Source organism: Psychrobacter immobilis (genome assembly GCF_904846175.1).
Classification (GTDB): Bacteria; Pseudomonadota; Gammaproteobacteria; order Pseudomonadales; family Moraxellaceae; genus Psychrobacter; species Psychrobacter immobilis_E.
The window spans coordinates 1-57,671 of sequence record NZ_CAJGZM010000009.1; the positions used below are offsets into that span (position 1 = coordinate 1).

Genomic DNA, 57,671 nt, shown 5'->3' on the forward strand with positions numbered 1-57,671 from the left:
TGCTACGGTTGCGATAGCGGCGGTTAGGGTTGTTTTACCGTGGTCAACGTGTCCGATAGTACCGACGTTGACGTGTGGCTTGCTGCGTTCAAACTTGGCCTTTGCCATGGGTATTTCCTCTTTTTTTTGGGGTCAGTGCTTAACTGATATAAGTACGATAGTTTATGTACTAGGGTTAAAGCATTACTGGCCACATTAAAATAGTTGTTAAAAGGGTGCACATACTAATGTGCAGATATTATAAGAAAATCGCAGCCAATAACAAGTCTTTTAACCAATTATTGGCGCATTCTCTGCTGACAATATAAAGATATGCCCTATATTGTCATTTTAATAAGATTTATTTACTCGTCTTCATCTTTATTGTTGAATTTAGAGATGATAGATTCTGAAACTGATTTTGGAATTTCAGCGTACTTTTGGAATTCCATTGAATACGTTGCACGGCCCTGTGACATTGAGCGCATTTGTGTGGCATAGCCAAACATTTCCGCTAATGGTACTTCAGCACGAATCTGCTTAGTGCCGCCAGGTAAGTCTTCCATACCTTGAACCATACCACGACGACGGTTAAGATCGCCCATGATATCGCCCATGTAATCTTCAGGCGTTTCAACTTCTACTTTCATTACTGGCTCAAGTAGGGTTGGGTTAGCCGCCATGAAGCCTTTACGGAAAGCGATAGAACCAGCCATTTTAAATGATAACTCATCCGAGTCAACATCATGGTAAGAACCATCATACAAGGTTGCTTTTACGCCAACGATTGGGTAACCAGCAAGTACGCCGTTTTTCATGCGTTCTTGAATACCTTTATCAACCGCACCGTGGAATTCTTTTGGTACCGTACCACCAACAACTTCTTCAGCGAATTCATATAGAACGTCGCCCGCTGGGTCCATAGGCTCAAGACGTAACCAAACGTGACCGAATTTACCACGACCACCGGTTTGACGTACGAATTTACCTTCTTGTTCAACGGTGTTACGAATCGTTTCACGATAAGCAACCTGCGGCGCACCGATGTTTGCTTCAACGCCAAACTCACGCTTCATACGGTCAACAAGAATTTCCAAATGTAGCTCACCCATACCACTGATGATCGTCTGACCAGACTCTTCGTCAGTGTGGACACGGAATGATGGATCTTCTTTTGCCAAACGACCCAAAGCGATAGACATTCTTTCTTGGTCAGCTTTGGTCTTAGGTTCAACTGCTAGGCTAATAACAGGATCTGGGAATTCCATACGCTCAAGCGTGATAACATTTTGCTCATCACATAGCGTATCGCCAGTAGTCACATCTTTCATGCCAACTAGCGCTGCGATATCACCCGTGCGGATTTCTTGTAGTTCTACCTGAGCATCTGCCATCATCTGTACGATACGGCCAACGCGCTCACGCTTCATTTTAACAGGGTTATAAACACTGCTGCCTTGCGTTAAAACACCAGAATAGACACGAACAAAGGTTAAGTTACCGACGAACTTGTCGTTCATGATTTTAAACGCTAGTGCTGCAAAAGGTGCTTCATCAGATGCTTCACGAGTGCCTTCGCTCTCGTCTTTGTCATCAAGAATACCTTTGATAGCCGGTACATCCATTGGTGCTGGCAGATACTGGATAACCGCATCCAACATTTTTTGAACGCCCTTGTTTTTAAAGGCAGTACCACAAAGCAATGGAATGATTTTGTTATCAATTGTCAACTGACGAATCGCAGTGTTGATTTGCTCTACTGACAATTCACCATTCTCTAGATACAACTCCATCAGCTCTTCGGTCGCTTCAGCAGCGTTTTCTACTAGATACTCGCGAAATTCTTCCGCTTTTTCTTGTAATTCAGCTGGGATTTCGCGCTCTTCATATTCCATACCTTGAGACGCTTCGTCCCAATAGATGGCTTTCATAGTCACTAGATCCACAACGCCTTCGAAGTTGTCTTCTTTACCAATTGGGATAACCAATGGTACTGCATTGCCGCCTAGACGAGTTTTGATCTGTTCTACCACACGGTAGAAATCAGCACCAACACGATCCATTTTATTAATGAATGCTAAGCGTGGCACTTTGTATTTGTTTGCCTGACGCCATACGGTCTCAGACTGTGGCTGAACGCCGCCTACTGCACAGTAAACCATGCACGCGCCATCAAGTACACGCATAGAACGTTCTACTTCAATCGTGAAGTCAACGTGACCTGGGGTGTCAATGATGTTGATACGGTGTTCATCAAACTGCTTGGCCATACCTGACCAAAAACAAGTTGTCGCCGCAGAAGCAATAGTAATACCGCGCTCTTGTTCTTGCTCCATAAAGTCCATGGTAGCTGCGCCATCATGAACTTCACCAAGCTTGTGGCTAACACCGGTATAGAACAAAACACGCTCAGTAGTGGTCGTCTTACCAGCATCAATGTGCGCTGAGATACCAATATTGCGATAGCGCTTTAGGGGAGTTTTACGAGCCATAGTGTTTTCCTAAGGAAATTCGTGTATATATTAATGTGTTGTGTCTCTACCTCATACTCTCTATGACAAAGCCATCGGCTCCGTTATATTACTTACTGATTATTGGGCCAAATACGGACAAAAAAAGAGTAAATACAAGAATAGTGCGGCATCAAACTCAGGAAACTTTCTTTGTGAGCGTTGCAAGCATTGTAACTTTGCAGGCTTCTTAAAGTAGTATCCCTTTCAGAACAGCATCTTGACAGATGTCCGCCATCTAGGCGGTTTAACGCTTTACTCACCTTACGATGGTAACCATTAAACAACCCAATGATGATGGCGGCAATCAATAGAATAAATCAACAATACAAGGATTAACTGGCCGAAACCGTTAATCCTAAGCGCCTAGGCTAGAATTAAAAAATTAATGCTAGCTTAGAAACGGTAGTGAGAGAATGCTTTGTTAGCATCTGCCATGCGGTGAACTTCGTCACGCTTTTTCATAGCATTACCTTTGCCGTCAGCAGCATCATTCAATTCGCCTGCAAGACGCAAAGCCATTGATTTTTCAGAACGCTTAGCAGCAGCTTCAGCTAACCAACGCATAGCCAAGGCAGTACGACGGGAGGGGCGTACTTCCATTGGTACTTGGTAGGTTGCACCACCAACACGGCGAGCTTTTACTTCGACCATTGGACGGACGTTTTCTAGAACTTCTTCAAAGAAAGCGACTGGGTCTTCGATCTTACGTTTTTCGCTAACTGTCTCAAGAGCACCGTATACGATACGCTCAGCAGTAGACTTTTTACCATGACTCATGACATGGTTGATAAATTTTGCAACAGTTTGGCTACCAAACTTAGGATCCGGTAGGATCTCACGGGTAGCAACGACGCGACGTCTTGGCATAATAATAATCCTTTTCTTCAGGAGTGTCTGACATTCACAATCTCGCACCAATTGATATTGGATGGCGTTATATCGAGTTGTCAGTCAGCCTTACTGCACGGCGGTATGTTATAACAGCAAATCATTAATTTAACAAAGCTACCGTTAACACCTGACCCATGCACAGTTAATGGGTGATACAAAGAATCTCAGTTAATAACGTTTGGTTATTAAACTTTAGGCTTCTTAGCACCATATTTAGAACGACCTTGCTTACGGTCTTTAACGCCTGCGCAATCTAGTGCACCACGAACGGTGTGATAACGTACACCTGGTAGATCTTTTACACGACCACCACGGATAAGAACAACACTGTGCTCTTGTAGGTTATGACCTTCGCCGCCGATGTAGCTTGATACTTCATAGCCTGAAGTCAAACGTACACGACATACTTTACGCATGGCTGAGTTAGGTTTTTTAGGGGTAGTAGTATATACGCGAGTACATACACCACGGCGTTGTGGGCACGCTTCCAACGCAGGAACTTTTGACTTTTCCTTGATGGTTTTGCGACCTTTACGAATCAATTGGTTAGTTGTTGCCATGAGGCATCCTTCTCCCGTTTGGTAAAAAACAAAAAAATAGGGAAACGCACCATCCATCTGACTTTAACGACAGATTTTGGCACACCCATTTTTAGGACAGTGTATTATAAAGAGTTGTTGCTGCTATTTCAACCACTTATGAGTGATTGTACTTTACAACAATTGGTAGATATGCATTACGCCCACCACTATACCACTTTATCTGTTTTTAGTTAAAAACTCGCTAAAATCAGCTTGCTAAATATGGTATCGAAAGTAGCGTCATACATCGTTCAGATAAGATATTTAGAAATAAACAAATAGCAACTTATAAAAGCTAAATGGCGACACTATGTTATTTTTCAAGCTTATTTTTCAAATAACACCTAATTTTCAACGAGAGATAAGCATAATGAAAAATAACGTAATGAAAAAAAAGACAGTATCGCCATCTCTACTCTTATATAAACAAGTTATCTAAAATAAAATGAATAAAGAACAGATTAAAGAGCAATTAATACTTAACGCTAATAGCGTTAAGTATTAGAAGGTTTCTATTTACTCTGCTTGTTAGCGGCGTTATCGGTTTTGCTTGATGTTTTATCAGCTGTCTTATCAGCATCATCCTTTTTCGGCTCTTTTTTGTCGCTCTTTTTTTCAGTTTCTTGAGCGCCCTCTTTAACACTTTTTTTAGCGGACTCTTTTTTGCTGTCAGCATCTTTGCTTAATTCTTTGTCAGTATTTTTCTCAGTATCTTGCTGCTTATTAGTGCTATCAGGCTTATTATCAGCGCTAGCAGGTTTGCTCACTTCGGCTTCACTACTGCTATCGTCGGTAATCGCACGGTTAGCAAGTTTGGCTTCTGGCGCAAAAGTCGCTTGCGCCACGCCAATCACTTCATCAATCAGCTGACTGTTATAACGCATACCGATAATTACGGCAGTCGCCGGTAAGAATCGACGTATCCATGACAAATTAATTTGGTCTAAATCAATACCAACTTGACTGGCAATACTATCTACTTGCTCAGCATAAAAATTGACGCTTTTATTCTGCAAGCCTAAGTTTTTCAGCTCATTATGCAGACCGCTACTTTGCGCGTTATCGAGTAAGCCTTTACCGATACCAAGACCCGCTAGCAAGGCTTGTTTTTCTTGCATCTTACTTAAATCGGCATTGGCAAGCAGCTCATAAGCCATCTTGACGCCTTGTTTGCCCGTTAACGGCTTATTATAAACAGCACCTAATTGATAAACGGTACGCAATGATACCAATAACAACCACAAGGTATCCGCGAGTAAACCTGGCAAGCCAGCTAGACCTGTCAAACCACCTAACGTCGCCAAAGCACGGTTTTGGTTGGCAATATCAGTGGCCAGTGCATAGCGCTCTTCGTTATCTAAGCTTGCAATATTAGCAAAACGATGCTGATTTGGCAGATCAATCTGACTCCAATTGGCAGCAAGCTTAGCGACTTGGGCAAAAGCACCATCGACCGTTGATTCAAACAAGCTGTTTGGCACTACTTTTTTGGCATATTTACTATAAGTGGCGAAGCGCGTGCCCAATAGTTGCTGCGTTGCTTTTAACGTTTGCTCACGGAATAAATCTTGTTGATAGTCTTCATCGCCTAGGTTTACCGCTTTAAATTGACGCGGTTTGCCGCTCTTGGCGTTGACGCTATCAATCATTGCGCCCATACGTTCTAAGTTATTGCGAGTAAAAGAACCAACGCTGCTGATGCCTTTATATAGAGTGCTACGCTTTGCCATCTTAATATCCTTAATATGATGATTGTTTGTTATTAATATTATTTATAGATAGTTCTTAAATAGATACATCTTAAATTGACTGTCATTCTAGCGAACGCGAATGATTACTGTCAGTGCCAACAATGTTATCATCACTGCCAGTTTTGTATCTAAAAGTATCACTTACTTATAGCTATTTTCGGCTTTAGTATATAACTAAATGCGCTGTGGCGTGAATGAGTTTATGCTATTCTCAGCCAGATTTCATAATTTCATGGCCTCTTTATCACCATGTAGATATAGTGCTAGATCTATAATAATACCGAGCAGTTATTTTTAATAATAAGCATGATTTTGTCGTTATTTTACACTTACGCCAAGATTTTAAACCCTTGATACGTTATCATAGGCCATAATTCAAAGTACAGTTGTACTTTGAATTAGCACGCAGGATTTATAAAGAATAACGTTTTATGCTAACCACTAGCATGACTGTAAAAACACTGTAATCACTGTCAAATAAGCATTTAGCGTCTTAAACCCTCCTAAAAGCTTTTTATTAAAGGTGAAAGGTTGGGGTGTTGAATAATAGCAGTAAATACTTAAAAGCGATTGTTAAAGGTAATTATCAAAAAATCGTTACTCATAAGGAATAGTATATGCGCCGCGTTGTTATCACTGGAGCAGGGATTGTCTCTTGTATCGGACATGATTTGGCGACTGTCACCGATGCTCTTAAACAAGGGCGCTCAGGTATTACGTTCAATGAATCGTATGCTGAGCACGACTTTAAATCACACGTTAGCGGTAGTATTAATCAATCAGAACTTGATACGTCGGGCATCGATCGTAAATTGAAGCGTTTTTTTAGTGATGCCAGCCTTTATGCTTATGTCAGCGCTTTGGACGCCATTGAGCAGTCGGGCCTCTCGCTTGAGACCATTAACCATAACCCACGCGTGGGTGTGGTCGCAAGCTCAGGCGGGGCGTCAACTGAAAATATCGTCAATGCTGTCGATGCGATGCGTGAAAAAGGTCTACGCGGTGTCGGTGCAATGGCGGTGCCAAAAACCATGGGCAGCTCGGTATCCGCGGCGCTTGCAACGGGTTTGAAAATCCAAGGTGTTTCTTATTCATTGAGCTCTGCTTGCGCAACGTCAACGCATTGTATTGGTCATGCCGCCGAGCTTATCCAGCTTGGTAAAGCCGATGTGATACTTGCTGGTGGTAGTGAAGCGGAGCATTGGACGCAGTCTTGTATGTTTGATGCCATGGGCGCGGTCAGTACGCAGTATAACGACACGCCAACGCTTGCTTCTAGAGCCTATGATAAAAATCGTGATGGCTTTGTGATTGCAGCAGGCGGCGCGATGGTGGTGGTTGAAAGTCTTGAGCATGCCCAAGCACGCGGTGCCAATATCTTGGCTGAAATCGTTGGTTATGGTGCCAGCTCTGATGGCGCTGAAATGGTTGCTCCAAGTGGCGAAGGTGCTGTCCGCTGTATGCAACTTGCCCTTGCTGAAGCAGGTTTAGAAAGCGTTGATTATATCAATAGCCATGGTACCAGTACACCGCTAGGCGATATAACTGAGCTTAAAGCCATTGCCAAAGTATTTGGTGATGATGCTAGTAAAGTACCTGCTATCAGCTCAACCAAGTCCATGACCGGTCATAGCTTGGGTGCAGTCGGCGCGCAAGAATTGATTTATTGCTTACTTATGCTGCAAGAAGGCTTTATCGCGCCTAGTATCAATATTACAGAATTAGACCCTGCTGCTGAAGGCTTTGATATTGTTACTAAAAAGCGTGACGTTAAGCTTGAAACGCTTATGAGCAATAGCTTTGGATTTGGTGGCACTAACGCTACTCTAATTATTAAAAAGTTTGACGCCTAACTATGCCTGTAGCACCGCATTTTAGAAATAAGCAGACAGCATCTGCCTCATCGCCAGCTACTTACCCTAGCTGGCGTTTTGGTGGGCTAACGGCTGCCGAATTAATGCCACAGCTACAGCATTATCTATGCGCACAGAATCCTAAAGCAAACTGGCAACTGGTTTGGCTAAATAACGATGGCCACCCCGTGATTGGTTTATTACCAAAAATGAGCTGGTCCGTTTATTATTTTACTGATGACGCAGCATACTCTGATAAACAAGTACCTATTTATAAAGTCATGAAAAACTATCGTGATGGCTCACCTAGTCATGATAAAACCAATCAAGCGATTACTAGCGCCTATATGAGTTATAGCGACTGGCAAGAGGATTTGATTGCTTATAGTCAGGCTTATGATATAGATTATACTCATAATAACTCCTCCTCCTCAACTACAGAAATCGAGCAACAGCCAAGTTATCAGCATGGCTTGATAGGCTTTATTAGTTATGATATTGCCGCTCATGACCTTAGTCCAGCTGCCAAAATCGAGCTAGCAGCGCAGCCTTGTGCCGTCTTAGGACATTATGATATTTATCTAACACTAAACGCTGAGCAAACCAGTTGGCAGCTCACTATAAAAGACAGTTTCACTGAAGCTGAGAACGAGAACGAACAAAAAAGCGCACTAATTAAAGCGCTTATCTCATATTTAGACAAATTGGACAGTAAGTTATCTAATCAAACTTTTAAAAAACCAGCGCTCGAAGAATCATATCAAACGACGCCTTTATTATTAGAAGCGCAATGGAGCAAGAGAGATTACCAACAAGCCTTTGACCAGACGCAAAAGTATCTGCAACAGGGTGACTGCTATCAAATCAATCTCACCCAACAATGGCAAGGCGCTTTTAATCAAAGCCTTACTGATAATGTTACACCGATGCTTATCGACTATTTACCTGCCCTGCATCGTAATACCCAAGCGCCGTTTGCAGGGTATTTAGCGGTTAATGATTTTGATAGTGAAATGAGCGTTGATACGCAAGACAATCAATTTGAATTGTTAAGCTGCTCGCCTGAACTGTTTTTTACCTTTAATAAAGACGGTAACACTGGCAAGCACCATATACGTACTAAGCCTATTAAAGGTACGATGCCGCGTGGACTAAATACTGAACAAGATAATGCTTATAAACAGCAACTTATTGATAGCGAAAAAGACCGTGCCGAAAACGTCATGATTGTTGATTTATTGCGCAATGATTTAGGTAAATATGCCAAGATTGGTAGCGTCAAAGTACCACAATTATTTGCGATTGAAAGCTTTAGCAATGTGCATCATATGGTCAGCACCATCACCGCTGAGCTAAAGACAGATACCCATCCTCTCAAAGTATTGTTTGGCAGTTTGCCCGCTGGTTCCATCACAGGGACGCCGAAAAAGCGCGCTGTCGAAATCATTTGGGAGTTAGAAGGTGAAGCGCGCGGTGCTTATTGTGGCACATTAGGGTATATGAACTTCGATGGCAGCGGTCAATGGAATGTATTGATTCGTACTTTACAAGCCAATACCTTATCAAATGATGAGTTAGAAAAAGAAAGACATGTCAGCTTATGGGCAGGCGGCGGTATCACGGTTGCTTCTGACTGTGATGCTGAATATCAAGAATGCCTCGATAAAGTCGGCAACCTGTTAAGCGTTTTAACTCAAGACAATATTAAGAAAAGAACTTAAGCTTTATTTAAAAGACAAATAAAAAACCAATAAAAAATCCTGCTCAACATTACGTTAGCAGGCTCTTTTATTTATATAACTTTGCGATTCAGCTTTAGATTATTAAAGTATAAATCACAAATATCCTATCAATCCGCAACGCTTTCAGCTTCTGTTTGCAAGGCTTTTAAGGCATCAATTAAACGCGCATTCTGTGCTGCCGTACCAACGGTAATACGTAAATACTCATTGATACGCGGTTTATCAAAATGACGCACAATGATACCCTGCTCGCGTAACGTACTTGCTACTGCACTTGCGTCACCATCTTTTGGGCGGGCAAATACAAAATTAGCGTGCGATGGCAATACATCATAATCGAGCGCCGTCAGCTCAGCGGTGAGTACTTGCCGTAAGTCAATGACTTGCTGGCAGGTCTGGGTAAAATACTCAACATCTAACACACTGGCGGTTGCTCCTACTTGCGCCAACTTATCGAGTGGATAACTATTAAAGCTATTTTTCATACGCGTCAGTGCTTCGATTAATGAAGCATTACCAAACGCCATACCGACACGTAAACCAGCCAATGAGCGTGATTTTGAAAAGGTTTGGGTCACGAGCACATTATCAAACTCATTAATCAAGCTAACCGCTGACACTTCTGTATCTAAGCTACCCTCTTCTTTTTGGGCAAAATCGATATAAGCTTCATCAATCACAATCACTGAATTTGAATGCTCACCGGCAAGTTTACGAATATCAGCGAGCGATAATAACAAACCAGTTGGCGCGTTAGGATTGGCAATGATGATACCGCTACAAGGCTGGCGATAAGCATCAGGGCTGATACTAAAATCCGCGCCTAGGGCGATTTGTACCAGTTCAATGCCAAAAGTTTGCGCATAAACAGGATAGAAGCTATAGCTAATATCAGGCGCTAAAACAGGGCGCTCTTTTAGGAAGAAGCTGGCAAATACCAACGCCAATACTTCATCTGAGCCGTTACCGACAAAGACTTGATTGATATCAAGGTTATATAACTGTGCCAATGCGGCGCGCAAGTCGTCAGATTCAGGCGCAGGATATAAACGCAGCTCATCCGCTTGCTGCTCTAAGACTTTTGCGATTGCCTCGCCGACTTTTGGTGACGGCGGAAATGGGTTTTCATTGGTATTTAATTTGCACAAATTTTCATGCTGAGGCTGCTCACCAGGGACGTAAGGTGACAGATTACGCGCTTTAGATGACCAAAGCCTGGTGTCTATCTTTAACTCACTCATAAGTTATCCTACTAATTAGCCACATAAATTATTAAACGTAAATTATTAAACGTAAATTATTAAAATCGAATTATTAAAGTTGAGTTATCCAACTGTGTTGTTAACTATCTTCCTGATAACGATAGCGGGCTGAACGCGCATGGGCTTCTAAGTCCTCACGCTGCGCTAAAATATCTGCCGTCTTAGCCAGCGGCTTACTACCCGCTTCAGTACAATAAATAATGGATGATTTCTTTTGGAAGTCATAAACACCGAGCGGTGAAGAAAAGCGCGCGGTGCCCGAAGTTGGCAACACGTGATTGGGACCGGCACAGTAGTCGCCAATCGCTTCAGGCGTATGACGACCCATAAAGATAGCGCCAGCGTGACGAATATCATTAAGCAGCGCATCAGGGTTATCAACAGACAATTCTAAATGCTCAGGGGCAACGCGATTAATCACCGCCATACCCTCCTTACGGTCTTTGACCAAAATAAGTGCGCCACGGTTTTTTAGCGAATCGCGTGCGATATCAGCTTTTGGCAATTCTGCCAAGGCTTTTTCAATTTCCTCTGCTACTTCTGCAAGCTGCTGTTCACTTGTAGTGACAAAGATAGCTTGGGCGATACGGTCATGTTCCGCTTGTGACAATAAATCCATCGCCAACCAATCGGCGCGATCTTGCGCCTCGCCTTCTGCATATACCAGTACTTCAGACGGACCGGCAATCATATCAATACCAACTTGACCAAATACCGCGCGCTTCGCTGCGGCGACATATTTGTTACCAGGACCCGTGATTTTATCCACGGCTGGTATGGTTTCGGTACCGTATGCCAAGGCAGCAATGGCTTGTGCACCGCCAATGGTAAAGACGCGGTCAACTTGTGCCAAATGCGCCGCTGCCAACACCAATGGATTAAGCACGCCCTTTGGCGCTGGAACCACCATGATTACTTCTTTAACGCCAGCTACTTTGGCAGGAATCGCATTCATCAATACAGAAGATGGATAAGATGCCAAACCGCCGGGCACATAAATGCCAACGCGATCAAGCGGCGTGACCTTTTGACCCAAGCGATTGCCAAGCTCATCTTCATATTGCCAAGTCTCTTGCACTTGGCGCTCATGGAATGTCTGTACGCGTGTGGCCGCCGTCATCAAAGCCGTTCTAACGGTATCATCAAGAGTAGCAAACGCTTCAGCAAGCGCTTCCTTAGACAGCTCTAAGGATTGCATTGTTGTCGCAGGATGCTGATCAAATTCTTGGCTCAACGCCAGTACCACGCTATCGCCGCCATGACGTACTTTTGCAATGATATCGTCAACGGTTTTTAATAATTCAACATCGTTCACGGTTTCAAAAGCAAGCAGTTGGGTCAGTTGACTGTCAAAATCAGCATCTTGAGTACTTAGTTGGCGCATAACTTAATCCTATAGTTGAGCATAAAATACGGCTATAAAGAATCTAGTAGATAAAAGAGCAAATAAGAAAAGGGCTGTGTGTTTGCTTATTTCTGGTTATTTCACTCAGATTATACTGAGCTTTTATTTTCTGGCAAGCAAATACAATAAAACCAGTTTAGCACGCTATATCTATCCTAGAGCGCCAAACTGGTTTAAAATTTTGTATAGCCATGCTTGATATTATCAATGATTGCTAATGCTTAATAAGAGCGCTTTTTAAATACTGAATAAATGCTCATTTAAGAAGCGCTGGCAATACTGTCTTTAAAGCTATCTAAAATCGGCTCAAGCAGCGCAAATTTACGCTTGTAGCTAACTTGATTGACAATAAGGCGTGACGACACATCACAAATATGGTCGCGCGCTTCAAGTCCATTGGCACGCAGCGTATTGCCAGTATCAACGACGTCAACAATCAAGTCACCTAAGCCGACCAACGGCGCAAGCTCCATCGAACCATAAAGCTTAATCACATCGACCTGCTGACCTTGACTGGCAAAGTAAGCGCGGGCAACATTGACATATTTAGTGGCAATACGCAGACGACGATTTGGCAGCGGCGCGCCTTTAACGCCAGCGGTCATCAGCTTACACTGAGCGATCTGCAAATCTAGCAATTCATAAACGTGATTGGCACCATGCTCAAGTAATACATCCTTACCCGCCACACCAAAATCAGCAGCGCCGTGTTCAACATAGGTTGGCACATCACTGGCGCGTAAAATTAAGACGCGGACATTTGGGTTTGAGGTTGGGAAAATAAGCTTGCGTGACGCTTCAGGGTCTTCTAATAATTCAACTCCAGCAGCGCGTAACAAAGGCATCGTCTCTTCTAAAATACGACCCTTTGATAGCGCCAGTGTCAAACCTAAAAACTCATCATTTACTTCGTTTAATAAGCCGTCAGTTGGAAGGCTATTGCTTGCTTCAGTCATAATGACTCGTGTCCGTGTACAGTTAGTTGCCTTACTTAAAAGGCATTATTAATTTCGTTAAATAAAAGGTGATACCAATAACAACGGCTAATTAACCAATCTAGTCGTTGGTATTAATGCGCTCGATATTAACCCCAAGCGCGCGTAGCTTTTCTTCGACATGCTCATAACCACGATCAATATGGTAAATGCGGTCAATCAAACTCTCACCTTCAGCAGCGGCAGCAGCCATCACCAATGACATCGACGCCCGTAAATCGGTTGCCATGACAGGCGCCGCGGTATAGCTTTCAACCCCTGTGACGACAGCAGTATGACCATCTACTTGGATAGATGCGCCCAATCGGTTCAGCTCAGGCACATGCATATAGCGATTTTCAAAGATATTTTCGATAAAAGTACTGGTGCCATCGGCGAGGCAAGCAATCGCCATCACCTGTGCTTGCATATCGGTTGGAAAACCAGGATGCGGCTGGGTACGAATATTAACCGGTAATGGGCGACCTTTCATTTGTGCGCGAATCCAATCATCACCGGTGGTAATAATCGCCCCCATGTCTTCAAATTTTTCTAACACGGGCGTTAATAATAGTGCCGAAGTGTTTTTAGCCAATACATCACCGCGCGTCATCAAGGCGCCAGCAAGGTAGGAGCCAGTCTCGATACGATCTGCTACCACTGAATACTCACAACCATGCAAACGCTCAACGCCTTCAATAGTCATTATCGAGGTACCAATACCACTGATTTTAGCACCCATCGCCACCAACATATTGGCCAAATCGACCACTTCTGGCTCAAGCGCGCAGTTGCCTAGTACAGTCGTCCCTTTGGCCAATGCCGCCGCCATGATGACGTTTTCAGTACCGCCGACGGTTATCATGTCAAAAGAGAAATTACAGCCGATAAGCTTGCCGCCTTTTGGTGCTTGTGCTTTCACATAACCATTCTCAACGCTAATCTCAGCACCCATGGCTTCAAAGGCTTTTAGATGCTGGTCAACAGGACGTGAGCCGATAGCACAGCCGCCCGGTAATGATACTTCGGCTTCACCAAAACGTGCTAGCAATGGACCTAGTACTAAAATCGAGGCGCGCATGGTTTTGACCAAATCATACGGCGCGTAGAAATTATCGATATTTTTGGTATCGCAGGTGACGGTATCGCCCTGCTTTTGAATATCAATGCCCATGCCACCGATCAGTTCAATCAAGGTGCGCACATCTTTTAACGATGGCACATTATGCAACGTCGTTGGGGTCTCGGCCAAAATCATAGCGGCAAGTAAAGGCAAAGCGGCATTTTTGGCGCCTGAGATCGTGACTTCCCCTGCGATACGACTGCTACCGGTGATTAAAAATTGATCCATAAGGTGACAACCTAGCGATAAGTATAAAAATGGTGAAAAACCAGAAATGATAAAACCCGCAATATAAAGTGCCGGCATGAAAAATTCAGGTCATAGATAAAAGTCATAGGTAAAAAGTTTTAGCCTTGAGATTGAACGTCCCATTCGGCTGGGGTTAAGGCTTGAATATTAAGCGCATGAATATCACCGCTCGCAATCTTATCATTTACTAATGCGTAAACTGACTGCTGGCGTTGCACCGCGCGCTTGCCTTCAAAACTGGCATCAACCACCCGTACATCAAACTTGGTTCCTTGATTGGCAGCTTGAATAAAAGCATCTGGGAAGTGAGTTTGTAAAAATGCAATCAAATCGTCAGCGTTCATGCTCATAGAATATTCTGCCTTAAAGTTTAAATAGGGTATAGGGTTAAAGTGACGTCATTATAACAAGAGTTTGACCATCTTACAGTACTGTCTTGCGCAACTGCGCTTAACTATTCATCATAGCTTTAGGCTTACTATAATCAGTGAACAATTATTATGTTTGATGCTCATTATGTTCGGTGCTTGGTATTTTTGACATTCACTACTTAAGCGTTTTATCCAAATAGCTGAGCACTTGCGTACGCACATCATTAACCCAGCGTAAAGGCGGTGCCATCGCACCGATACTGGTGGCATGACTGGCGCCTGCAATTTCGCCAGTTTCCACTTTAACGCCTGCCGCTTTTAAGGCCTGTGTCATTTTGATGGTATTGGTCACATGGACGACCTTGTCTTTTTCGGCAGTCAATAATAAATAGGGTGGCTGCGCGCCTTTGATTTGGCGGTCTGGCATCACCGTCTCTGGCGTCGCACTTGCCCCAAAGGCAGTTCTACTACTGAATTTACGAAAGTCATAGCTATAAGGACCTGCGATACCAATCACGGTAGCAATATCTTTTGGTTTCACCCCATACGGCGCCAAAAAATCTTCATTGGCAACGGCAGCTACCGCATTAAACGCGCCCGCAGAATGACCTATGACGGCCAGACGTTTGGGATCAGCATGCAGGCTTTCAGCATTTTTATAGCTCCAAGCGATGGCCTGCGCAGCATCTTCTACATAATCAGGATAAACGTGCTCAGGCGCTTTACGATAATTAATGACTGCCGTGACATAACCTGCTTGCGCCAAACTTTGACCAACAAAGGCGTATTCATCTTTACTGCCACTTTCCCATGAACCGCCATGGACAAACACCACCATCGGATAGCTGTCATGAATGACACTATCATTAATAGCATTATCAGTTACGTTTTTTGACTGCATGGCTTTTGCTAAAGGCTTGGGATAATAAATATCTAAATCCTGCAAAGGCTCATCGCCATACAAGATATTTTTACTGACGCCAACGCCGCCATTTGAAGTAATACCGTTCACGATAGCGAGCGCCGATAATGCTTGTGCCTGTTGGGTCGCGAGCGCAATACCGCCAACGGCCAATGCTGTCGTCACACCGACGCTGATACGTTTAGGCGTGCGACTCTTTATTGGCACAGGTTTTACAGTTTCTTTATTTAAATCCTTCATCGCCAGTATTCCTATTATTAGCTCGTCGTCGAGTAATATTTGATAGTTGGTTAAAACTGAATAGTAGAGTGAGGGCTTTATTTTTTATTATTATTTTAATTAGGCCATCAACTCTACTTTTTACGTTTTATATCTTACTGGCTGGCTCGGAATTTATCGTGCTTTTCCTGTTATGACTGTTTAGGTTTCTTGTGTTTTTCAGCAAAGAAGGCATTCAGAAAAACAGCCAGTTAAGGATTTTGATAAAGGTCGATATAAGGACTCGATGACGGCTGATTGATGGGCGTACCATCTTCGTCGACGATAATCGGGGTGGCATTGATAACAGGATCTACCGCGACCGGAGTTGTGACTTCAGGCATTGCCCTACTATTGACCGCTGGGCCTCTGGTAGGATTGGCTAAATTATCTTCATACATAATATCGTCATCGCCCAGCTTTACCCCTCTATCATCAACGACGGTGGTCAGCAGCACCAACTCTGTGATGCCGACAGTATTATTGGCAATATCAATCAGGTGACTTTGCTGCGTCGGTGTCATACGCCCCATAATATAAACCACGCCATCATTGGTGACCGCTTTAATCTGTGAGGCTTTGACGCCATTACTAGAGGCTACTTTTGCCAGTAATTTAGAGCTAATATAACCATCGTGGACGGTTGAGCTATAGCCCCTTGAGGCGCTAACGTTAAGCTCATTGTAGACATGACGGACGTCTGGCATAGAGCCAACTACTTTTTCTATTTCTGCCTTAATAGCTTCCGTTGGCACCTCGCCTGTGAGCAGCACTTCACTATTAAAACTATCAATGCTCATGCGACTGATTTGCTGTAAATTTTCTTGCAGACCATAGACGTTAATCTTGACCGTATGCTCAATACTACGATCGAGCAGGCGCTGCGGAATGGTGCGCTCTGTCATCGGTACGCCATACGTTCCTTCTGTGCTATTGGTCAAATAATTGGTGGTACAACCTGTGGCGACGATGCTGGTCAATAGCATAACACCAATAGCCTTACGGCATGATGAACCAAAAATAGCAGTGCGCAAATGCATTCGTGTCATGATTTACCTCTTAGAACATAATGTAGTGATTAACTAATGATTAAAAGTGTCACGCTTGATAATAACAATGATTAATTATGCCGGTAGTTAATAATGGTAATAATAAGAATATGATTAAATTAACTATTTATAATGCCGCTACTTTACTGAATATTTATCCGAGGCAGTTAGGCTTTTGGCAACGATAGCTTGATACGCTTATTTATTTTTTAACTGAGTTATAGGGCTTAACGTTCAAACCCACTTAACTCTCAAACCACTTAAGCTCGTAGAAAGCTTATTACTCTGATTACCAAGCTGAGGCAATAAAAGCGCCCTGTAACCATTCTGGCTGAATATTTTTTGGCGGTGTTTCTTTAATGTCATTGGTCTTATTTTTATTATTGGCATTAGTATTCATATTGGTATCATAGGCAATCACATCAAACCGACACTCATACTCATTATATTCAGGATGCTGCTGCAAAAAATGACGCGCCGCTTTGATAATTTTATTTTGCTTATTTTTTGTCACGCTAAGCGCTGCATCACCAAACCCTGAACGTTGCCGCTGACGCACTTCAATAAATACCAGTGTCGACCACGCCTGCCCTTTTTCGATCATGATTAAGTCAAGCTCACCAACTTTTGGCTGCTCCCAATTTTGAGTAATCAATAGTAAACCTTGCGCTTGTAAAAAATCACACGCTTGCTGTTCAAAACGGCTACCTTGACGCTGTGTCGGTGAAGTCAGGGTTAAAGGTTTGTCATTTGCCATCACGTCCCTTTACTATCATTTCTCTTTATTATCATATCTATGGTTCAGCTGAACATTTGAGAATTATCATAGCACATCATGCTAAACTAACCACTTTCGCGTTTTAATAATCGCTTTTAATATTCGTTTTTAATGCTCTTTCTTAACGCTCAATACTTAATACTCAGAGGTTTTCATGTCTAGCCCTACCGCGATGCCAGCTTGTCTTTATATCGTTGCCACGCCGATTGGTAATTTAAGCGACATGACACCGCACGCAATCGATATTTTAAAGCAAGTTGCTATCATTGCCTGTGAAGACACGCGCACCTCAGGCAAACTTTTATCACATTTTGGTATTAACACCAAAGGTAATAAGGATGAAGATACCGAAGAAGTAACGGCATACGATAATAAAAATGCTGCCGAAAACGAGTCTGATAGCGCTGCTAAACAAAAAGGTCATAATAAACTTTGGGCCTATCATGAACATAATAGCGCCATTCAAACCCCCAAAATCATTGAAATGATTGAGCAAGGTCATTCCGTTGCTCTGATTAGTGATGCTGGCACGCCGCTGATTAGTGACCCCGGTTATCAATTGGTGCAAGCTGCTCATGCCGCTGGCGTTCGAGTGTCACCAATTATTGGTGCGTCTGCTGCCATCGCCGCACTGTCTGTCGCAGGATTGCCCTCAGATCGCTTTAGCTTTATTGGTTTTTTACCGGCCAAAACCCACGGTCGCCAAAAACAATTAACGGCTCTCAACTCACGCACCGAAACCTTGATATTTTACGAAGCACCACATCGTATTATCGCCAGCTTAGAAGATATGGCGGCTATATTTGGTGCAGATCGCGAAGTGACGTTTTGCCGTGAATTGACCAAAACCTTTGAAACCGTGCATAAAAGCACGCTTGGTAATTTGGTTGAGTTTGTCAAAGCCGATGACAATCAGCAACGCGGTGAAATCGTCGTGGTCGTCGCTGGGGTAAATGTGGCGCAAGATGATGACGATATCAGTATCCACGATAAATTATTACAGCGCTTGTTAGAAGATTTATCGGTTAAAAAAGCCGCTGCCTTAGCTGCTGATATTACCGGCGTTAAAAAGAATGCGCTTTATCAGCGCCTACTTGAGCTGCAAGCAGAATAGTTTTTAGTTATAAAAAATAAGCTAAGCACGAATAAATTAAGCACTGATAAACTCATTGAGGAGAGATAGATAATGTACGATGTGATGGCGATAGGTAATGCTTTAGTTGACCACGAATATCTGCTGTCGGATGCAGCACTAGAAGAAACTGACCTCACCAAAGGCAATATGACGCTGGCAGGAATTGAAGAGCAGCAGCAGTTATTGGCCTATTTTAAGCTAGCAGAAATTGCGCCATCAAAACAAGCGGGTGGCGGCTCAGCGGCTAATGCGATGTATGCCTTTGCAAGTTTGGGCGGCAAACCTTTTTATGCCTGCCGCGTCGGCGATGACAAGCAAGGCGAGTTTTACCTAAAAGACTTGCACGAAGCAGGCGTTGCCACATCCCCTCAGTCGATTCATGCAGGCGGTGTAACTGGCTCATGCGTAGTAGCAGTGACCGAAGATGGTGAGCGTACTATGCAAACCTTCCTTGGTACTTCAAGCGACATTACCGCTGATAACGTTGACTTTGAGGCACTGACCCAAGCAGGTTGGCTGTATTTAGAAGGTTATTTGGCCATGTCTGAAGGGATTCAGCCAGCGATGACCCAATTACGCCAACAAGCCGGCATCCATGGTGCCAAAATCGCCGTCAGCTTTGCTGATCCTGCGGTAGTGAAATTTGCCAAAGACGGTCTGATAAATATGCTCGGCAATAAAGTCGCGGTGATATTTTGTAATAGTGAAGAAGCAAAATTATTTACCGATAAAAAGCAGCATAAGGCAGCAGCGCGTGCCTTACTTGAGCATTGCCAAACGGCGGTCGTCACCGATGGACCAAATGGTGCCATCATCGCTCATAAGCCAAATGACGAGTCAGAGATTGAGATTCATGAGATTCCTACGCCAGCTGTTGCCAATGTCATTGATACCAATGGTGCCGGTGATAACTATTCTGGCGCATTTTTATACGCTTTATCGCAGCAATACAGCTTGCCAGAATGTGGACGGCTTGCCAGCGAAATCGCCGCACAAGTGATTCAGCAATTCGGCCCACGCCTCGCATCAAAAGATTATCAATATATCTCGCGCCGCGTTTTAACTGTTTAACCATCTAAATATCTTAGATAAAACTTTCATTATAAATTGCTTATAAAAAAGCCCATATCCTAGGATATGGGCTTTTTCGTTTGGATTAATAACACCAATGAAATATAAGGAAACTATTACTTTATTAAGCAGCCGCTAGCGCTTGTTCTAAATCAGCTTTGATATCTTCGATGTGCTCAATACCAATCGATAAACGCACCATATCCGTACTGACGCCGGCATTTTCTAGCTCTTGCTCATTAAGCTGACGATGGGTAGTGGTCGCTGGGTGACACGCCAATGATTTAGCATCACCAATATTGACCAAACGCGTAATCAGTTGCAGTGCATCGATAAAGCGTGCGCCTGCTTCAAGTCCACCTTTTACCCCAAAGGTTAAAATAGCGGATGGCGTGCCTTTCATGTATTTCTTAGCAAGATCATGTTCAGGATGGTCAGGTAAACCAGCATATTTTACCCAAGCAACTTTATCATGGTCACGTAGATATTCGGCAACCGCTTGGGCGTTTTGAACATGACGCTCCATACGTAAACCCAGTGTCTGTAAGCCCTGTAAGATACTAAAGGCATTAAGCGGGCTAAGTGCCGCACCTGTATTACGCAGTGGTGCCACGCGAGCACGGGCGATAAAGGCCGCTGCGCCAACGTCCTTGACGAAGTTTACGCCATGATAGCTTTCATCTGGGGTATTTAATAACGGGAAACGCTCAGGGTAATCGCCCCAAGGGAAAGTACCACTATCGACAATAGCGCCACCAATCGAGGTACCGGTACCACTCATATATTTGGTCAATGAATGAATGACGATATCAGCGCCAAACTCAAATGGACGGCAGAGCGCAGGAGTCGCCACCGTACTATCAATCACCACTGGCACGCCATATTCATGCGCGATATCACTGAGTGCTTGGATATCAATGATGTTGCCCAGTGGATTACCGATACTTTCCGCAAAGACCATCTTAGTCTTATCATCGATTAAATCGCGAATCGCTTCAGGATTTTTATGATCGAAAAAGCGCACTTCGATACCTTGGCGCGGCAAGGCATGCGCGAATAAATTATAAGTACCGCCGTATAGCGTCGATACCGCAACGATATTATCACCCGCTTCACAAATAGTTTGAATGGCATAAGTGATAGCAGCCATACCAGAAGCAACCGCAAGCGCACCGATACCGCCCTCAAGTGCAGCAACACGTTCTTCTAATACGGCGTTGGTCGGGTTCATGATACGGGTATAAATGTTGCCAGCGACTTTTAGATCGAACAAATCTGCGCCATGCTGGGTATTATCAAACGCATACGAGCTGGTATGATAAATGGGTACAGCGACCGCTTTGGTGGTCGGCTCTACAGTATATCCAGCATGAATCGCCAGGGTCTCAAGGCGTTGATTATTTTGCTTAGCTGGTTGTCCGTCACTCATGTTGCGCTCCTATATATTTATTCGCTATCAAAAAATATGTGATGATTAAAAAAGCTATCGCTAAACGATAGACATAAAAAAAGCTGAGTTAATCATAACTCAACTTCTTTATGAAAAGAATAGCAAATTTTTCATCTCTTAATGACAAATATGCATAAGCGACAAAACCATCAGTATACTCATCAAAGTTATAACAATGATTTAGCCTTTATTTATAATAAGCGTTTTCTGTACGAGTATGATCGGTCTCATCAATCACTTGCGTCAGCTCTGGTATTTGCTGTTTCAGCTGCACTTCAACGCCTTGACGTAAGGTCATATCAACTGCTGAACAGCCTTGGCAACCGCCACCAAATTTCAATACGGCAGTCAGACCAATGCCTTCTTCATCAATCAACTCAAGCAGTTGTACATCACCGCCATGAGCGGCCAAGCTTGGGTTAATTTCAGACTGTAAGACATAGTTGATACGCTCTTCGACACTGGCATCGGCACCGACCTTTGGCACTTTCGAGTTTGGCGCACGGAACGTCAGCTGACCACCAAAACGGTCTTTATTATAATCGATGACCGCATCTTCTAGATAAGGCACTGACGCCGCTTCAATAAATGCCGAAAAATTATCATAAGTAAATTTCAAATCAGCGCTGTCTTCTTCGCCTGGCTGATTATAAGCCATGCAGCACTCGGCACGCGGCGTACCAGGATGTTCAACGAAAATACGTACACCGATACCATCGGTATCTTGTTTCGATAGTAAATCTGCCAAGTAACCTTGAGCGGCTTCAGTGATAGTGATATTACTTTTGGCTTGCGTTTGCTCAGTATCGAGCGCTGATTCGTAATCGGCAGCGGGTTCTACTTGCGTATCAGTTGGATTGTGTTCACTCATAATGCTTCCTATGTGTTATGACACAAGCGTTATATTGGCCACGTCTACTGTGTCGTCAATGTCATGTGAGGTTGGAATAAATGAAATTATCCATCATTTTGGCTTATCGTTTTATTGCTTTAACCTTAATGACGGTTTTATCTATTGGCCGTTATTGGCTCTATTATAGCGCACTTAAGGCATAATTCCGACCGTGCTACTGCGCTTTAAATATCCTTAGTAAATAGTAATGGTTCACACTGCTATTGATATCAGTTATTAGGAGCCACTATTCACTTCAGCCTGCCCTACTTATAACTCAATTTCACTCATTTAACTTTACTGTCCGTTCTATATTAAGACCATAAGTTAACTTATCAAGTTTACAGCGCTTATTTAATCATAATCAGCGTTTTGCGCTTTATGGGCACAATTAATTCGCTTAGGCTTGGTAAGCAAAAACAATAGCCGAATTGTCAAAATCATAATGTAATGAACGCATCCTTTCAATTCTAATACAGATAAATCTAACAAGCCTCTTGATTTAATATATAAATTTATATTTTATAATTAAATATAACAAAATTTTTAAATCTCTATCTATCCTATTGAATGATTGAACTAGATGTTTAAGCAACTGTAGCCGTTTTTACCCAAAAATGCGCTTGCTTCGAACTCACATTCAATAAATCACATTTTAAATTTATCAGCGTTTTATTTTTGCTTAACGAGGAGCATCCCATGAGTAAGTCATTTAAAGACATAACCAAACACGTTTCAACCAATATGGCAAAATTACACAAGCATATCCCTGAAACCACCAAAGCCTTCTCGCAGCTCGGTGCAGCGGCAACCGCAGATGGCGTATTGGACAAAAAAACCAAAGAGCTGATTGCCCTCGCCTTAGCGGTTGGGTCACGTTGCGATGCCTGTATCGGTTTTCATACTAAGGCTTTAGTACAGCTTGGCGCTACCGAGTAAGAAGTCGCTGAAACCTTGGGCGTGTGTGTCTATATGGGCGGCGGTCCGTCAATGATGTATGCCGCCGAAGCTGTCGCCTCCTTTAATGAATTTAATAAAGACGCTTAGATACTACTGTTACTTGGTCTTAATTGGCTTCACTATCAAAAACTGCCCGTGATTGAATCTATCGCGGGCAGTTTTTTTGTGTATACGATGATGATAAAGCACACATCATAGATTCATGAGCGTAGATTCTTGCGTTATGCTATAACCTATCCATCGCTATATTTATACATGAATAAGCATGACCTGAGTTTAAGAGAATATTTTTATGATGACTGAGAATCTAACGTTAGTGACGACCAAAGATAACGTACAAATCGCTGTTTGGGAGATATTCGATAGTGAAAAAACCCATCGCTTCTCTGAGGGTCCTGCTAATATAGGGCAAAATATTTTCTTTACTCATGGCACTTTTTCGGATAAAAAAACCTGCTTAAGAATCGCTGAATACTTAGCGGGACTTGGTCATCATTGCTATATCATGGAATGGCGCGGGCATGGGGCAAGCTCAACACCAAAAGACAAATTTAACTTTGAAACCGTCGCAACCTATGATTTTGCCGCTACCTTTGATTATTTATTGAACGAATTAACGCTTACTCATTTACACTGTGTCACTCACAGCGGCGGCGGTGCTTGCTTAACGATGTTTCTCATTCAAAATCCACATTATATCGATAAAATTAATAGCGTCAGTATGTTTGCCTGCCAAGTTTACGGCGCGATAGTAACCCCGAAAAACTATTTTAAAATTATAGCCGCTAAACTATTTACGCGTATATTCGGCTATATACCTGCCAAAAAACTCAATATGGGCCCCATCAACGAAAGCCATCACACCATGAGCCAATGGTACGAATGGAACTTGCGTAAAAACTTTCACAGTCATTTTATTAAGCAAAGTGATATAGATGCTAATGGTGTCAAAGAAAGTGCTTTTGATAAGCATCATCAGCAGAAAAAAATGACTGGCGTCGAAAGTCATGATTATTTTGATTATCGACAGTATATGCCGACCATTAGCGTACCAATCTATGCAATCAGCGCCAAGGGTGACAAACTTATCTCGCCCACTAAAGGTTGTCAGTCGCTTTTTAATGACTTTGATAATTCTCTCAACAATAACTTTGCCAATGTTTTTCGTGAATATGCGCTGAGTAATGGCGACTTGGACGATTATACCCATAGCCGCATCTTAAACAGTCGTACGGCTGCCAAAGAGATTTGGCCAACAGTCGCGGCGTGGATTGATAAGCATTCCACTTAAAAGAGTCGTATACTTTTTTGTCTGAACAAACTTGAATACAGATAATAGCCAATGATGATAAACCCTTAAACATCTTTGCACTTGTCAGCAACTCCTCTGCTGTGTCAGTATTGGCGGCATTACTTTTTTAATCAATGAAATATGAGCAGTAGGAAAGTGGCGTATATGAGTGATTCATCAGAGCAGCATGCAGATAAAAATAAACACTATCGTTATTTGGTATTTATCGGTCGTTTCCAGCCGTTTCACTGTGGTCATAAAGCAGTGGTCGATGAAGCGTTAAAACGAGCAGATAACGTCATTATGCTGATCGGTTCTGCTAATCTACCTCGCAGTCTACGTAATCCATTTAGCGTCGATGAGCGCGCGACGATGATAAAGAATGCCTACTCGCCAGCAGAAGCAGCACGTATTCACTGCGTTGGGCTTGATGATGCACTTTACAATGACACGCGCTGGCTACAATATGTGCAAGCGGGCGTCAAATCCGTCACTGGCGACTTGCAGACTGACATTGGGCTAATTGGCCATTCGAAAGACAGCTCTTCGTATTATTTATCGCTATTCCCGAATTGGGCGTCGGTTTCTGTACCCAATTATCACAATCTATCCGCGACACCTATTCGAGACAGTTACCTAATGGGTGCTACGCCAACGCCTGAGCGCACCCCTGAATCAACTCGCAACGTCCTCAATGACTTTAAAAAGACTGATATTTATCAAAACCTGCATGAAGAAGCCGATTTCGTTGATAAATATAAAAGACAATGGGAGTCCGCTCCTTACCCACCAACCTTTATGACCGCTGATGCCTTAGTCGTGCAATCAGGGCATATTTTATTGGTTGAGCGCCGTAGTATGCCAGGACGCGGGCTGTGGGCATTACCGGGTGGCTTTTTGAATCCAAAAGAAACCCTTTTTGATGCCTGTATCCGCGAGCTACGCGAAGAAACTCGCCTTAAAGTGCCTGAACCGGTACTACGCGGCTCTTGTCATAGTCAGCATACCTTTGATGATCCCTATCGCTCGGCACGTGGGCGTACGATTACCCAAGCCTTTTACTTTCAGTTGAAAAATGACCCAAAAGGTTTGCCCAAGGTAAAAGGCGGCGATGATGCAGCCACAGCGTTTTGGTTACCCTTGGCTGAGCTTGATGCCACCATGATGTTCGAAGACCATTATGCGATTATCACCAAAATGGTTGGTTTATAGGTTGTTACTATTTAACTATTCAATTTTTATTGACAATTTTTCACGCCAGCGCCGATAGACGGCAATGGCTCACCGCCGCAACGGTTATTTAAAAAACAGCTGCGGCATCTAAAAGCAGAGGAGTTCTGTGATGTATACCAGTAATTTAAACAATTTAATCCTAAATAGTGACAGCTATAAAACCTCCCATTGGGTGCAATATCCAAAAGGTAGTGAATATCTCTCAAGCTATATTGAGGCGCGTAAAGGCGATTACGATGTGGTGTTTTTCGGTTTACAAGCTTTTATCAAAGAATACCTAAGCACGCCGATTACCCATCAAGATATCGATGAAGCCGAAATGGTCATTCAAGCACATGGCTTGACCTTTAACCGTGCTGGCTGGGAGCTGTTGGTCGATAAGCATGGCGGCTATCTGCCACTACGCATTGAAGCCATTCCTGAAGGTAGCGTGGTGCCAGCATCCAATGTGGTCTGTCAAATCATCAATACTGACCCTGAGTTTTATTGGCTACCAAGCTATATAGAAACGGCACTATTGCGGGCGATTTGGTATCCGTCAACTGTCGCTAGTGTCTCGCACTATTGCAAAGGCATTATTCGTGAAGCCCTAGAAAAATCTGCCGACAATAGCGAATCGCTGATTTTCCGTTTGCATGATTTTGGTTCGCGCGGTGCTTCTAGCCAAGAATCTGTCGCGCTCGGTAGCCTTGCTCATTTGGTAAACTTTGCTGGTACTGATTCGATGACGGCTTTGGTTGCCGCCAGCCGCTGGTATCACATGGATAAAGACATGCCAGCCTTCTCTATCCCTGCCGCTGAGCATAGCACCATGACGGCTTGGGGGCGTGACGGAGAAACCGCCGCCTTTGCCAATATGATTGAGCAGTTTGGCGGCGCAGGTAAGAGCTTTTCGGTGGTTTCTGACAGCTATGATTTATGGAATGCCATTGATAATATTTGGGGCGGTAGCCTAAAAGACGATGTCAAAAATATGGGCGGGACTTTAGTTATCCGACCAGACAGCGGCGATCCTGCAAAGGTCGTGCGTGAAGCATTGGAGCGTTTGGCGGTGAAGTTCGGTACGACCATTAATAGTAAAGGCTATAAAGTGCTGCCTGATTATGTACGCGTTATCCAAGGTGATGGTATCAGCCCGCAAAGCTTGGGGAAAATCATCGATGTGGTCTTGAACGCAGGTTTTAGCGCCGACAATATTACCTTTGGGATGGGTGGCGGATTATTGCAGCAAGTCAATCGCGACACCATGAGCTGGGCGATGAAAGCCAGTGCCATCTCTATCGATGGCGTGTGGACTGACATTTACAAAGACCCTGTGACCAGCCGCTCAAAACGCTCAAAAAAAGGCCGTTTAGCATTGATAAAGAACAGCAACGGAACGTTAGAAACTATTAAAGCTGATAATTTATCGACAGCAGAAGATAACCTACTGCGCGATGTATATATCGATGGTAAATTACTCATTGAAGACAATCTCACCACTATTAGGGAGCGAGCAGGATGGTAGTTACTAAAAAAATGCAGAATAAAATAGCCGCTGTTGCAAAGGATGTGTTCCTTGCTCCTGTCTACCTTTATCAAGGGCATAAAATAAAGCGCGATACGGTGCGCCTACCTGAGCCAAATGGCGAAAGGCATGGTCAAGTTCAGCTAGATAACCCTGCTGGCAACCTGCCCAATACCTTAAAAGAAAATAGGCAGCAAACACTAAATTTAATGATCGTTGGTGATTCGGCAGCGGCTGGCGTTGGTAGTCAGACGCAACAAGAGGCGCTTGTCGGCAATTTGATACCTCTGCTGACCCAGCAGCCTATTATTCAGACCACATTTAATACATTAAACTGGTCTTTGCAAGCGACCACTGGTCATACCAGCTTTGATATTTTACGCAGGCTTTATGTGTTAGCTGCGCCAAGCCAGCCTATCGATGTGATGATACTAAGTGTTGGCGTCAATGATACGACATCGAGTGTTTCTGTAGACAAATGGCAACAGCAAATCGAAAATATCATTACTATCGTACAACGAAAATTTGGCGTGCGTGAGCTGATTTTCTTAAGCTTACCACCAATGGCGCAGATGCCAGCAATACCTGCGCCGTTGAATAACTTTGTTGGTGCCAAAGCCTCTATCCTTGATAACACCTTGCAACAAGTCTGTTCTGCTCACGATGGTGTCACCTACATGGCGACCGACTTTGCCCGCATGATAGACGAGCATTCTAATGGCACACCAATCGATATCAGAGTGATGTTTGCCAGTGATGGCTTTCACCCAAGTAGCCTTATGTATGGCTATTGGGCCCAGCAGTTGGTAGAGCTGATCGTCAAATTATTAGATTTATCTTCTACTAAATGAAGTTTCTAAGTATGGTGAAATGGTAAAACCTGATTTTACAAAAATTGGTTTTCTATTACTTAACGTTAAAATTTAAACAAAAAAAACCGCTGAATAGTCAGCGGTTTTTTTATGTTCTTAATACTATAGCTGTGCATGTTTGAGAAAACACATGCTCAAAATAATATCACGCAATACGTGTGAATTATTCTGCAGCGTCAGTATCAGCAGCTTTCTTACGGCCACCAAACGCACCAAAGCGTTTGTTGAAGCTTGCAACACGACCTTCAGTAGACGTTTTGCGTTGTTCGCCAGTATAGAATGGATGCGACGCACTTGAGATATCAAGTGGGTAGTATGGATATTCTGTACCCTCGTATTCACGAGTGGTTTTGGTTTTAACGGTTGAACGAGTTAAGAAAAACACGTCAGCGTTAGTGTCATGGAACAAAACTTCTTGGTAATTAGGATGGATATCTTTACGCATAATAAACTCTCTATGTCCGATGTATGTACAGCGCTTTCGACTAATGGCGTTTTTGACTATTAATCACACTAACTAACATACGTAACTGAGGCACTAAGGACATCTTCTGGTCTGGCAACTGCGTCACTGGCTTATTCCAGCACCCAACACCACACCGCTGCTCACTTAGCCTTTCCCCAGCGGGAAAATCAAACCGCGATTTTAACGGTTTTTGCCGCTTGATGCAAGTAGCTTCTATGACAAGACCGCGCCTTAAGCTCGTCTTAAAGACATTATACGATGTCAAAAAACTGTACAAATCACCAAAAAAAGCAGCCACACTGGCTGCCTTTTTATGGAAAACTTATTTTTGTTATGGAAAACTTATTTTTGTTATGGAAAACTTATTTTTGTTATGGAAAAATTATTTTTAGAAAATTCAAAAGTTATTTGGTTTTTACGATATGCCATACGCCAAGTTTGTTATCGCCATCTTTATCACCAACCTTGGTATCATTGGCATAAAAATATAACGGCTTACCATTCATCGCCCACTGATATTTGCCATCTTCGCGTTTAAAGGCGGCAAACTGCCCTGACGCTTTAGCATTACTTGGCGCCAAAAATGCTGGCCAAGCGAGCAGACAGGCAGAGCCACATTCTGACTTATTCATAGCATCTTTATCAAAAGTATAAAGGGTCATATGGTTGCTGGCATCAACCAACATGCCATTCTTACTGACGACTGGGGCAGTATTTTTAGTGGTCGCTTGCACATCATGCATGCCTGAATCGTCATTGCCAAACATGTTATTAAAAGTGGAACATCCGCTAAGCGCCAATGCACCAGAAATGACAGATAACATAAGTATGTGTTTCATAATAACTTCCTTGTTAATATTGAAAAATTCTTTAGATTTCTTTTTGTTGTCTGTAGGTATAAACCTTAATGTATAAAATAGCTTAAGGCTGACTACAAGCGTTTTTAATATAGCATAGACATAAAGTCATTTTTTTCTATCATCATATAAATTTACAAAAGCGCATAAATATTACAAATTAAGTAAAATTTACTCTCTAATTTTATAAAAAATACTTTTCTGATTTTGTGCTTCAGTCGTCCCTCTTCTTGCTATTCATTGACAAAACTCATGCATGTATTTACGTATTCGCCATGCCATTATTGATAGTTTATTCGTACAATAGTCAATTGAAATTAAGAATTACTACACAATAACAAATGTGCCTGTAAACGTGACTATGGCGGCTTAAGATGAATATTGAACTTAGTAGCCGTTGCACACATATCGGTAGTATTGCATTAGAAAAAACACGCTATTTAAAATATAAGCGCGGCAGGTATAAGGACTTAGAAATTGAAATTAAGAAACTTAGAAATTAAGAAACGAATTATTTAACAAAGACGCCGAGCCATTCCTGATGACTGATAATAGGAATGCGATTAAGGATATAACAACGACAATGACTCATTCTGTTACGAACAATCAAGCGCCTATCACCAAACGGGTTGGTATTCTCGGTGGCGGTACAGCAGGGGCAACGATTGCGATTCGCCTCGCAGCATTAGGGCTTGAGACTTATGTATTTGAAAAAAATACCTCGCTTATCGATGGTCCACCGATGTGTCACTTGCATGCAGGCGGCAATCTATACCGCGAAATTCCTGACGAAGATTGCGTCGCCCTGCTCAAACAATGTATTGATATTTTACGTCTTTATCCTTATACCATCGATGTACGTCCAACGGTATTTGCCGTGCCAACCCGCGATGAAGGCTTGCCTGAAGACTTGCTACCACGCCTTGATATCTTGACCGCTGCTTATCGTGAGCTTATCGCCGAAGATGCTAACAATAAAGTACTCGGCGAGCCTGAAAATTACTATCAACTCTACAGCCATGAACAACTGATTGCGCTATCTGAGCGCGAGCAAGTTGCGGTGCCGCGCACGGTTGACGAATGGATGATACCGGTCGCTAAGTATTTGGATTTAAATAAGGTTAAATTTCCGCTGATTGTCGTGCAAGAATATGGCTGGAATATCTTCCGCTTAGCGGCTTCTGCGCAATTGGCTTTAGAAGGCTATGAGCATGCGCATGTCTTTACCGATACGCAGGTTAAGCAAGTCATGCCTGTCGATTGTGAAAACTGCTCAAACGCTGACCACCATGTCACTAAATGGCGTATTGATTATCAACAAGCGGCCAGCTCTGACATTGAACTTGAAACCGAAGTCAAAACTGAATCTATCGAAGTCGATTACTTAATCAACGCTTGCGGCTTTCGCACGGGCGTTATCGACGATATGGTCGGCGTCAAAGTCACACGCATGGTCGAGTTTAAGTCCTCTTATATTACCCACTGGAATGACACTGGCGGACAGATACCAGAGATTATCGTTTATGGCGAGCGCGGAACCCCTGAAGGCATGGCGCAGCTAACGCCTTATCCAGGTGGCTATTTTCAAATACATGGCATGAGTAAATTTATCACCTTATTTGATGATGGTTTGGTCGCCTCTAACAAAGACAGCGCCCAACCTGAATTGCCGTCCCAATACCTGCATTATATCGAAGATGGCTGGGATAAAGCACCGCTACAAGCGCGCAGCCAGCAAGCGATTGATTATGTGGCTGAATTTGTGCCGACCTTTCATAGCGCGCGTACGGTCGGTAATGCGCTATATGGTGGTCAGCAAATTCCTGGTCAAGACGATACTTTGCGGGTGGCTGATGTGAGCTTGTATTCCAATATTCGCTATGCGCGGGCGGAAAACGTCAAAGCCTCATCGACGCTGATTGCTGCTGATCAAATTGTCGATGAATTGACTGAACTTGGTTTAATTGATAATAATATGCCAGAAAACAGTCAGCGTCATGCGCATGAGTGGGCGTATTTGGCAAAGAACGATAGCGTAGCGATTGATAAAGTCGCGCGTCATTTGGCACAAGAACGCGGCTTTCCATTAGCAATGGCAGGCGTAAATCATGGTATTCATGAGACGAGTTAAAATGATTTAAATGTTAATAAAGTTAAAACAAAAAAGGAGAGAAGGGCTAACGATAAGCCCTTCTCTCCTTTTTTATGTAAAAACAGTATATATTAGCGCTTAGTTCGCTTAATTACCGGCCATTTTTTCGGTATCGACCGCGCCCTCTATGGTTACCACTGTTTTTAGCATATCAATCGCTTCACTAATGCTATTACAAACGACCAGACGCTCAAGGTCTTCTTGCTTCATAAAGCCTTGGTCAGCCGTATATTTTAAATGCTCAATCATACGGTCATAGAAACCATTGATATTAAGAATAATCATCGGTTTTTCGTGCTGATATAACTGACGCCATGTGGCAATTTCCATAATTTCTTCCAGCGTGCCAAGCCCGCCCGGCAAGGTAATAAAAGCATCGGCATATTCTGCCATCACCGTTTTACGGGTGTGCATGGTATCGGTCAAATGCAGGCGGGTCAGCTGCTCATGGGCAATCTCGTGCTTCAGCATAAAGGTTGGAATCACACCGACCGCTTGCGCGCCGCCTTGGATGACTTCATCTGCCACTGCGCCCATCAACCCGATGCTCGCGCCGCCGTAGACCAAACCCATGCCATTATCGGCGAGCTCACGACCAAGCTCACGCGCTGCCTGCTCGTAAACTTCATTATTGCCCAAACGCGAACCACAATAAACCGCTACCAACGGCATCGTTAGCATTGATTTATCCACGGCTTTTTCAATATTGGTAATATCTTGACTGGTAATGACTTCATAAGTGTCATTGTTAATTTTCATTTGCATATAACTTCCTTAATTTTTATAGCGATTTTTTCTTAAATACATCTTTATTAAATAATGTGCTATTGAATACCTAGCTATTAAAACACGTTTATTCATGCGTGTTGGTTTGTTGATGTGTGTTCATTGGTCAAAATAAATACTGATTAATATTTTGTTGGAAAATAGTGCTCAAAACAAACTGCATAGAACCTGCTTATAGAACCTGCTTATAGAACCTGCTTATAGAACTTAGAAGTCATTTTCACCTACATTCCTCACCTAAGATTTATTTTACCATAAGCGGTGTTGTAACTCGGTCATCATGCGGTTATCACAGAGTTATGCTATAGATTAAATTAATCGCAGCTTGATGATGACATTGCTTGACACTGATTATTAAACCCTCAGCGCACATCAAGGGTTTTTGTTTACCCAAAGCGCTGACTTATAAAAAAGCACTTACTCATAAAAGACGACAAAAATACATTAAGGTAAAACCATGGAAAATACGCACAATCAAATAGATATTTATGCCCTGAGCATCATGACTGATCGCAATCGGGCATTGGCAGCGACCGTTTACCACCCTAAAGATGAGGTGAAAACAGCGGTCATGATCGCGCCAGCCACCGGTATCAAACGTCAGTTTTATCACAATTTTGCCACTTATTTAGCAGCCAGTGGCTTTGGTGTCCTAACCTTTGATAATGAAGGTATCGGTGAATCGCTTAACTCTGATTTGTCTAAATGTGACGCCTCTTTAATCAGCTGGGGTCGCCATGATATGCCAGCCGTTCTTGATGCCTTGCAAGACGAATTTTCCGATGCGAACTACCATTTGATTGGTCATAGCGCCGGTGGTCAGCTGATAGGTTTGATGCCAAATTATAAGGCGCTTACTTCGGTCTTCAATGTCGCATGCTCATCAGGGCAAATTAAAAATATGGACATGCCTTATAAGCTTAAAGCGATGGGTTTTATGGATGCCTTTATTCCACTCACCAATTTAACGTTCGGCTATACCCCAGCGGATAAAATCGGTATGGGCGAGCCACTACCACGCGGCGTTGCTCGTCAATGGCGTGAGTGGTGCAATGGCGCAGGCTATATCAAGACCGCTTTTGGCAAAAGTATTCATACTCATTTTTATGATGAAATTGACATGCCAGCATTGTGGCTCGGCTTTAGCGATGATGAGATTGCCAATAGCAAAAATATCGATGATATGATTCGCGTCTTTAGCAAAATGCCGGTTGAAAAACGCTTTTTTGAGCCAGAAGAATTTGGCTTAAATAGTATCGGTCATATGCGCTATTTTAATAGCAAAACCAACGCTAAAGCCCCGCAGCTTTGGCAAATGGCAGTCGATTGGCTAGCTAAGCAGCAATAGCTCTAGTTTTTTAATTTATTGAAGCGTAAATACATCTATTTAGTCTTGCGTATTTTTTGCTGCCTGTTCTGCTTTGACACGCTTGGTCAAGGCCGAATAAAGCGACGGCTGCATATTATGGATGTTACCCAGCATCCATTTTACGTAGCTAATTGGCACGTCTTTAATCGGCATGCCCTTATGTTTACCAAAGGGCATTTTGCTCACCGGATTGGCTTTATTAGCGATAGCGTGAGCTGCCGAAAAATCTGTCGGCGCAATTGCTAGGCGCTCGCAGCACGCCTGATAAAGCAGATAACACATACGTGCATCACCTAGCGCATCATGAGCAGCAATCGTCATTCTGCTTGCTTCCCCTTTACCCAATAACTGCTCGATGCATTTAGATTGACCGTAAGCACTCCACTCTGGAAATGCCACGCGCGCCAGCCGCACCGTACATATCAGCTTAGCAGACGGACTGCCAATCACCCGCCAATCAAAGCGTACATTATGCCCAATCAGATACTGCGGCAGCTCAAACGCATCCAGCTCAAAGCGCTCAAGACCTGCGACATCGTCATCGGTGATGCCATGAATTCTAATGACAACTGGTGATATTGAGCGCCCACTATTAAAATATTTCATCCACTCAAATCCCGTCGCTACATTAATAGTCGCCACTTGAATCGGACGCGGATCACGGCCTTGGTCGGTTTCGGTATCGATAATCAGCGCAGTGTCAGTCATAGAGGTTTAGCCATAATTATTTAAACACAGTTATTTGAAGCCAATTACTTACAAAAAGGTATTTCGTGATAGACAGCAATATTGATGTTTTTAACAAACTTTAAAAATATGTAGATTTTAAAAGCAACGTTACATTTATGGGGATAAAAATTAGAGATAACAATGGCATACAAAGAATAGAGACCTTAACTCTTATACTATCTATCAGCGTTTATTTAAAAAAATAAAGAGATATCGATGCTAGCAGATGACAATAACCCGCAGCCAAATTCAAATTCAAAACCAACCTTTTTACGGCGTGTATTCAGCGTATTCATCAAGGCAGCTGTATTATTGATGCTGTTATTTATATTTGACAAGCTCTTACCGAGTATCAGTCAACAAACTCAGTCGTTTGTGATGGCAAAATGGCAACAGCTCAGTTTATTACAACAAGAATTACCCACAGAAAACAGTCTGCCCTCGCCATTACCAGCACAGCACCTAACCGATACATGGGGCGCTGCGCGTAGCCAAGGTCGCTCTCACGAAGGCATCGATATATTTGCCAAGCGAGGTACGCCGATACAGACAACGACACAAGGCATCGTCAGTAAAGTCGGTGAAAATACGTTAGGCGGTCGCGTGGTGTTCATCATTGGACCGGGCGGCGCAGGACATTATTATGCGCATCTAGAGGATTATGCCGATATTAGCCCGAACGACTGGATCAATACCGGCGATATCATCGGTTACGTCGGCGACAGTGGTAATGCCAAAGGTACGCCGCCGCACGTCCATTACGGGATTTATATCAATGGCAGCGCGGTCAACCCCTATCCTTTGCTACAAAAGCCTGAAAGCTAATTTTTAGTTTTTAAAACTTTAACGTCTAAAACTTTAGCCTCTAAAATATTAAGCTTGTAAAAATCAAGCTTGTAAAACGTTAAACCTCTAAACTTCCAATAAAAAATTTAACGGTCCATCGTTGATACTTGCCACTTGCATATCAGCGCCAAACTCACCAGTTGCTACATTAGGATGTTGGGTTTTGGCGTAATTCACTAATTGCTCAAATAAAACTTGCGCGGCATAGGGTGCCATTGCTCCGCCAAAGTCAGGACGGCGACCCTTATCGGTTTTTGCCATTAAGGTAAATTGTGAGACCAATAATAAGCCACCACCTACTTGCTGGACATTTTTATCCAATTTACCAAACTTAGCAGGGTCATCATCATTATCAAAAATGCGATAAGTGAGGATTTTATCAATCATACGCTGCGCACTTTGCAGATTATCATCATGACCTAAGCCAATATAGGCCAATAGGCCATGCTCAATCTCACCAACGCAGTGCGCATCGACAGTGACACTCACACGGTGCACCCTTTGTATCAGTGCTCTCATTTACGGCCTTCCTTATTTATAAATAGCTTACAGTTTATGGCCATACAACAATACCCTGACCATGATAAAATACCGCCATTAACTTGCCTAATTAATTATTACATCAAACCCTATTTTGGTAGCCTCATTATGAATTTATTTGCCACCCTTCAACAATTTGTGCCGCAGCAGCAGTTGAGTAAAGTCGCTGGACGTTTGGCCGCCAGCCGCCATCCTTATGTCAAACGCACCTTTATCCGCAGTTTTGCCAAAGCTTATAATGTGAGCTTAGATGAATACGAGCGCCAAAGCTTTAACGCTTATGAAAGCTTTAATGACTTTTTTACCCGTGAGCTAAAAGACGACGCGCGTATCATCGATAGCAGCGCAAACGGCATTGTCAGTCCTGCCGATGGCGTTATTTCACAGTTAGGGCAAATCCGCGACCATAAATTGCTGCAAGCCAAAGGTCGTGACTATGACATCGGACAATTACTGGCCAATAGCGAAGAGGGCAGCTATTTTGCGGATGGTAGCTTTGCGACTGTATATCTAGCACCTAGTAACTATCACCGCGTACACATGCCATTTGCTGGTACGTTGACCAAAACCCGTTATGTACCGGGCACGCTATTTTCTGTCAATAATACCACGGCGGCAAATGTGCCTGATTTGTTTGCCCGTAACGAGCGTTTGGTTTGTTTGTTTGACACAGAATACGGCAAAGCAGCAGTTGTAATGGTTGGGGCAATGATTGTCGCTGGTATCGAAACGGTAGCGACTGGCAAAATCAGTCGCACTGAGGAAATTCAAGAAGCCGAGCACAATATGAGCTTTGCAAAGGGTGATGAGCTTGGACGCTTTTATTTAGGCTCGACCGCGATTGTAGTACTACCAAAAGGCGCAAAAGCCGATTGGCAAGATAACATGCAAGCCAATAGCGTGGTACAAATGGGACAATTATTAGGTGTTGCTAACGCTAAATAAAACCGCTGTTTAATGCTACAAACAAAAGCCCAATTAAGTATAAATCATTATGCTTAATTGGGCTTTTTAATGAGAGTTATGGTTTCGTCGTAAGATAGCGGCTAATAAGGAAAGTAGCTAATAACGAAAGTGCTTGTGTATAGGATAAGCATAAAGGACATTTTCTTCTTGCGTACCGCGGCCGATATTATGAATAATCAACGGCGTACCATCAGCAGCTGCTTTGTCTGATACGATACCTATATGCGGCAAGTTACCATTGGGCAAGCGCCACGTTACAATATCTCCGACTTGAAAGCTGTCTTTATCAGTGACTGATAACGACTGCCCATGCTGCACAAAAAATACCTCAAGATTGGGCACACGGCGATGATCGATATTTTTATCCGTTGACTTTAAGCCCCATATTTTCGGATAGGCAGACCAATTTGACTTCATGTCATGATTGACCAACTGCTGCAAATCTACATTTTGCAAACGATAAGCGCGAATAATCACATCGGTACAGACGCCGGTCTTTATTGCTACATCGCCACGCGGAAATTCCAGCTTACGGTAAGTAGGGTCATAGCTCACTGTGATACCGATCTGCTTTTTGGCATCGTGTGCCAATTTATCACCATCGCTGACAGGAGCAAGCGCTTGCACCATTTGCGCTAATCCCAGCATGCTGACAAAGGCTAGCGATTTGCACAACGTTTTATAGTTTTTAAATAAGTGCATGTAGCCTCTCTGTTATTACTGACCCCACTGTTCAATATAAAGGCTTTAGACGGCGTCAACCATTGCGAATCAGTAACGAGGTGACGCGATCAAACGACAACGCTATTAAATGAAAAGTCTAGCAACCAAATTCGGTATCAATTTACTTATCAACCAACCATCCTTGCTTAGTTGCATAGTCAATCTGTTTTGCTAGCCACTCATGGATACTCGGAAAGCTGTCTTTAATAAAGCCATGTGCGCCAGCTACTTGAGAGCGCGTAACGTTAGCATCAATCCACGTTTTTCCGTTGGTGTTCAGATTAAGCAAAAACGGTAATAAACGATCAACCACTCTAAGCAGTTGGCTCTCTTTACTATTACCTGTTTCCTGCTCCTCCCAAACCTCACTTAAATCAGCAATCCCATTACCGCGCTCGCTTTGCAATCGCGCAATTCCTTCACGCTCTTCAACGTGCGCATCACCACGTGTATCGGCGTATAAAAAAGTATCGCCCGCATCAATCTCGCCCAAATCATGTATCAGTGCCATCTTAAGTAATTTTTCATGATTGACATCCAGCTCAAATAACTCAGCGATTGACCAACATGCCATCGCCAAATGCCAAGAATGCTCAGCAGAGTTTTCTAAACGATTCGTACCCGTCACATAGCTACGTCGATTGACACGTTTAAGCGCATCCAGCTCTAGTAAAAAATGCGTCACGTCATCAATATCGATATTTGCAGTAAGCTTTGGATTGGTTAATAGCTTTTGCTTAGTCGATGGCATGGTTGTTGATAACGTGGCTTTCGAGGAAATCGCTTTTGATGACATGGTTTCTAATGGCATGGCTTTCTCTAATTTGACTGGTAAATGGTTAGCGCTTTGTCTAACTCTAATCTTTATACGAAATCACTTATTATAATAGACATTTTCTCACGCTGGTAAGCATATAGGTTTTTCTAAAACAATCAATAAAGGCAAATATCTAATTTTTTATTGTTTAATATTCGACTAATGCTCATAATAGGGCAACAGGCAATGCATAAGACTATGGACAAGGTTATGCATAAAATAATGGATAACAACCTGCACCAGACAAGGATATGTCGATGCCACCCACCACTGACGCTGCAACGCGTGCCAATTCATTAACTGCGAACTCAGTAATTTCCAAGCAAAAACTACCCAATAAATGGCTCATTATTGCAGGCTTCTCTCTTTTACTTGGGGTCAATCAGTTTTTATGGCTGACCTTTGCCACCATCGTAATTAGCACTGAGGCACATTTCGGTGTTAATGAGTTTTTCGCCAATTTATTAACGTTGATGTTCCCTATTATCTTTGTGCTACTCGCCATTCATTCTGGCAAGGTACTTGATAATATTGGATATAAAAAAATCGTCAGCTTAGCGGCGCTGCTTATGCTGATAGGCTCAATAATACGCTGGTTGGGCGCTGATCATTATTGGACAGTGTTTGCAGGGCAATTACTGATTGCCATCGCTCAACCGTATATTACCAATGCTATCAATCAAGTGACCTCGGATTGGTTTGATAAATCGCAAATCGCCACGGTAACAGGCGTTATTATGGGTGGGATGTTTTTGGCGACCGCCCTTGGCGCTTTTGCCCCTGCTCCATTAATCGAGGCGTTTGGCTTCTCTGGCATGCTACTTATCAATGTCGTTATTACGGCGGTGGCGGTAGTAGGCTTTTTATTAGTGGTCGTTGAAAAACCCAAACAACAAGATAGCGCTATATCACTGCACGAAATCGAATCGCTATTAAAAAATAAACGGCTCTGGTTTATCTCATTGGCAGTGTTTATTGCGATGGGTTATTTTAATGGGCTGAGTAACTGGATTGCGCCTATTCTTGCGCCACGCGGTATTGATGAGGCGACGGCGGGCATTATTACCGCGATGCTGATCGTCGGCGGTATTTTAGGGGCGCTACTGATTCCGCTATTATCTGATTATCTGCAAAAACGGCGGATATTTTTAATATTGGCAACGCTGGTTGGTGCGAGTGCAACGTATCCTTTACTGTACTTAACGACAGGAACCTCAACATTATTGCTGAGTTTTGTACTGGGGTTTTTCTTACTAGCAGGTTATCCGCTACTGATTGCCGCCGCTGAAGACACCGTACATGCCTCACAAGCGGCCAAAGCAGTTGCCATGCTGATGATGATGGGCAATCTCGGAGGCGTCATCATGGTGTTGCTGATGCAAGGCGTGAAAGGACTGACTGGCAGTTGGACACCGACTGGTTGGGTACTGATTATTGCCGTCGCTTTAGCTACCTTTTTAGTCTTAAAAATAAAGGATAAGCCAGCAAATAAATCTAGTGTTAAGCCAACTTCAAACGTTGTTTAAGAGCTTTATTTCAAAGCGAAAAACTTAGTATTTAAAAAAGATAGCGCCTAACTATCAAAGCGCTATCTTTCTTTATTAACCATTAAAGAAACGTTTTATTACCAATCAATCTGCTTAATTAAGCCACTTAATCAAATTACTTAATCAAACTACTAATGGTTTTAAACGCAGGGTCTTTACTACTGCGGCACAGCTCAAACAGAATGGTTTCAACCGTGGTAATCACACCTCCAGCGCGGCGGATACGGCGAATCGCTTGCTTTTTATCGTACGGAAAACGCGAACCAACTGCATCTCCAATAATGACTGGCTGCATGCCATTATCGAGTAAGTCCAATGCCGTTTGTAGCACGCAAACATGCGCCTCCACCCCAAATAATAAAACAATGCTTCGATTCTGCTGTGCTAAATGATTCCATGAATCATCATTGTCGCAAGCACTAAAAGTCACTTTTTCGAAACCTTTGGCATTATCGCCTTCTAATAGCTCACGAATTTCGGGTAAGGTTTCGCCTAAGCCTTTTTTATATTGCTCATTGAGCATAATAGGGATACCAAGCGCTTGCAGACCTTTGATTAGAGTGACGGTTTTTTTGATGATATTTTCATGGTCATAAATATGCGGCGTCAAGCGTTCTTGGATATCGATAATCATCGCTTGGGTATTTTCACGGTCAATACGGTAGGTACGATCAGTAATCATGGTGGACATAGTACACTCCTTGTACGGCTGAAGCTGACGGTTCTAAACTTATTTAAAATTGCTATCAGGCTTAAAATTATAATGATTAACTCTTCTCTCATTTAGTCATAGTTTAATGAATGCGTCAATGGAGATAAGCTATATAACAACTTATGATGTTTTAATTGTAAAAAATAGGGTAATCCTTAAATGCAAAAACCCCTAGCCATCATGACTAGGGGTTTTTATTAGAACGATAAATTATTTTAAAAAATTGATAATATTACAGGCTTAAACACGCTCAATAATCGTCGCAATACCTTGGCCAAGACCGATACACATGGTCGCTAGACCGATTTCAGTATCAGACTGCTCCATGGCGTTTAGCAAGGTAACCGTGATACGAGCACCTGAACAACCTAGTGGATGCCCTAATGCAATCGCGCCACCGTTGATGTTGACGATGTCTTGCTTATCCGTCAAGTTCAATGCTTTTAGTACTGATAGACCTTGTGCTGCAAACGCTTCGTTTAGCTCGATGGTTTGCATATCATCGATGCTCATGCCAGCACGTTTCAATGCTTTTTGTGTGGCAGGCACAGGACCATAACCCATGATAGCGGCATCACAACCAGCAACAGCCATGCTGCGAATACGAGCACGAGGTTTCAAACCTAACTCTTTGGCTTTTTGGGCGCTCATGACTAGCATCGCTGATGCACCATCAGATAATGCAGATGAGGTAGCAGCAGTTACCGTACCGCCTACTGGATCAAAGGCTGGACGTAGCTTTTGCATTTGCTCCATAGTAGCATCAGGACGAATCACTTCATCGACAGTACATAGTTGTAAGCGACCCGCTTCGTCATGACCTTCGATACCGATGATTTCATTGTCGAAACGACCTTCAACAGTCGCAGCCCATGCACGGCGATGCGACTCAAGACCAAAAGCATCTTGCTCTTCACGAGTGATGTTATTCATGCGACCCAGCATTTCAGCGGTCAAGCCCATCATGTTTGAAGCTTTAGCATAATGCTTTGACGCTTCAGGATTCAGATCAACGCCATGCATCATACCGACGTGACCCATATGCTCAACACCACCGATGATGAAAACATCACCTTGACCGGTCATGATTTGAGCAGCAGCAGTGTGTAGCGCCTGCATAGATGAACCACATAGACGGTTAACGGTTTGACCACCAGCTGTCTTAGGGATATCAGCAAGCAAGCCGATGTTACGACCGATGTTTAAACCTTGCTCTAGGGTTTGGTTAACACAGCCCCAGATGATGTCTTCAACGTCACGTGGGTCAAAGTCATTACGCTCAACCAATGCACGAACCAATTCAGCAGACATGCTATCAGCGCGGACATGACGGAACATACCGTTTTTGGTTTTACCCATTGCTGAGCGTACGCCATCTACGATGACCACGTCTTTTGGACTTAAAATTGTCATACTATCTTCCTTTTCAATTTTTATTGTCAGTGGCAGTACCGCAATGCTCGCTTATCTAATTTAGAAGGTTAGTGATAATAAATAAATTACCAGTAATCTTATCGAGCATGTGTACTGCACTTCATCCTAGTAATGACTACCCATTACGCAGTAGCGTAAAAGGTCTCGCCTGCTGCTGACATATCGCGAATCTTTTGCGGAGCTTCATAAGCTTTGCCAAGGTATGCGTATTTTTCACACAGTGCCAAGTAGTTATCTAAACCCATTTGGTCGATATAACGGCAAGGTCCACCGCGGAATGGCGGGAAGCCAACACCCATAATCATCGCCATATCCGCTTCTGACGGCGTGCTGACGATATTGTCTTCTAGGCAACGGACGGTCTCATTACAGAAAGCCAGCATGGTACGGTCGATAATTGCTTGATCATCAAAGGTTTGCTTGTCGCTATCTGTTGTCGTTTTTAGCAGCTCATAAGTGGCTTCATCAGCAACTTTCTTTGGCTTACCACGTTTGTCCATTTCATACTTATAGAAACCAACGCCGTTTTTCTGACCTAAGCGTTTGTTTTCATATAAAAGCTCAATCGCGCCTTTATAATCAGGCTTCATGCGGTCAGGGAAACCTTCAGCCATGACTTCTGCGCCATGGACACCAGTATCTAAACCAACGACGTCGATTAGATAAGCAGGACCCATCGGCCAGCCGAATTTTTCCATGACTTTATCGACATGAGCAAAATCAGCACCTTGCTTAAGGAGCAAGTCAAAGGCGCCAAAGTATGGGAATAGCACACGGTTGACTAAGAAACCTGGGCAATCATTAACCACAACGGGCACTTTACCCATTTTAGTAGCCAAGGCGACCGTAGTAGAAATGGCTTCTTCAGAAGATTTTTTACCACGAATGACTTCAACCAATGGCATACGGCTTACCGGGTTAAAGAAATGCATGCCGACGAAGTTTTCTGGACGCTCAAGTGCTTCAGCCAAGAAAGTAATAGAGATAGTTGAAGTGTTTGAGGCTAAGATACAATCATCTTTTACCAAGCCTTCCACTTCTTTTAATACCGCACGCTTAACATTTGGATTCTCTACCACTGCTTCGATAACGATATCAGTTTCAGCAAAATCACCATAATTCAAAGTCGGACGGATACGGCTTAAGGTTTCACCCATTTTTACTGGGGTCATTTTGCCGCGTTCGACCATTTTGCCAAGTAACTTGCTGGCTTCGCCCATACCAAGGTCTAATTGCTCAGACTTGATGTCTTTCATGATGATTGGTAAGCCTTTGCTAGCTGCTTGATAGGCGATACCACCGCCCATGATACCAGCGCCTAGTACGGCCGCTTCATTGATTTCATGTGCGTTTTTGCTATGCTGCTTCGCTAATTTTTTAACCAACTGATCGCTTAAGAACAAACCAACCAAGCTTTCTGCTTGTGGGGTTTTCGCCGCTTTTGCAAAACCAGCCGCTTCTACTTCGATTGCTTTATCACGTGGTAAATTAACGTGTTTTTCCATCGCCGCGATAGCCAGTGCTGGCGCAGGGTACTGCTTAGGATTGGCCTTTGCAAAGATCATACCTTTTGCACTATTAAACGCCATCGCTTGCTCAAGCTGATTTAATTTAACAGGAACGAGCTTCTCTTCACGCTTCGCTTTCCAATCAAGCTCACCTGAGATACATTTTTTGACCAAATCAATGGCTGCATCTTGCAAGTCATCAGCAGCAACAGTCGCATCAACCAAGCCTAACTTTAGCGCATCAAGTGCTTTCTTTGGTGTACCAGTGGCAATCAATTCAAGCGCATTGTCGATACCAATCACACGCGTAGTACGAACGGTACCACCAAAGCCTGGGAAGATACCCAGTTGGGTTTCTGGTAGACCGATGATTGCTTTGTCGCTCATGACACGGTATTCACAAACCAAGGTCATCTCACAACCACCGCCAAGCGCCGCACCATTGATAGCAGCTACTTTCGGAAACGGTAAATCTTCAAAGCGATTGAAGGCGTCATTAATATTAATAACCCAATCTTTGATCTCTTCTTCTGGCTGCTTAAAAGACGCCACAAACTCTGTGATATCAGCACCAGCAATAAAGACGCCTTTGCTTGAGGTGACAATTAAGCCCTTAACGTCATCGGCTTTTTCTAAAGCATTAACAACTTCAGCAAATTGCTTATTGGTTTCAGCATCAAACTTATTCACGCTCTCATTTTCGGCGTTGTACTGCATGTTGGCGATGCCATCCTCTAGCATTGTCACCGTGATGCGATTTCCTTGGTATACCATTTGGAACTCCTTGCTATATAACGAAAGCTACGTTTTAGAATTAAAAGTTTTAAAATTAAAGTACATAGCCAGTTATTGTTAGTAAAACGAGTAATAACACTGCCAACATACTGTCTTATAAAGTCAGCATAGAGTGAGCAGTGCAGATGTCTTTATTATCCAGCGCTCATGCTTATATTCATTTTCTATGCTGAATGTTACCGCGTTAGCACAATTGAATACGGCGCTTCATTTATATACGTTTGTTACCGGTACTGATGTTATCAATATTGGCTGAACATTGAGATGATAGGTCACTTAAATAAGGTCAAAAATCCACTTTTTAAGCGCCAGACCATTTTTACGCCAATTAGTGTAGGGGATTATGCCCCCGACTGTCACAAGCTAATACCATACTCGCAAGTCACTCTTAAGTCGACACTAACCCTTTACCTTGCTGCCAAGGTGCTTTAAGTGACCGCTTGTATACTGAGATTATATGATGAGTGCTATTGATTCAATCTTTAGAGCTTTCAATCTTGATAAACAGCATTTTTCTATTTACAACTCCTCTGCAATATCAAAACATATCCAACGTCTAAGTTAAATCAATAATACGTAACGATGGCTTGTTGTATTATTTCCGTCTTTTTTAAGCCAATTTCTTAACATTAAACCGGCAAAAATGCGTCATTGATAATACTCGCTCGCTAAGGAATATAATCTATCATGCTACACTAGCACTATTTTTATTATTCACCTGATAGATGGTTGGGTTATGACTGTTTTTACTTCTACTACTACGCCAAGCCTGATGCCTGCAAGACTTGTATCTTTTGCTAGCTTTGATAACAATACTGAGCAATTTCATAACGCCGTGCGTGCGCAACTGTCGCAAGATATCGACGTATTATTTGCTTACGCTGAGCTACCAAGCCCACTGCTTGATGCCTGCCGTTATGTGATGACAGGTACTGGTAAATTGGTACGTCCGTTATTGGTCGTCAGCGCCTTTGATAGTGTCAATCAAAGCAATGCTAATGCCAATGAAAATACAGATAAAAGCACTGACAATAAAAACAGTATGGCTAACGCTGATGGTTTGGAAGCTCTATTAGAAAACGACTCAGATTATGATATGGCGCGCCGTGCTGCATTGGCGGTGGAGCTGCTGCACACTTATTCGTTGGTACATGATGATTTGCCATGTATGGATGATGACGAGCTGCGCCGTGGTCAGCCAACCGCTCATATCGTCTTTGAAGAGTCGACCGCCCTACTCGCTGGCGACGTATTACAGACGCTAGCCTTTGAGGTATTGACCGCCGATCTGCCAACCTTTGCACGCTTTGATTCAGCTATCGCAAGCCAGCTCATCGCTATATTTGCCCCACGTGCACGGCGTATGGTATCCGGTCAAATGCTCGACCTCAATGCTGAAGCCACTACTGGCATTTCACAGAGCGACTTAGAAGCTATCCACCGTGATAAAACCGGTGCATTAATTGAAGCGGCGATGCTTATGGGTGGTATTTGCGCTGGTGCGACAGCTCCGCAGCGTATGGCATTGCAAGAGTGTGCCCAACATATCGGTCTCGCCTTTCAGGTTCAGGACGATATTTTAGATGTCACGACCTCTACCGACACGCTTGGCAAGCCTGCCGGCAGTGATGAAAAACTAGATAAATCTACCTATGTAAAATTGATGGGCGTTGAGCAGGCGACTAGCTATGCGCAATCGCTATTTGATGACGGACGCGCAGCACTTACTCGTGAACTGAGTGGTCTTGAATTAAATAATCGCGAACTTAACGGTAATAAAGAGAATGATGCGTTGATGGCACTCATTGAATGGCTTTGGTCGCGGAAAAAATAACGTCATAAGAAACGAGCTAAATATTTTAATTATTAAAAATAGCAAAGGGTGGTCAACATGGATAATGCCCCTACTCAGCGTATTTACCTCGGTACTGGCGGTTATAGCGATACCGACTTACTCGGTACCCTATATCCAACTGGCACTAAAAAAACGGACTTTTTACGTGAATACGCTAAGCAATATGGTGCGGTAGAGATTAACAGTACCTTTTACGCGCCTATCGGGCAAAAAGCCTTTGCAGGTATGGTCAATAAAGCCTATGTCGAGGCAAATAGTGAGTTGAAATTCGCCGTCAAACTCCATCAATACTTTACTCATGCACGTAAAGGCACTGCCGAACACGCGCAAGCATTTCTTACTGCTCTCACCCCGCTTATCGAAGCGGATGCTCTCGCGCCATTACTACTGCAATTCCCACATGGCTTTGACCGTACCCGCGAGCACCGTCTATATCTGGCAAATCTCGTTAGTTGGTTTAAGGATTATCCATTAGCCATCGAGTTCCGACATAACGGCTGGCATACCCCGCAAGTGGTTGATAGCTTTATCCAGCAAGGTCTGATTTGGTGTAGCGTCGATTATCCCAAAGTCAGTGGACTGCCACCGTCACGGCTGATATTTACCCAGCGTACTGGTTATCTGCGGATGCATGGCAATAATCTAAATTGGTGGGATGCGATGAGTGCGGCTGATCGCCATGATTATCGCTACTCTGAGGCTGAAATGCAGGACTGGGCGCAAGCGATTGCCAATCAGCGTCAGCATTTTGATACGCTATATATCTTCTTTCAAAACACCGTCAATGCGCATGCTTATTATAATATTGCGATGTTGAAGGAAGCGTTGGGTAAGTTTGGTTTTGAGGTGTTGTAAGGTGTGTTTAACAAAGCACAACCTACTATTTAAAAGTTAGTTAAATTCTAAAAACGCACCAAACTCTATTAGATAAATTAAATAGAGTTTAATTTAAAAACGGTCGCAGGTTTGGCACGAAAGCTAGGACTCTTTTTATCCGCATAAATCATATGCGGAGTAATATCATGAGCATCTAAGTCTGCTTGAGTTGCCCATTTCTCTATTAATACAAACTGGTTTTCATTTTCAACATCTTGAGTCAGCTCATATTGCAAACAACCCTTCTCTGCTAAAACTAAAGGCTGTAGTTCTTTAAAGGCTCGAATTTGTTGATTAGCACAGCCTGCTTTGGTTTCGATGAGTATTATTAAAGATAACGGTGAAGAATAATTGTTCGGCATAATACTTTCCTGTAAAAGGTAATTGAAATAAATTTCTTAGCAATAAACACTACTCTTTTTTGATAACAATCATAATAAACATAAGTAAGGTTATGGCTTAAGCGCTAATTTACCATAAACTTTAAACCAAAAAAAGGACGCCTCTCAGCGTCCTTTTTTCAAATCAAATTACTTAGTGTTTAAAACTTACTCTTCAACACCAGCATCTTGACCTTTATATTTTGCGTTTGCGTAGTCCCAGTTCACTAGCTTGTCTAGGAACGTGTCGACATAGTCAGGACGACGGTTACGATAATCGATATAGTAAGCATGTTCCCACACGTCACAAGTCAATACGGCTACTTGGTCATGTGCAAGTGGTGTATCAGCGTTAGCTGTTTTGGCGATAGACAGTTTGCCACCGACTTTATCAGCAACTAGCCATGCCCAACCTGAACCAAACTGAGTCAATGCTGCGTTTTTGAACTCTTCACGGAACTTATCATAGCTACCGAAGTCTTCTTCGATTTTAGCTTTTAGATCGCCAGTAGGTTCGCCGCCGCCGTTAGTTGGCGTCATGCAGTTCCAATAGAACGTGTGGTTCCATACTTGGGCTGCTTGGTTAAACATACCTTGCTTGCTGTCATCTTTAGCGGTTGCTACGATGATTTCTGACAAAGTTTTGTCTTCTAGACCAGAACCAGGTAACAATTCATTGAGCTTAGTCACGTATGCATTGTGATGCTTGTCATGATGGTATTCTAGCGTCTCAGCACTGATATGTGGCTCTAGCGCGTCTTTTGCATAAGGTAGTTCTGGTAAGGTAATCTTTGACATATTATTTTATCCTTGCTGTTTAGCCATTAGTATTAGGTATAGCCTAAATCAATGCTATAAATTATTGGACTAAATTGGCTTAGTTTATTGTTAGTGAAATTCATTACTCAATATGTTGAACATATTGCGGTAAACCTAAAAGGCTTGCATGCTAAAGCCTATCTTAAGCGCGCATCAATTGTTAGTTATTTTACTTTTAAATAGCATAACAACTAAAAGCTCTTATGAATATTCAAAAGTATTGTTAACTTTAAATTCACAAGCTATAAGATATAATTCACTGTAGCTTATTGCCTATTATAGCAAGAGTGATGACAAATATCAGTTACCAAATGTTATGAATCGCTTATTCGTTATGCTAATTGGTAATTTAACTAATGCTAGCCTAGAATATACGCGTATCAGCGACTCAATGACGGACAAAGAATATGAACCAAACCAGCGCCACAGAGACTCATCAACAAGCATCCACCTTAAATGATTCAATATCGGCTACGCCGCAAAACCAATGGGTGCTCGCCAGTAATAATAAAGGCAAACTTGCTGAGTTTACCCGCTTGTTTGCAGCGGCAGATTTGGATGTGACGATTGTCCCGCAAGGTCAACTTGATATTGAAGATGCCATCGAAGACGGCTTGAGTTTTATTGAAAACGCCATTATCAAAGCGCGTCATGCCAGCCGAGCAAGCGGATTACCCGCAATTGCAGATGATTCAGGGCTTTGCGTGCCAGTATTAGGTAATGCACCCGGTATTTACTCTGCCCGCTATGCAGGCGAGCATGGCAATGATGCCAAAAACAATGCCAAGCTTATCGCTGACTTGCAACCTATCCGCGATGCGCAGCCAAATACACCTATTTCTGGTATGTTCGTCTGCGTATTGGCAATGGTACGCCATGCCGATGATCCGCTACCGATTATCGCGCAAGGTTTATGGCAGGGTGAAATTTTGAATGCGCCGCATGGTGATGGCGGTTTTGGTTACGATCCGCTGTTTTGGTTGCCAGAGCTACAAGCGACGGCCGCAAGCTTAAGCGCTGCTGATAAAAACAGCATCAGTCATCGCGGTCAGGCGATTGAGCAGTTATTGGCGCAGTTGCCGTCATAAGCTTATTTGATAATAAAGCGCATTTAGTAATAATAAGCGGGAAGATTAAAGCAAAGTTATACTCATAAACCCCCTAAGGGGCGATTAAACAGATAATTTTTACTTTGATAAACAGATAGATTATACTGTTCTACTTTTAAAATTTTGTTGAAAGCCGTTATTTGTCTGTATAATTAAGCAAAAAGCGTTATTATGCGATTTATTTACGGTTAATATTGATATCAGATAGCGTCTATTCAGATAAAGCATTTCTCATTTTTGTGTCAGCAGCGATTGTTATGGGCACGGACGGCGAAATTGCGCGCTATCAATATCCCCTATTTATTCCAACGGCAACCAGTAGCACACGCGTATTTTGCAGCATGGTTGTCTATTATTATTTAATCATAAAGGTGTAATTAACATGGCTACAGATTTACAAGTCACAACCAACAAGCTATCTAACAAAGAAACTCAGCTAACGGTTAAAGTTCCTGTCGAAAAAATTCAAAATAAAGTTGAAGGCCGTATTCGCCAAGTGGCGAAAACTGCCAAGATTGACGGTTTCCGTAAAGGTAACGTTCCTATGTCACATATCCGTTCACAGTACGGTGCTGGCATTCAACAAGAAGTCATCAACGATGTGATCCGTGATACCGTATTCGAAGCGATCAAATCTGAAGACATCCGCGCGGTTGGCATGCCTAACATCGACGACGTAAAACTTGAAGATGATTTCTTGGTATATCAAGCGACTGTTGAAATCTTCCCAGAAATCGACGTGCAAGGTATTGATGAAATCGAAGTTGAGCGTCACACGGCGACAGTTAGCGACGAAGACGTTGACACCATGATTGAAAACCTACAAAAACAACGTGAAGAATTCGTTGAGAAAAAAGGTAAAGCGGCCAAAGACAATCAAGTAACGTTTGACTTTGAAGGCTCAATCGACGGCGAGAAATTCGAAGGCGGTTCTGCTGAAGACTTCAAACTGGTTATCGGTAGCAACCAAATGATTCCAGGTTTTGAAGATGGCATCAAAGGCATGAAAGCTGGCGAAGAAAAAGTCATCGACGTCACTTTCCCAGAAGATTACCAAGCTGAAAACTTAGCTGGTAAAGAAGCGCAGTTTAAAATCAACGTAAAATTGGTTGAAAAATCAAAATTACCTGAAATCGATGATGCGTTCCTAGAGCTGTTCGGTGTTAAAGAAGGCGGCGTTGAGAAATTAAAAGAAGACGTCCGTAAAAACATGGAACGCGAAATCAAAAATGCTGCGCGTAGCCAAGTAAAACAAGCGACGTTTGATGCGTTGTTAGAGAAGAACGAGTTTGACGTACCAAACGCCATGCTAGAGCAAGAAATCGAGCGTCAACGCAACATGATGATGCAACGTTTTTCTCAGCAGTTCGGTGCCAATGCTGATAGCTTCGATAAAGACATGCTACCGAATGAGCTATTTGAAGAGCAAGCGCTACGTGCTGCCCGTCTTGGCATCATCGTTGCTCGCGTTATCGACACCAAAGGCTTAGAAGTCGATCAAGAGCGTGTTGAAAGCTTTATCAAAGAAGCCGCTGAAAACTACGAAGATCCAAGCGAGGTCATCGAATACTACACCAATGACAAGCAACAACGCGCTAACATTGAGTCTGTGGTTCTAGAAGACCAAGTGGTCGATTATCTAATCGAGCAAGGCAAAGTAACTGACAAAGAAGTTAGCTACCAAGACCTATTGGCTGCTCAGCAACAACAGCAGCAAGGTATGTAATTTAGCGCTTTAGCGTTACTGCTCTAAAATGTATTACGAATGCCCTAACTTCTGGTTAGGGCATTTTTATTGCTGGCTTATAAATCGCGTGTCTATAAATTGCCGGCTTATTAGCGGCTTTTATTCAGTGTTTATTCATACTACCCTTGATAAATAGGCATAGACGCCTTATTAATAGGGAGTCATTTATCATTTGTCACATTAAAAAGTTACTATTGGCCTGATAAAAAAGTTACCATTAGCTCAATTATTTTTAGCGGTGACTGTTTTTAAACGCTTTTATTTCTAGCTGTTATCTAGAATAACTTTTAAGCGCCGTCTTCAATCAAGAATATGATTGGCGACTTGCTAGCGATATTTAGAGCATTTAATTGAAGCTAATGGGTTTTATTAACAGACGGCTTTTATTAACAGACAGCAATGTTTACAATGATAACCACCATAAAAATTTAGCCAACAACTACTCTATATTTCTTTATTTTATGTACTTATAAACAGGACATCTTTATGACAGATTATGATCGCATCACTGCTAACCCGCATTTTGATATGTTGATGAGTGCGCACAATACTGCCCAGAGCGCACAATATAGCCAAAGCGCGCCACAAGCAGCATTAGTTCCAATGGTGGTTGAGCAGTCAGCGCGCGGTGAACGCTCGTTTGATATTTTCTCACGCCTATTACGTGAGCGCGTTATCTTTTTGACCGGTCAAGTTGAAGACCATATGGCCAATCTTATCGTCGCGCAGTTGCTATTTTTAGAAGCCGAAAACCCTGATAAAGACATCCATTTATATATCAACTCGCCAGGCGGCTCAGTAAGTGCTGGTTTGGCTATTTTTGATACCATGAACTTTATCAAACCTGAAGTATCGACCATCTGTATGGGCGGCGCTTATAGCATGGGTTCATTCTTGCTCGCAGCGGGTCAAAAAGGCAAACGTTATGCCCTAGCCAACTCTCGCGTGATGATTCATCAGCCTTCAGGCGGTGCGCAAGGTCAAGCAACTGATATCGAAATTAATGCGCGTGAAATTCTAAAAACTCGCGCTCGTTTGAACGAGATTTTGGCTGAGCGTACGGGTCAACCGGTTGAGAAAATCGAAAAAGACGTTGAGCGTGACTATTGGTTAGATGCCAAAGAAGCCAAAGAATACGGTCTAGTCGACGAAGTATTAGAGCGTCGCCCTGCTTCTTTATAAGCGCCTTAATAGTAGACGTTTAAAAACCTTAAACATCACTGCCTAAGCGCGATAGGGTAAGAGAAAATATATTAAGTGCCCTGCGCTTTTACATCGATGTCCATAATCAGAATATTGAGCAGTATTAAATTTTAGGAGTGCCGTTATATGGCAGAAGATAACACCCCGCAGTGTTCGTTTTGCGGCAAAGAAAAAAGTGAAGTAAAGCAGCTGATTGCCGCTGACAACGCCAATATCTGTAATGAATGTATTGAGCTATGTACGGACCTGATTGCGGACAGCGCCAAAGATGGTGACGACGATAGCGATATTGACACCTCTTGGGTCAACAAAAAGCTGCCAACGCCAAAAGAGCTACGTGCCAAACTTGATGAATACGTCATCGGGCAAGATGCAGCGAAGAAAGCCTTAGCCGTTGCGGTTTATAACCACTATAAACGCCTAAAAGTCAGCCAGACTCTAGCCAATGACAGTAAAAAAGCTAAGATTGGCGCTGATGATGCGATGGTTGAATTGGCAAAAAGTAATATTTTGTTAATTGGTCCAACCGGCTCTGGTAAAACCTTGTTGGCGCAAACCTTGGCGCGCTTACTCGACGTTCCCTTTGCGATGGCGGATGCCACAACCTTAACCGAAGCCGGTTATGTCGGTGAAGATGTCGAAAACATTGTCCAAAAGCTACTACAAGCGTCAGATTATGATGTCAGTAAAGCTGAGCAAGGCATTATCTATATTGATGAGATTGATAAAATCAGTAAAAAAGGCGATAACCCATCTATCACGCGTGACGTCTCAGGCGAAGGTGTGCAGCAAGCCTTGCTTAAGCTTATCGAAGGTACGGTTGCCGCTATTCCACCACACGGTGGTCGTAAGCATCCACAGCAAGAGCTGATCCAAGTTGATACCAGCAATATCTTAATCATCGTCGGTGGTGCGTTTGCTGGCCTTGATAAAGTCATTCAGCAGCGTACAGAAAAAGGCGGTATTGGTTTTAATGCCGATGTCAGCTCAAAAGATGATAGTAAACGTAGCTCAGAGCTGCTGCAGCAAGTAGAGCCGGAAGATTTGATTAAGTTTGGGCTTATCCCAGAGCTGATCGGTCGTCTTCCTGTGCTCGCTGCTCTCACAGAGCTTGATGAAGATGCTTTGGTACAGATATTGACAGAGCCAAAAAACGCCTTAGTTAAGCAGTATAAATATCTGTTTGATATGGAAGGCGCTGACATTACCTTTACCAAAGAAGCGCTTGATGCCATCGCCAAAAAAGCCATGGCACGCAAAACAGGGGCTCGTGGACTGCGCTCTATCGTTGAAAACGCGCTTCTTGAGACGATGTATGAGCTACCTTCAATGGAAAATGCTAAGACCGTACTCGTTGATGAAGCAGTAATTAACGACGGTAAAATCCCTGAAATCACCTTCTCTAACGGTGACTCAGAACAGATAGCGATCGACGCTTAAAAGTTTTTATCTGCTTTATTAAAGCAGTAATTAAAGTAAAAGTGTCTAGTGTAAATTATGCTAGACACTTTTTTTATGTCCGCTTACTTCTCATTTTATTTCTTGCAGCTAATGTAATGGGTAAAAATGACAGCTGCGTTTATCAATCCCTATCAGCGCTTATCATCAATCATGCTAAGGTAAAGCGACTTTTTATACGTTATCCTTATTTACGACCAAACCTCTAAAATCAATGATACAAAGGACTGTTTATCATGCTTAACACTGTTTCTGGAAATATCTCTGCAGTAGCAAACTCACTACGCCAACATCTGCCTTTTCCCTCTCATCAAGACCATGACATTACTCCCTATTACCGCAACCACGTCGCTGCTATTACTGGGGCTGGCTCTGGTATGGGGCGCGAGCTTGCCATTCATTTGGCAAAAATGGGCTGCCATGTGGCTCTATCAGATATCAATGCTGAGCAACTGGCACAAACTAAAGATTTACTGGTCGGCTATGATGTCAAAGTCACCACCACCGTACTTGATGTCTCAGACAATAAGGCAGTTGAAGCGTGGGCTGATAGCGTGATGGCAGAGCATGGTAAAGTAAACTTTATCTTTAATAATGCGGGCGTGGCACTTTATTCAACTGTAGAAGGTAGCAGCATTAGCGAGCTTGAATGGGTCATAGATATCAATTTTTGGGGCGTGGTTTATGGTACCAAGGCATTTTTACCCTTGATTAAAAACAGCGTCAAAGAAAGTGAAGTTAATGACAACAACAAAGATAGTAACAAGAATAACAAAGCGCGCCAGTTTAACGAACACGGCCACATCATTAATATCTCAAGCTTATTTGGTTTGACCGCGCAGCCTTCACAATCTGCTTATAACGCCAGCAAATTTGCTGTACGTGGTTTTACCGAAAGCTTGCGTCAAGAGCTAGATATTCAGCGTTGCGGCGTATCAGCGACCTGTATTCATCCCGGTGGCATTAAGACCAATATCGCTAATAGCGCTCGTGGTAACGACAGTATCAGCGACCTTGGCATGCGTAGCGGCCGTAAAGCCATCAGTAGTTTTAATAAATTCTTAAAATTTGATGCCAACGCCGCTGCTTGGATTATTTTGCAGGCTGCCGCAAGCAATCATCCTCGCTGCTTGATTGGCAATGATGCCAAAATGATGGATGCTGTCCAACGAGCTTTTCCAGCGCACTATAGCACTGTCCTAAACCGCGTCAATAAACTGTCACGCAAGTTAAAAGGCAAAAAACGCACAAAAACGGCTGATCGCAAAGCGATAATTACTAATTAATCTAGTGGCAAATAAACGGCAATAAGTTAAACCGCTAAAAAGATATCCTTAACAAAAAAGCGCGTAAATATTTTCATATTTACGCGCTTTTTTAGTGAAAAAATATAGTCGCCGATACTATCTAAAGTATTGACTATCTATTTACATCGTTTGTCGTGTTAGGTTTTATTTTAATTTAATTTAAAAACACTTTACGTATTTGTATTTGATACAATCATGTTACTAGCAACTTACAGATTGATTACTTTTCAGATTCTGGCAGGCAAAATAAAACGGATTAATGGGTAAAAGTGCGCCTTAGCGGTACGCTAATAATATGACGCCCGTTATTTTAGCCCTTATAAATATCGAATTTAAATGTCGAAATCCTAGCTTCTACTTTATCCAAAATATTGAAATAATTTCTACCATCATGACCACTAAATTATCATAAAAATATAGTTTTACATATTATTTTTCATCATAAGGATATTCCAATGACAAATTTCCCACGCGCCAAGCCCTCCTCCCTTTTAGTAGCCACTATTTTTGCCATTAGCGCCGTCAGTATGACCGGCTGTAGCAATAGCGGTGAAACCAAAGCCGTTGACCGTCTAGAAGAGGCAGAGGCGTTAGCCCGTGTCAAAGCCCTCGAAGCCCGTGCAGATACGCTACAAAGCAATATGCCAGCGGCCAATGATATGAGCGCTAGTGCAGGCGGCGGTGATACGGCTGGCGCAGCAGGTGGCAAACCAGCGATTAAAATGCCAGACGAATCGACTATTCCAGATGATGAATATGGGGCAGCAGTACGCCGCGGCCTACAACTCGCTAATCATACCTATAAAGAGCTGCCAAATAACGTTGGCAACCAGCTTAACTGCACCAGCTGTCATTTAGGTAATGGCTCAGAAGCCTATGCCGCACCTTGGAATAATATGACCAGTATTTACCCTGTTTACCGTTCGCGCGCAGGTCGCGTCAACGTGATACAAGAGCGGATTAATGGCTGTTTTGAGCGCTCAATGAATGGTAAAGGACTTGAGCTGGGTTCAGATGATATGAACGCCATGGTATCTTATATGAGCTGGTTGTCACAAGACATGCCATTCGGGGTGTCACCTGAAGGTCGCGGTTTCGTCAAAGTGGATAAAAACCTCGAGCCAAATACTGAAACAGGTGAAAAGCTATTTGCAGAAAAATGTAGCGTTTGTCACGGTGACAATGGCGAAGGGCAATATAACGATGATGGCACTTATATCTATCCAGCAGTTGCTGGTGATAAGTCCTTTAACGATGGCGCGGGCATGGCACGTACTTATACTGCTGCGGCCTTTATTAAAGGTAAAATGCCATTTGGACAAGGTAATACGCTAAGTGACCAAGAAGCGGTCGATATTGCCGCCTACTTTACCCACTTGCCGCGCCCTGTAAAAGCCAATAAAGACAAAGATTGGCCAAACGGCGATGCACCAAAAGATGTCCGTCGTTAATTAATAAAGCTCATAATTTACACAATAAAAAAAGCCCAGCTACTTAATAGCTGGGCTCTTTTATCATTGGTAGTTAGAATAAACAGTTAGGATAATTTGCGTCCTTTACCTTTAATTTAAGGCAGTTTCATATCGCCATCGACCAACCAACCAAGGCGACGCATCACATAAGCGACCACACCAGCGATAAGCGCAGGTAAAACGAACATCAATAAAATAATCGCTGTCCATAACTGAGTACTGCTCATGATTTCTTGTGATGCTTCAATGACACCAAACACCCCAACCAACCCTGCCGTACCCATACCTGCGCCGGTCGCCGTACAAGCTAGCCCAAAGCCAACAGTTGCAATAGGACCAACAATGGCGCTCGCAATCACAGCAGGAAGCAACACCAGCGGTTTTTTTAGGACATTAGGGATTTGTAGCATACTGGTGCCAAGTCCTTGAGATATGACGCCACTGATGCCGTTATCTTTAAAACTGGCCACCGCAAAACCAATCATATGCGCCGCGCAGCCAACCACCGCTGCCCCACCTGCTAAGCCGCCAAGTCCAATAGCGATACAGATAGCTGCGCTTGAGGTCGGTAGCGTCAATAAAATCCCAACGACAACCGCAATTACGATACCCATCAATAATGGCTGTAACTCAGTCGCTGCTTGAATACCGTGACCAATAGCATTGACCGCAGCAACGACCGGAGGATTAAGTAGCGCACAAACCATTAGTGCAACGGCACAAACCACTAAAGGGATAAGCAAAATATCGAGCTTGGTCTTGCCAGCGACCCAAGTACCGGCACGATAAGCAAACACTGAGGTCAAATAAGCACCAATTGGATTACCGGGCAGCGCAGCAAAGGTTGCTGGACCAGATTCTTGCGCTATAAATAAGTTGCCTGCCATTAAGGCTTCAGAATGCGCACCAAGCATCCCTGCGACCAAACAGCTAAGCATCACCAAAGTTGGCGCTTTAAGATAATAAGCGATGCCAACACCGATACCCGCCCCCATCAGCACTGACGCCAGCTTACCAACAGCAACTAACGCCGCGATATTTAACCAACCACCAATTTGCGAGATGATAAGACCGGCGATAAGGGTA

General features: G+C 43.1%; 49 protein-coding genes and 1 pseudogene (1 of these 50 running past the window's edge). 22 read left to right on the forward strand and 28 right to left on the reverse strand.

What is annotated here, in order from left to right; translation table 11 throughout:
* The 5 genes from JMW39_RS10870 to JMW39_RS10890 form a co-directional block, all read right to left on the reverse strand.
* A partial coding sequence (locus JMW39_RS10870; protein WP_227671040.1) for a GTP-binding protein occupies nucleotides 1-108 on the reverse strand: 108 nt, incomplete at its 3' end.
* A 236-nt stretch (nucleotides 109-344) separates the two neighbouring features.
* On the reverse strand, nucleotides 345-2,471 hold the full coding sequence (fusA, locus tag JMW39_RS10875; RefSeq protein ID WP_201546488.1) for an elongation factor G: 2,127 nt from the start codon (nucleotides 2,469-2,471) through the stop codon (nucleotides 345-347).
* Nucleotides 2,472-2,885: 414 nt separating this feature from the next.
* A complete protein-coding gene (gene rpsG / locus JMW39_RS10880) occupies nucleotides 2,886-3,359 on the reverse strand; it encodes a 30S ribosomal protein S7 (protein ID WP_183621326.1) in 474 nt (157 codons plus the stop codon).
* Nucleotides 3,360-3,568: 209 nt separating this feature from the next.
* The gene (rpsL, locus tag JMW39_RS10885; RefSeq protein WP_011281154.1) at nucleotides 3,569-3,943 is read right to left on the reverse strand and encodes a 30S ribosomal protein S12; all 375 of its coding nucleotides are present in this window, start codon (nucleotides 3,941-3,943) and stop codon (nucleotides 3,569-3,571) included.
* A gap of 533 nt (nucleotides 3,944-4,476) precedes the next feature.
* Nucleotides 4,477-5,694: an EcsC family protein gene (locus tag JMW39_RS10890; RefSeq protein ID WP_201546489.1), complete on the reverse strand. Its 1,218-nt coding sequence runs from the start codon at nucleotides 5,692-5,694 to the stop codon at nucleotides 4,477-4,479.
* Nucleotides 5,695-6,332: 638 nt separating this feature from the next.
* Between JMW39_RS10890 and JMW39_RS10895 the strand changes: the two genes are divergently transcribed.
* Complete coding sequence (locus JMW39_RS10895) at nucleotides 6,333-7,568, forward strand: beta-ketoacyl-ACP synthase II (RefSeq protein ID WP_201546490.1); 1,236 nt, start codon at nucleotides 6,333-6,335, stop codon at nucleotides 7,566-7,568.
* Nucleotides 7,569-7,570: 2 nt separating this feature from the next.
* Complete coding sequence (locus tag JMW39_RS10900) at nucleotides 7,571-9,289, forward strand: anthranilate synthase component I family protein (RefSeq protein ID WP_201546491.1); 1,719 nt, start codon at nucleotides 7,571-7,573, stop codon at nucleotides 9,287-9,289.
* 128 nt (nucleotides 9,290-9,417) lie between these two features.
* Here JMW39_RS10900 and hisC read toward each other — a convergent pair whose 3' ends face one another.
* The 8 genes from hisC to JMW39_RS10940 all read right to left on the reverse strand — a co-directional run bounded on the left by hisC (nucleotide 9,418) and on the right by JMW39_RS10940 (nucleotide 17,680).
* The gene (gene hisC, locus JMW39_RS10905) at nucleotides 9,418-10,551 is read right to left on the reverse strand and encodes a histidinol-phosphate transaminase (RefSeq protein ID WP_201546492.1); all 1,134 of its coding nucleotides are present in this window, start codon (nucleotides 10,549-10,551) and stop codon (nucleotides 9,418-9,420) included.
* Between the two features lie 100 nt (nucleotides 10,552-10,651).
* Nucleotides 10,652-11,956: a histidinol dehydrogenase gene (hisD, locus tag JMW39_RS10910; RefSeq protein ID WP_201546493.1), complete on the reverse strand. Its 1,305-nt coding sequence runs from the start codon at nucleotides 11,954-11,956 to the stop codon at nucleotides 10,652-10,654.
* A gap of 281 nt (nucleotides 11,957-12,237) precedes the next feature.
* Complete coding sequence (hisG, locus tag JMW39_RS10915) at nucleotides 12,238-12,933, reverse strand: ATP phosphoribosyltransferase (protein ID WP_201546494.1); 696 nt, start codon at nucleotides 12,931-12,933, stop codon at nucleotides 12,238-12,240.
* A gap of 100 nt (nucleotides 12,934-13,033) precedes the next feature.
* Nucleotides 13,034-14,302, reverse strand: coding sequence for a UDP-N-acetylglucosamine 1-carboxyvinyltransferase (gene murA, locus JMW39_RS10920; protein WP_201546495.1), 1,269 nt, complete (start codon nucleotides 14,300-14,302; stop codon nucleotides 13,034-13,036).
* Nucleotides 14,303-14,421: 119 nt separating this feature from the next.
* Nucleotides 14,422-14,673, reverse strand: a complete 252-nt coding sequence (locus JMW39_RS10925) for a BolA family protein (protein ID WP_320157917.1) — start codon at nucleotides 14,671-14,673, stop codon at nucleotides 14,422-14,424.
* A 196-nt stretch (nucleotides 14,674-14,869) separates the two neighbouring features.
* A complete protein-coding gene (locus JMW39_RS10930) occupies nucleotides 14,870-15,856 on the reverse strand; it encodes an alpha/beta hydrolase (RefSeq protein ID WP_201546496.1) in 987 nt (328 codons plus the stop codon).
* A gap of 230 nt (nucleotides 15,857-16,086) precedes the next feature.
* Nucleotides 16,087-16,923, reverse strand: coding sequence for a BON domain-containing protein (locus JMW39_RS10935; RefSeq protein WP_201546497.1), 837 nt, complete (start codon nucleotides 16,921-16,923; stop codon nucleotides 16,087-16,089).
* A gap of 289 nt (nucleotides 16,924-17,212) precedes the next feature.
* Complete coding sequence (locus JMW39_RS10940; protein WP_201546498.1) at nucleotides 17,213-17,680, reverse strand: YraN family protein; 468 nt, start codon at nucleotides 17,678-17,680, stop codon at nucleotides 17,213-17,215.
* A 175-nt stretch (nucleotides 17,681-17,855) separates the two neighbouring features.
* On the opposite strand from JMW39_RS10940, the gene rsmI reads away from it, so the two are divergent.
* Nucleotides 17,856-18,815, forward strand: coding sequence for a 16S rRNA (cytidine(1402)-2'-O)-methyltransferase (gene rsmI, locus JMW39_RS10945; protein ID WP_201546499.1), 960 nt, complete (start codon nucleotides 17,856-17,858; stop codon nucleotides 18,813-18,815).
* A 72-nt stretch (nucleotides 18,816-18,887) separates the two neighbouring features.
* Nucleotides 18,888-19,907: an adenosine kinase gene (locus JMW39_RS10950; protein ID WP_201546500.1), complete on the forward strand. Its 1,020-nt coding sequence runs from the start codon at nucleotides 18,888-18,890 to the stop codon at nucleotides 19,905-19,907.
* A gap of 124 nt (nucleotides 19,908-20,031) precedes the next feature.
* On the opposite strand, the gene JMW39_RS10955 is transcribed toward JMW39_RS10950, so the two are convergent.
* Together JMW39_RS10955 and nfuA are read right to left on the reverse strand one after the other, a co-directional pair.
* The gene (locus JMW39_RS10955) at nucleotides 20,032-21,336 is read right to left on the reverse strand and encodes an O-acetylhomoserine aminocarboxypropyltransferase/cysteine synthase family protein (RefSeq protein ID WP_201546501.1); all 1,305 of its coding nucleotides are present in this window, start codon (nucleotides 21,334-21,336) and stop codon (nucleotides 20,032-20,034) included.
* A 208-nt stretch (nucleotides 21,337-21,544) separates the two neighbouring features.
* Nucleotides 21,545-22,228, reverse strand: a complete 684-nt coding sequence (gene nfuA / locus JMW39_RS10960) for a Fe-S biogenesis protein NfuA (RefSeq protein WP_201546502.1) — start codon at nucleotides 22,226-22,228, stop codon at nucleotides 21,545-21,547.
* A gap of 720 nt (nucleotides 22,229-22,948) precedes the next feature.
* On the opposite strand from nfuA, the pseudogene JMW39_RS10965 reads away from it, so the two are divergent.
* The 5 genes and pseudogenes from JMW39_RS10965 to JMW39_RS10985 all read left to right on the forward strand — a co-directional run bounded on the left by JMW39_RS10965 (nucleotide 22,949) and on the right by JMW39_RS10985 (nucleotide 28,091).
* A pseudogene (locus tag JMW39_RS10965) lies at nucleotides 22,949-23,296 on the forward strand (carboxymuconolactone decarboxylase family protein).
* A 205-nt stretch (nucleotides 23,297-23,501) separates the two neighbouring features.
* Complete coding sequence (locus JMW39_RS10970) at nucleotides 23,502-24,500, forward strand: alpha/beta fold hydrolase (RefSeq protein WP_201546503.1); 999 nt, start codon at nucleotides 23,502-23,504, stop codon at nucleotides 24,498-24,500.
* A gap of 165 nt (nucleotides 24,501-24,665) precedes the next feature.
* Nucleotides 24,666-25,712 (forward strand): bifunctional nicotinamide-nucleotide adenylyltransferase/Nudix hydroxylase, encoded by a 1,047-nt coding sequence (locus JMW39_RS10975; RefSeq protein ID WP_201546504.1) that lies wholly within the window; start codon nucleotides 24,666-24,668, stop codon nucleotides 25,710-25,712.
* A gap of 130 nt (nucleotides 25,713-25,842) precedes the next feature.
* A complete protein-coding gene (locus JMW39_RS10980) occupies nucleotides 25,843-27,240 on the forward strand; it encodes a nicotinate phosphoribosyltransferase (RefSeq protein WP_201546505.1) in 1,398 nt (465 codons plus the stop codon).
* Nucleotides 27,234-28,091: an SGNH/GDSL hydrolase family protein gene (locus JMW39_RS10985; RefSeq protein WP_201546506.1), complete on the forward strand. Its 858-nt coding sequence runs from the start codon at nucleotides 27,234-27,236 to the stop codon at nucleotides 28,089-28,091. The genes JMW39_RS10980 and JMW39_RS10985 overlap by 7 nt, the downstream gene beginning before the upstream one ends.
* Before the next feature lie 184 nt (nucleotides 28,092-28,275).
* Here JMW39_RS10985 and JMW39_RS10990 read toward each other — a convergent pair whose 3' ends face one another.
* Together JMW39_RS10990 and JMW39_RS10995 are read right to left on the reverse strand one after the other, a co-directional pair.
* Complete coding sequence (locus JMW39_RS10990; RefSeq protein WP_201546507.1) at nucleotides 28,276-28,557, reverse strand: type B 50S ribosomal protein L31; 282 nt, start codon at nucleotides 28,555-28,557, stop codon at nucleotides 28,276-28,278.
* 425 nt (nucleotides 28,558-28,982) lie between these two features.
* The gene (locus tag JMW39_RS10995) at nucleotides 28,983-29,417 is read right to left on the reverse strand and encodes a hypothetical protein (RefSeq protein WP_201546508.1); all 435 of its coding nucleotides are present in this window, start codon (nucleotides 29,415-29,417) and stop codon (nucleotides 28,983-28,985) included.
* 601 nt (nucleotides 29,418-30,018) lie between these two features.
* Here JMW39_RS10995 and JMW39_RS11000 point away from each other — a divergent pair.
* Nucleotides 30,019-31,566, forward strand: coding sequence for an FAD-dependent oxidoreductase (locus JMW39_RS11000; RefSeq protein WP_201546509.1), 1,548 nt, complete (start codon nucleotides 30,019-30,021; stop codon nucleotides 31,564-31,566).
* Between the two features lie 108 nt (nucleotides 31,567-31,674).
* On the opposite strand, the gene JMW39_RS11005 is transcribed toward JMW39_RS11000, so the two are convergent.
* Nucleotides 31,675-32,352, reverse strand: coding sequence for a TIGR00730 family Rossman fold protein (locus JMW39_RS11005; RefSeq protein WP_201546510.1), 678 nt, complete (start codon nucleotides 32,350-32,352; stop codon nucleotides 31,675-31,677).
* Between the two features lie 478 nt (nucleotides 32,353-32,830).
* On the opposite strand from JMW39_RS11005, the gene JMW39_RS11010 reads away from it, so the two are divergent.
* Nucleotides 32,831-33,721, forward strand: coding sequence for an alpha/beta fold hydrolase (locus tag JMW39_RS11010; RefSeq protein WP_201546511.1), 891 nt, complete (start codon nucleotides 32,831-32,833; stop codon nucleotides 33,719-33,721).
* Between the two features lie 39 nt (nucleotides 33,722-33,760).
* On the opposite strand, the gene JMW39_RS11015 is transcribed toward JMW39_RS11010, so the two are convergent.
* Entirely contained in the window at nucleotides 33,761-34,450 is a 690-nt protein-coding gene (locus tag JMW39_RS11015) for a putative quorum-sensing-regulated virulence factor (RefSeq protein ID WP_201546512.1), read from the reverse strand.
* A 237-nt stretch (nucleotides 34,451-34,687) separates the two neighbouring features.
* Between JMW39_RS11015 and JMW39_RS11020 the strand changes: the two genes are divergently transcribed.
* On the forward strand, nucleotides 34,688-35,296 hold the full coding sequence (locus JMW39_RS11020) for a M23 family metallopeptidase (protein ID WP_201546513.1): 609 nt from the start codon (nucleotides 34,688-34,690) through the stop codon (nucleotides 35,294-35,296).
* Between the two features lie 87 nt (nucleotides 35,297-35,383).
* Here JMW39_RS11020 and dtd read toward each other — a convergent pair whose 3' ends face one another.
* The gene (gene dtd, locus JMW39_RS11025; protein ID WP_201546514.1) at nucleotides 35,384-35,836 is read right to left on the reverse strand and encodes a D-aminoacyl-tRNA deacylase; all 453 of its coding nucleotides are present in this window, start codon (nucleotides 35,834-35,836) and stop codon (nucleotides 35,384-35,386) included.
* A gap of 129 nt (nucleotides 35,837-35,965) precedes the next feature.
* Between dtd and asd the strand changes: the two genes are divergently transcribed.
* Nucleotides 35,966-36,802 (forward strand): archaetidylserine decarboxylase, encoded by an 837-nt coding sequence (gene asd, locus JMW39_RS11030; RefSeq protein ID WP_201546547.1) that lies wholly within the window; start codon nucleotides 35,966-35,968, stop codon nucleotides 36,800-36,802.
* A gap of 117 nt (nucleotides 36,803-36,919) precedes the next feature.
* Here asd and JMW39_RS11035 read toward each other — a convergent pair whose 3' ends face one another.
* Together JMW39_RS11035 and JMW39_RS11040 are read right to left on the reverse strand one after the other, a co-directional pair.
* On the reverse strand, nucleotides 36,920-37,525 hold the full coding sequence (locus JMW39_RS11035) for a DUF1287 domain-containing protein (RefSeq protein WP_201546515.1): 606 nt from the start codon (nucleotides 37,523-37,525) through the stop codon (nucleotides 36,920-36,922).
* 142 nt (nucleotides 37,526-37,667) lie between these two features.
* Complete coding sequence (locus JMW39_RS11040; protein ID WP_265088456.1) at nucleotides 37,668-38,357, reverse strand: HD domain-containing protein; 690 nt, start codon at nucleotides 38,355-38,357, stop codon at nucleotides 37,668-37,670.
* A gap of 263 nt (nucleotides 38,358-38,620) precedes the next feature.
* On the opposite strand from JMW39_RS11040, the gene JMW39_RS11045 reads away from it, so the two are divergent.
* Entirely contained in the window at nucleotides 38,621-39,889 is a 1,269-nt protein-coding gene (locus tag JMW39_RS11045) for an MFS transporter (protein ID WP_201546516.1), read from the forward strand.
* 136 nt (nucleotides 39,890-40,025) lie between these two features.
* On the opposite strand, the gene JMW39_RS11050 is transcribed toward JMW39_RS11045, so the two are convergent.
* The 3 genes from JMW39_RS11050 to fadB all read right to left on the reverse strand — a co-directional run bounded on the left by JMW39_RS11050 (nucleotide 40,026) and on the right by fadB (nucleotide 44,338).
* Entirely contained in the window at nucleotides 40,026-40,601 is a 576-nt protein-coding gene (locus JMW39_RS11050) for an isochorismatase family protein (protein WP_201546517.1), read from the reverse strand.
* A gap of 261 nt (nucleotides 40,602-40,862) precedes the next feature.
* Nucleotides 40,863-42,035 carry an acetyl-CoA C-acyltransferase FadA gene (gene fadA / locus JMW39_RS11055; protein ID WP_201546518.1) on the reverse strand — a complete coding sequence of 391 codons (1,173 nt, stop codon included), beginning with the start codon at nucleotides 42,033-42,035 and terminating at the stop codon, nucleotides 40,863-40,865.
* A 143-nt stretch (nucleotides 42,036-42,178) separates the two neighbouring features.
* Complete coding sequence (gene fadB / locus JMW39_RS11060; protein ID WP_201546519.1) at nucleotides 42,179-44,338, reverse strand: fatty acid oxidation complex subunit alpha FadB; 2,160 nt, start codon at nucleotides 44,336-44,338, stop codon at nucleotides 42,179-42,181.
* Between the two features lie 757 nt (nucleotides 44,339-45,095).
* Between fadB and JMW39_RS11065 the strand changes: the two genes are divergently transcribed.
* Nucleotides 45,096-46,193, forward strand: a complete 1,098-nt coding sequence (locus tag JMW39_RS11065; protein WP_201546520.1) for a polyprenyl synthetase family protein — start codon at nucleotides 45,096-45,098, stop codon at nucleotides 46,191-46,193.
* Nucleotides 46,194-46,250: 57 nt separating this feature from the next.
* Nucleotides 46,251-47,069: a DUF72 domain-containing protein gene (locus JMW39_RS11070; RefSeq protein WP_201546521.1), complete on the forward strand. Its 819-nt coding sequence runs from the start codon at nucleotides 46,251-46,253 to the stop codon at nucleotides 47,067-47,069.
* A 77-nt stretch (nucleotides 47,070-47,146) separates the two neighbouring features.
* Here JMW39_RS11070 and JMW39_RS11075 read toward each other — a convergent pair whose 3' ends face one another.
* Together JMW39_RS11075 and JMW39_RS11080 are read right to left on the reverse strand one after the other, a co-directional pair.
* Nucleotides 47,147-47,452 carry a putative quinol monooxygenase gene (locus JMW39_RS11075; protein ID WP_201546522.1) on the reverse strand — a complete coding sequence of 102 codons (306 nt, stop codon included), beginning with the start codon at nucleotides 47,450-47,452 and terminating at the stop codon, nucleotides 47,147-47,149.
* A gap of 186 nt (nucleotides 47,453-47,638) precedes the next feature.
* Nucleotides 47,639-48,268 (reverse strand): superoxide dismutase, encoded by a 630-nt coding sequence (locus JMW39_RS11080; RefSeq protein ID WP_201546523.1) that lies wholly within the window; start codon nucleotides 48,266-48,268, stop codon nucleotides 47,639-47,641.
* Between the two features lie 428 nt (nucleotides 48,269-48,696).
* Between JMW39_RS11080 and rdgB the strand changes: the two genes are divergently transcribed.
* The 6 genes from rdgB (at nucleotide 48,697) to JMW39_RS11110 (ending at nucleotide 56,564) form a co-directional block, all read left to right on the forward strand.
* Complete coding sequence (gene rdgB, locus JMW39_RS11085) at nucleotides 48,697-49,377, forward strand: RdgB/HAM1 family non-canonical purine NTP pyrophosphatase (RefSeq protein WP_227679496.1); 681 nt, start codon at nucleotides 48,697-48,699, stop codon at nucleotides 49,375-49,377.
* Nucleotides 49,378-49,780: 403 nt separating this feature from the next.
* The gene (gene tig, locus JMW39_RS11090; RefSeq protein WP_201546524.1) at nucleotides 49,781-51,124 is read left to right on the forward strand and encodes a trigger factor; all 1,344 of its coding nucleotides are present in this window, start codon (nucleotides 49,781-49,783) and stop codon (nucleotides 51,122-51,124) included.
* Nucleotides 51,125-51,631: 507 nt separating this feature from the next.
* Nucleotides 51,632-52,327: an ATP-dependent Clp endopeptidase proteolytic subunit ClpP gene (gene clpP / locus JMW39_RS11095; RefSeq protein ID WP_413786233.1), complete on the forward strand. Its 696-nt coding sequence runs from the start codon at nucleotides 51,632-51,634 to the stop codon at nucleotides 52,325-52,327.
* Between the two features lie 147 nt (nucleotides 52,328-52,474).
* A complete protein-coding gene (gene clpX / locus JMW39_RS11100) occupies nucleotides 52,475-53,788 on the forward strand; it encodes an ATP-dependent protease ATP-binding subunit ClpX (protein WP_201546525.1) in 1,314 nt (437 codons plus the stop codon).
* Nucleotides 53,789-54,042: 254 nt separating this feature from the next.
* Nucleotides 54,043-55,092: an SDR family NAD(P)-dependent oxidoreductase gene (locus JMW39_RS11105; RefSeq protein ID WP_201546526.1), complete on the forward strand. Its 1,050-nt coding sequence runs from the start codon at nucleotides 54,043-54,045 to the stop codon at nucleotides 55,090-55,092.
* Between the two features lie 476 nt (nucleotides 55,093-55,568).
* Nucleotides 55,569-56,564 carry a c-type cytochrome gene (locus tag JMW39_RS11110; protein WP_201546527.1) on the forward strand — a complete coding sequence of 332 codons (996 nt, stop codon included), beginning with the start codon at nucleotides 55,569-55,571 and terminating at the stop codon, nucleotides 56,562-56,564.
* A gap of 116 nt (nucleotides 56,565-56,680) precedes the next feature.
* Here JMW39_RS11110 and JMW39_RS11115 read toward each other — a convergent pair whose 3' ends face one another.
* Nucleotides 56,681-57,671, reverse strand: partial view of a PTS transporter subunit IIC gene (locus tag JMW39_RS11115; protein WP_413786236.1) — the 3' portion only. 104 nt of this gene lie beyond the right edge of the window; 991 of the gene's 1,095 nt are visible here — the last part of the coding sequence; the start codon falls outside the window, past its right edge; the stop codon is at nucleotides 56,681-56,683.

Bases quoted from the DNA above. Each gene is read 5' to 3' on its own strand.
- JMW39_RS11000 (WP_201546509.1), top strand. From the start codon at position 30,019: ATGACTCATTCTGTTACGAACAATCAAGCGCCTATCACCAAACGGGTT.
- JMW39_RS10895 (WP_201546490.1), top strand. From the start codon at position 6,333: ATGCGCCGCGTTGTTATCACTGGAGCAGGGATTGTCTCTTGTATCGGA.
- asd (WP_201546547.1), top strand. From the start codon at position 35,966: ATGAATTTATTTGCCACCCTTCAACAATTTGTGCCGCAGCAGCAGTTG.
- JMW39_RS11065 (WP_201546520.1), top strand. From the start codon at position 45,096: ATGACTGTTTTTACTTCTACTACTACGCCAAGCCTGATGCCTGCAAGA.
- JMW39_RS10970 (WP_201546503.1), top strand. From the start codon at position 23,502: ATGATGACTGAGAATCTAACGTTAGTGACGACCAAAGATAACGTACAA.
- rpsG (WP_183621326.1), bottom strand. From the start codon at position 3,359: ATGCCAAGACGTCGCGTCGTTGCTACCCGTGAGATCCTACCGGATCCT.
- JMW39_RS11105 (WP_201546526.1), top strand. From the start codon at position 54,043: ATGCTTAACACTGTTTCTGGAAATATCTCTGCAGTAGCAAACTCACTA.
- JMW39_RS10955 (WP_201546501.1), bottom strand. From the start codon at position 21,336: ATGAGTGACGGACAACCAGCTAAGCAAAATAATCAACGCCTTGAGACC.
- JMW39_RS11015 (WP_201546512.1), bottom strand. From the start codon at position 34,450: ATGACTGACACTGCGCTGATTATCGATACCGAAACCGACCAAGGCCGT.
- JMW39_RS11075 (WP_201546522.1), bottom strand. From the start codon at position 47,452: ATGCCGAACAATTATTCTTCACCGTTATCTTTAATAATACTCATCGAA.
- rpsL (WP_011281154.1), bottom strand. From the start codon at position 3,943: ATGGCAACAACTAACCAATTGATTCGTAAAGGTCGCAAAACCATCAAG.
- JMW39_RS10925 (WP_320157917.1), bottom strand. From the start codon at position 14,673: ATGAGCATGAACGCTGACGATTTGATTGCATTTTTACAAACTCACTTC.
- nfuA (WP_201546502.1), bottom strand. From the start codon at position 22,228: ATGAGTGAACACAATCCAACTGATACGCAAGTAGAACCCGCTGCCGAT.
- clpP (WP_413786233.1), top strand. From the start codon at position 51,632: ATGACAGATTATGATCGCATCACTGCTAACCCGCATTTTGATATGTTG.
- JMW39_RS11110 (WP_201546527.1), top strand. From the start codon at position 55,569: ATGACAAATTTCCCACGCGCCAAGCCCTCCTCCCTTTTAGTAGCCACT.
- JMW39_RS11005 (WP_201546510.1), bottom strand. From the start codon at position 32,352: ATGCAAATGAAAATTAACAATGACACTTATGAAGTCATTACCAGTCAA.
- rdgB (WP_227679496.1), top strand. From the start codon at position 48,697: ATGAACCAAACCAGCGCCACAGAGACTCATCAACAAGCATCCACCTTA.
- JMW39_RS11020 (WP_201546513.1), top strand. From the start codon at position 34,688: ATGCTAGCAGATGACAATAACCCGCAGCCAAATTCAAATTCAAAACCA.
- dtd (WP_201546514.1), bottom strand. From the start codon at position 35,836: ATGAGAGCACTGATACAAAGGGTGCACCGTGTGAGTGTCACTGTCGAT.
- JMW39_RS10890 (WP_201546489.1), bottom strand. From the start codon at position 5,694: ATGGCAAAGCGTAGCACTCTATATAAAGGCATCAGCAGCGTTGGTTCT.
- JMW39_RS10950 (WP_201546500.1), top strand. From the start codon at position 18,888: ATGTACGATGTGATGGCGATAGGTAATGCTTTAGTTGACCACGAATAT.
- JMW39_RS10975 (WP_201546504.1), top strand. From the start codon at position 24,666: ATGAGTGATTCATCAGAGCAGCATGCAGATAAAAATAAACACTATCGT.
- JMW39_RS10995 (WP_201546508.1), bottom strand. From the start codon at position 29,417: ATGAAACACATACTTATGTTATCTGTCATTTCTGGTGCATTGGCGCTT.
- fadB (WP_201546519.1), bottom strand. From the start codon at position 44,338: ATGGTATACCAAGGAAATCGCATCACGGTGACAATGCTAGAGGATGGC.
- JMW39_RS11035 (WP_201546515.1), bottom strand. From the start codon at position 37,525: ATGCACTTATTTAAAAACTATAAAACGTTGTGCAAATCGCTAGCCTTT.
- murA (WP_201546495.1), bottom strand. From the start codon at position 14,302: ATGGATCAATTTTTAATCACCGGTAGCAGTCGTATCGCAGGGGAAGTC.
- JMW39_RS11050 (WP_201546517.1), bottom strand. From the start codon at position 40,601: ATGTCCACCATGATTACTGATCGTACCTACCGTATTGACCGTGAAAAT.
- JMW39_RS10900 (WP_201546491.1), top strand. From the start codon at position 7,571: ATGCCTGTAGCACCGCATTTTAGAAATAAGCAGACAGCATCTGCCTCA.
- JMW39_RS11040 (WP_265088456.1), bottom strand. From the start codon at position 38,357: ATGCCATTAGAAACCATGTCATCAAAAGCGATTTCCTCGAAAGCCACG.
- hisD (WP_201546493.1), bottom strand. From the start codon at position 11,956: ATGCGCCAACTAAGTACTCAAGATGCTGATTTTGACAGTCAACTGACC.
- JMW39_RS11045 (WP_201546516.1), top strand. From the start codon at position 38,621: ATGCCACCCACCACTGACGCTGCAACGCGTGCCAATTCATTAACTGCG.
- JMW39_RS11080 (WP_201546523.1), bottom strand. From the start codon at position 48,268: ATGTCAAAGATTACCTTACCAGAACTACCTTATGCAAAAGACGCGCTA.
- JMW39_RS11070 (WP_201546521.1), top strand. From the start codon at position 46,251: ATGGATAATGCCCCTACTCAGCGTATTTACCTCGGTACTGGCGGTTAT.
- JMW39_RS10980 (WP_201546505.1), top strand. From the start codon at position 25,843: ATGTATACCAGTAATTTAAACAATTTAATCCTAAATAGTGACAGCTAT.
- JMW39_RS10930 (WP_201546496.1), bottom strand. From the start codon at position 15,856: ATGAAGGATTTAAATAAAGAAACTGTAAAACCTGTGCCAATAAAGAGT.
- tig (WP_201546524.1), top strand. From the start codon at position 49,781: ATGGCTACAGATTTACAAGTCACAACCAACAAGCTATCTAACAAAGAA.
- rsmI (WP_201546499.1), top strand. From the start codon at position 17,856: ATGTCTAGCCCTACCGCGATGCCAGCTTGTCTTTATATCGTTGCCACG.
- JMW39_RS10940 (WP_201546498.1), bottom strand. From the start codon at position 17,680: ATGGCAAATGACAAACCTTTAACCCTGACTTCACCGACACAGCGTCAA.
- JMW39_RS11010 (WP_201546511.1), top strand. From the start codon at position 32,831: ATGGAAAATACGCACAATCAAATAGATATTTATGCCCTGAGCATCATG.
- fadA (WP_201546518.1), bottom strand. From the start codon at position 42,035: ATGACAATTTTAAGTCCAAAAGACGTGGTCATCGTAGATGGCGTACGC.
- JMW39_RS10990 (WP_201546507.1), bottom strand. From the start codon at position 28,557: ATGCGTAAAGATATCCATCCTAATTACCAAGAAGTTTTGTTCCATGAC.
- JMW39_RS10935 (WP_201546497.1), bottom strand. From the start codon at position 16,923: ATGACACGAATGCATTTGCGCACTGCTATTTTTGGTTCATCATGCCGT.
- clpX (WP_201546525.1), top strand. From the start codon at position 52,475: ATGGCAGAAGATAACACCCCGCAGTGTTCGTTTTGCGGCAAAGAAAAA.
- hisC (WP_201546492.1), bottom strand. From the start codon at position 10,551: ATGAGTGAGTTAAAGATAGACACCAGGCTTTGGTCATCTAAAGCGCGT.
- fusA (WP_201546488.1), bottom strand. From the start codon at position 2,471: ATGGCTCGTAAAACTCCCCTAAAGCGCTATCGCAATATTGGTATCTCA.
- JMW39_RS10985 (WP_201546506.1), top strand. From the start codon at position 27,234: ATGGTAGTTACTAAAAAAATGCAGAATAAAATAGCCGCTGTTGCAAAG.
- hisG (WP_201546494.1), bottom strand. From the start codon at position 12,933: ATGACTGAAGCAAGCAATAGCCTTCCAACTGACGGCTTATTAAACGAA.